At 71.8% G+C, this 56,628-nt stretch carries 47 protein-coding genes and 1 pseudogene (1 of these 48 cut by a window edge); 22 read left to right on the plus strand and 26 right to left on the minus strand.

The genetic code is table 11. From position 1 onward, the window contains the following. Positions 1-739: the 5' portion of a hypothetical protein gene (locus tag C3486_RS03695; RefSeq protein WP_103831083.1), read on the minus strand. 173 nt of this gene lie to the left of the window's left edge; the window shows 739 of its 912 coding nt (coding positions 1-739); the start codon lies at positions 737-739; its stop codon lies beyond the left edge, outside the window. A 260-nt stretch (positions 740-999) separates the two neighbouring features. Here C3486_RS03695 and C3486_RS03700 point away from each other — a divergent pair, with 260 nt between their 5' ends. After that, entirely contained in the window at positions 1,000-1,845 is an 846-nt protein-coding gene (locus C3486_RS03700) for a calcium-binding protein (protein ID WP_103831084.1), read from the plus strand. A 123-nt stretch (positions 1,846-1,968) separates the two neighbouring features. Here C3486_RS03700 and C3486_RS03705 read toward each other — a convergent pair whose 3' ends face one another. Further along, on the minus strand, positions 1,969-2,688 hold the full coding sequence (locus C3486_RS03705) for an acetate uptake transporter family protein (protein ID WP_103831085.1): 720 nt from the start codon (positions 2,686-2,688) through the stop codon (positions 1,969-1,971). A 181-nt stretch (positions 2,689-2,869) separates the two neighbouring features. On the opposite strand from C3486_RS03705, the gene C3486_RS03710 reads away from it, so the two are divergent. Continuing rightward, positions 2,870-3,298: a GNAT family N-acetyltransferase gene (locus C3486_RS03710; protein ID WP_103831086.1), complete on the plus strand. Its 429-nt coding sequence runs from the start codon at positions 2,870-2,872 to the stop codon at positions 3,296-3,298. 65 nt (positions 3,299-3,363) lie between these two features. Here the strand turns inward: C3486_RS03710 and C3486_RS03715 are convergent, their stop codons facing one another. The 5 genes and pseudogenes from C3486_RS03715 to C3486_RS03735 form a co-directional block, all read right to left on the minus strand. Beyond that, positions 3,364-4,794, minus strand: coding sequence for an MFS transporter (locus tag C3486_RS03715; protein WP_181138429.1), 1,431 nt, complete (start codon positions 4,792-4,794; stop codon positions 3,364-3,366). Positions 4,795-5,090: 296 nt separating this feature from the next. Further along, positions 5,091-5,552: a spore-associated protein A gene (locus tag C3486_RS03720; protein WP_258052572.1), complete on the minus strand. Its 462-nt coding sequence runs from the start codon at positions 5,550-5,552 to the stop codon at positions 5,091-5,093. A 211-nt stretch (positions 5,553-5,763) separates the two neighbouring features. Beyond that, on the minus strand, positions 5,764-7,626 hold the full coding sequence (locus C3486_RS03725; protein ID WP_181138430.1) for a coagulation factor 5/8 type domain-containing protein: 1,863 nt from the start codon (positions 7,624-7,626) through the stop codon (positions 5,764-5,766). A gap of 22 nt (positions 7,627-7,648) precedes the next feature. Then, positions 7,649-8,569: pseudogene (locus tag C3486_RS03730) on the minus strand (chitinase); the annotation flags it as partial. Between the two features lie 491 nt (positions 8,570-9,060). Then, positions 9,061-10,260, minus strand: a complete 1,200-nt coding sequence (locus C3486_RS03735; protein WP_103831090.1) for an FAD-dependent monooxygenase — start codon at positions 10,258-10,260, stop codon at positions 9,061-9,063. A 182-nt stretch (positions 10,261-10,442) separates the two neighbouring features. On the opposite strand from C3486_RS03735, the gene C3486_RS03740 reads away from it, so the two are divergent. Then, positions 10,443-10,790 (plus strand): VOC family protein, encoded by a 348-nt coding sequence (locus tag C3486_RS03740; RefSeq protein ID WP_103831091.1) that lies wholly within the window; start codon positions 10,443-10,445, stop codon positions 10,788-10,790. Positions 10,791-10,808: 18 nt separating this feature from the next. Here the strand turns inward: C3486_RS03740 and C3486_RS03745 are convergent, their stop codons facing one another. After that, positions 10,809-11,909: a LacI family DNA-binding transcriptional regulator gene (locus C3486_RS03745; RefSeq protein WP_308461215.1), complete on the minus strand. Its 1,101-nt coding sequence runs from the start codon at positions 11,907-11,909 to the stop codon at positions 10,809-10,811. Between the two features lie 326 nt (positions 11,910-12,235). Between C3486_RS03745 and C3486_RS03750 the strand changes: the two genes are divergently transcribed. The 4 genes from C3486_RS03750 to C3486_RS03765 all read left to right on the plus strand — a co-directional run bounded on the left by C3486_RS03750 (position 12,236) and on the right by C3486_RS03765 (position 17,319). Continuing rightward, the gene (locus C3486_RS03750; RefSeq protein WP_103831093.1) at positions 12,236-13,567 is read left to right on the plus strand and encodes an extracellular solute-binding protein; all 1,332 of its coding nucleotides are present in this window, start codon (positions 12,236-12,238) and stop codon (positions 13,565-13,567) included. Further along, entirely contained in the window at positions 13,564-14,553 is a 990-nt protein-coding gene (locus tag C3486_RS03755; protein ID WP_103831094.1) for a carbohydrate ABC transporter permease, read from the plus strand. The genes C3486_RS03750 and C3486_RS03755 overlap by 4 nt, the downstream gene beginning before the upstream one ends. Further along, on the plus strand, positions 14,550-15,398 hold the full coding sequence (locus tag C3486_RS03760) for a carbohydrate ABC transporter permease (RefSeq protein WP_103831095.1): 849 nt from the start codon (positions 14,550-14,552) through the stop codon (positions 15,396-15,398). The genes C3486_RS03755 and C3486_RS03760 overlap by 4 nt, the downstream gene beginning before the upstream one ends. A gap of 145 nt (positions 15,399-15,543) precedes the next feature. After that, positions 15,544-17,319 (plus strand): glycoside hydrolase family 13 protein, encoded by a 1,776-nt coding sequence (locus tag C3486_RS03765; protein WP_258052581.1) that lies wholly within the window; start codon positions 15,544-15,546, stop codon positions 17,317-17,319. A 122-nt stretch (positions 17,320-17,441) separates the two neighbouring features. Here C3486_RS03765 and C3486_RS03770 read toward each other — a convergent pair whose 3' ends face one another. Next, positions 17,442-18,647, minus strand: coding sequence for a low temperature requirement protein A (locus C3486_RS03770; protein WP_258052573.1), 1,206 nt, complete (start codon positions 18,645-18,647; stop codon positions 17,442-17,444). 157 nt (positions 18,648-18,804) lie between these two features. Continuing rightward, positions 18,805-19,494 carry a nitroreductase gene (locus C3486_RS03775; RefSeq protein ID WP_103831096.1) on the minus strand — a complete coding sequence of 230 codons (690 nt, stop codon included), beginning with the start codon at positions 19,492-19,494 and terminating at the stop codon, positions 18,805-18,807. Positions 19,495-19,593: 99 nt separating this feature from the next. Here C3486_RS03775 and C3486_RS03780 point away from each other — a divergent pair, with 99 nt between their 5' ends. Further along, positions 19,594-20,187, plus strand: a complete 594-nt coding sequence (locus C3486_RS03780; protein ID WP_103831097.1) for a TetR/AcrR family transcriptional regulator — start codon at positions 19,594-19,596, stop codon at positions 20,185-20,187. Between the two features lie 160 nt (positions 20,188-20,347). On the opposite strand, the gene C3486_RS03785 is transcribed toward C3486_RS03780, so the two are convergent. Then, positions 20,348-20,584: a hypothetical protein gene (locus C3486_RS03785; RefSeq protein WP_103831098.1), complete on the minus strand. Its 237-nt coding sequence runs from the start codon at positions 20,582-20,584 to the stop codon at positions 20,348-20,350. A gap of 195 nt (positions 20,585-20,779) precedes the next feature. Further along, the gene (locus C3486_RS03790) at positions 20,780-21,397 is read right to left on the minus strand and encodes a TOPRIM nucleotidyl transferase/hydrolase domain-containing protein (RefSeq protein ID WP_103831099.1); all 618 of its coding nucleotides are present in this window, start codon (positions 21,395-21,397) and stop codon (positions 20,780-20,782) included. A 138-nt stretch (positions 21,398-21,535) separates the two neighbouring features. Here C3486_RS03790 and C3486_RS03795 point away from each other — a divergent pair, with 138 nt between their 5' ends. Together C3486_RS03795 and C3486_RS03800 are read left to right on the plus strand one after the other, a co-directional pair. Further along, positions 21,536-22,456 (plus strand): AEC family transporter, encoded by a 921-nt coding sequence (locus tag C3486_RS03795; protein WP_103831100.1) that lies wholly within the window; start codon positions 21,536-21,538, stop codon positions 22,454-22,456. Between the two features lie 276 nt (positions 22,457-22,732). After that, a complete protein-coding gene (locus tag C3486_RS03800) occupies positions 22,733-23,767 on the plus strand; it encodes a CopD family protein (RefSeq protein WP_103831171.1) in 1,035 nt (344 codons plus the stop codon). Positions 23,768-23,819: 52 nt separating this feature from the next. On the opposite strand, the gene C3486_RS03805 is transcribed toward C3486_RS03800, so the two are convergent. Then, positions 23,820-24,593, minus strand: a complete 774-nt coding sequence (locus C3486_RS03805) for a DUF2127 domain-containing protein (RefSeq protein WP_103831101.1) — start codon at positions 24,591-24,593, stop codon at positions 23,820-23,822. 185 nt (positions 24,594-24,778) lie between these two features. Between C3486_RS03805 and C3486_RS03810 the strand changes: the two genes are divergently transcribed. Next, positions 24,779-25,237, plus strand: a complete 459-nt coding sequence (locus C3486_RS03810) for a hypothetical protein (RefSeq protein WP_146074948.1) — start codon at positions 24,779-24,781, stop codon at positions 25,235-25,237. Here C3486_RS03810 and arsB read toward each other — a convergent pair. Beyond that, positions 25,176-26,321: an ACR3 family arsenite efflux transporter gene (arsB, locus tag C3486_RS03815; RefSeq protein ID WP_308461216.1), complete on the minus strand. Its 1,146-nt coding sequence runs from the start codon at positions 26,319-26,321 to the stop codon at positions 25,176-25,178. The genes C3486_RS03810 and arsB overlap by 62 nt on opposite strands. Continuing rightward, entirely contained in the window at positions 26,318-26,728 is a 411-nt protein-coding gene (locus C3486_RS03820) for a helix-turn-helix transcriptional regulator (RefSeq protein ID WP_103831103.1), read from the minus strand. The genes arsB and C3486_RS03820 overlap by 4 nt, the downstream gene beginning before the upstream one ends. Positions 26,729-26,807: 79 nt before the next feature. On the opposite strand from C3486_RS03820, the gene C3486_RS03825 reads away from it, so the two are divergent. After that, positions 26,808-27,230 (plus strand): ArsI/CadI family heavy metal resistance metalloenzyme, encoded by a 423-nt coding sequence (locus tag C3486_RS03825; RefSeq protein WP_103831104.1) that lies wholly within the window; start codon positions 26,808-26,810, stop codon positions 27,228-27,230. Positions 27,231-27,304: 74 nt separating this feature from the next. On the opposite strand, the gene C3486_RS03830 is transcribed toward C3486_RS03825, so the two are convergent. From C3486_RS03830 to C3486_RS03850, 5 genes are all read right to left on the minus strand, one after another. Next, the gene (locus C3486_RS03830; RefSeq protein ID WP_103831105.1) at positions 27,305-30,058 is read right to left on the minus strand and encodes a bifunctional YncE family protein/alkaline phosphatase family protein; all 2,754 of its coding nucleotides are present in this window, start codon (positions 30,056-30,058) and stop codon (positions 27,305-27,307) included. Between the two features lie 7 nt (positions 30,059-30,065). Continuing rightward, complete coding sequence (locus C3486_RS03835) at positions 30,066-31,430, minus strand: ABC transporter permease (protein ID WP_103831106.1); 1,365 nt, start codon at positions 31,428-31,430, stop codon at positions 30,066-30,068. After that, a complete protein-coding gene (locus C3486_RS03840; protein WP_103831107.1) occupies positions 31,427-32,368 on the minus strand; it encodes an ABC transporter ATP-binding protein in 942 nt (313 codons plus the stop codon). Before C3486_RS03840 ends, C3486_RS03835 begins: the two co-directional genes overlap by 4 nt. A 205-nt stretch (positions 32,369-32,573) precedes the next feature. Beyond that, positions 32,574-33,194 (minus strand): LysE family translocator, encoded by a 621-nt coding sequence (locus C3486_RS03845; RefSeq protein ID WP_103831108.1) that lies wholly within the window; start codon positions 33,192-33,194, stop codon positions 32,574-32,576. Between the two features lie 37 nt (positions 33,195-33,231). After that, complete coding sequence (locus C3486_RS03850; RefSeq protein WP_103831109.1) at positions 33,232-34,365, minus strand: diaminopropionate ammonia-lyase; 1,134 nt, start codon at positions 34,363-34,365, stop codon at positions 33,232-33,234. Between the two features lie 136 nt (positions 34,366-34,501). Between C3486_RS03850 and C3486_RS03855 the strand changes: the two genes are divergently transcribed. The 4 genes from C3486_RS03855 to folP all read left to right on the plus strand — a co-directional run bounded on the left by C3486_RS03855 (position 34,502) and on the right by folP (position 38,110). Continuing rightward, positions 34,502-35,419, plus strand: a complete 918-nt coding sequence (locus C3486_RS03855) for a LysR family transcriptional regulator (RefSeq protein ID WP_103831110.1) — start codon at positions 34,502-34,504, stop codon at positions 35,417-35,419. A 176-nt stretch (positions 35,420-35,595) separates the two neighbouring features. Beyond that, complete coding sequence (locus C3486_RS03860; RefSeq protein ID WP_103831111.1) at positions 35,596-35,955, plus strand: bifunctional 3-phenylpropionate/cinnamic acid dioxygenase ferredoxin subunit; 360 nt, start codon at positions 35,596-35,598, stop codon at positions 35,953-35,955. Next, positions 35,952-37,202, plus strand: a complete 1,251-nt coding sequence (locus C3486_RS03865; RefSeq protein WP_103831112.1) for an NAD(P)/FAD-dependent oxidoreductase — start codon at positions 35,952-35,954, stop codon at positions 37,200-37,202. Before C3486_RS03860 ends, C3486_RS03865 begins: the two co-directional genes overlap by 4 nt. Then, positions 37,199-38,110 (plus strand): dihydropteroate synthase, encoded by a 912-nt coding sequence (folP, locus tag C3486_RS03870; protein ID WP_258052574.1) that lies wholly within the window; start codon positions 37,199-37,201, stop codon positions 38,108-38,110. The genes C3486_RS03865 and folP overlap by 4 nt, the downstream gene beginning before the upstream one ends. A gap of 69 nt (positions 38,111-38,179) precedes the next feature. Here folP and C3486_RS03875 read toward each other — a convergent pair whose 3' ends face one another. Further along, a complete protein-coding gene (locus tag C3486_RS03875; protein ID WP_103831113.1) occupies positions 38,180-38,971 on the minus strand; it encodes an IclR family transcriptional regulator in 792 nt (263 codons plus the stop codon). Positions 38,972-39,067: 96 nt separating this feature from the next. Next, positions 39,068-39,940, minus strand: a complete 873-nt coding sequence (purU, locus tag C3486_RS03880) for a formyltetrahydrofolate deformylase (RefSeq protein WP_103831114.1) — start codon at positions 39,938-39,940, stop codon at positions 39,068-39,070. 265 nt (positions 39,941-40,205) lie between these two features. Between purU and C3486_RS03885 the strand changes: the two genes are divergently transcribed. Genes C3486_RS03885 through C3486_RS03895 form a run of 3 tightly spaced genes read left to right on the plus strand, consistent with a single transcriptional unit; the run spans position 40,206 to position 44,736 of the window. Then, a complete protein-coding gene (locus C3486_RS03885) occupies positions 40,206-42,659 on the plus strand; it encodes an FAD-dependent oxidoreductase (protein WP_103831115.1) in 2,454 nt (817 codons plus the stop codon). 35 nt (positions 42,660-42,694) lie between these two features. Beyond that, positions 42,695-43,561, plus strand: a complete 867-nt coding sequence (locus C3486_RS03890; protein ID WP_103831116.1) for a bifunctional methylenetetrahydrofolate dehydrogenase/methenyltetrahydrofolate cyclohydrolase — start codon at positions 42,695-42,697, stop codon at positions 43,559-43,561. A gap of 50 nt (positions 43,562-43,611) precedes the next feature. Further along, on the plus strand, positions 43,612-44,736 hold the full coding sequence (locus C3486_RS03895; RefSeq protein WP_103831117.1) for an aromatic ring-hydroxylating dioxygenase subunit alpha: 1,125 nt from the start codon (positions 43,612-43,614) through the stop codon (positions 44,734-44,736). Positions 44,737-44,983: 247 nt separating this feature from the next. Here C3486_RS03895 and C3486_RS03900 read toward each other — a convergent pair whose 3' ends face one another. Then, positions 44,984-47,791, minus strand: a complete 2,808-nt coding sequence (locus C3486_RS03900; protein ID WP_103831118.1) for a SpoIIE family protein phosphatase — start codon at positions 47,789-47,791, stop codon at positions 44,984-44,986. Between the two features lie 452 nt (positions 47,792-48,243). Beyond that, complete coding sequence (locus C3486_RS03905) at positions 48,244-49,662, minus strand: MFS transporter (RefSeq protein WP_103831119.1); 1,419 nt, start codon at positions 49,660-49,662, stop codon at positions 48,244-48,246. 549 nt (positions 49,663-50,211) lie between these two features. Between C3486_RS03905 and C3486_RS03910 the strand changes: the two genes are divergently transcribed. Together C3486_RS03910 and C3486_RS03915 are read left to right on the plus strand one after the other, a co-directional pair. Next, positions 50,212-51,297 carry an S-(hydroxymethyl)mycothiol dehydrogenase gene (locus C3486_RS03910; protein ID WP_103831120.1) on the plus strand — a complete coding sequence of 362 codons (1,086 nt, stop codon included), beginning with the start codon at positions 50,212-50,214 and terminating at the stop codon, positions 51,295-51,297. Between the two features lie 289 nt (positions 51,298-51,586). Continuing rightward, positions 51,587-53,620 (plus strand): NB-ARC domain-containing protein, encoded by a 2,034-nt coding sequence (locus tag C3486_RS03915; protein ID WP_103831121.1) that lies wholly within the window; start codon positions 51,587-51,589, stop codon positions 53,618-53,620. A gap of 333 nt (positions 53,621-53,953) precedes the next feature. Here C3486_RS03915 and C3486_RS03920 read toward each other — a convergent pair whose 3' ends face one another. Next, positions 53,954-54,706, minus strand: coding sequence for a dienelactone hydrolase family protein (locus C3486_RS03920; protein WP_103831122.1), 753 nt, complete (start codon positions 54,704-54,706; stop codon positions 53,954-53,956). A 100-nt stretch (positions 54,707-54,806) separates the two neighbouring features. On the opposite strand from C3486_RS03920, the gene C3486_RS03925 reads away from it, so the two are divergent. Next, a complete protein-coding gene (locus C3486_RS03925; protein ID WP_103831173.1) occupies positions 54,807-55,298 on the plus strand; it encodes a MarR family winged helix-turn-helix transcriptional regulator in 492 nt (163 codons plus the stop codon). A gap of 29 nt (positions 55,299-55,327) precedes the next feature. On the opposite strand, the gene C3486_RS03930 is transcribed toward C3486_RS03925, so the two are convergent. After that, entirely contained in the window at positions 55,328-56,572 is a 1,245-nt protein-coding gene (locus C3486_RS03930; RefSeq protein WP_103831123.1) for a cytochrome P450, read from the minus strand. Between the last annotated feature and the right edge of the window lie 56 nt (positions 56,573-56,628).

Raw genomic sequence — 56,628 nt, forward strand, 5'->3', positions numbered from 1 at the left:
CCAGGCCGAAGGTCAGCCAGAGGTACGGATCGCGCTCGCGCTCCTCGACGAAGGCGGCGTGCACCTCGTGCGGGGTGAGGCCGCCGCGGAGCCCGCCGTCGGTGTCGCCGCGGCAGCCGCGGTCGGCGTCCAGTGTTTCCAGGGTGACCCGGAAGCGGCGGTACCTCAGGCCGTTGCCGGCCTCCTCGACGCGGTAGCCCCACCGGGGAACGTCCAGCGGACGGGCCATGGCAGCGGCCCGCTTCCGCCGGGCCTGTTCCTCGTGCTGCCGCCGTTCGCGTGCGTACCGTTCGCGCTCGGCCTTGACGTGGGCGGTGAGGTCGGCGGCCTGGTCGCGGAAACGGCGGTAGGCGGCGAGCATCTCCGTCCGCAGGCGTTCCATCGTGGCGTCGTGGTCCCGGCGCAGCACATGGTTGCGGTGCGCGTGGCGGACGGACGACAGCACGCGGCGTGTCTTGCCCCAGGGACGGCGCAGGTGGCGGGTGGCGTCCCGTTCCTCGGCCCGGAGGCGCTCGGTGGTGCGGATCATGGCATCCGTGGCGGCCCGCCAGCGGCCGGCGTCGGCGGGGTTGGCCAGTACCCAGTCGCCGCCCCACATGCGGGAAGCCTCCTCCTCGGAGACGGCGCAGTAGAGGTTGCGGATGTCCTCCACCTCGGGGCCGGTGACGTTGAGTTCGCAGACGCGTATCACGTCGCGCAGACGAACGAAGTGGACTGTGTCGATCCCGCCTTCGTACATGCGTCCTCACCGGCCCCCAGGTCAACTACGGCACATTGTCCACCAGTTGATACCCCTGTGCGAGCAACGTACCGCCGACAAGCGCCCCCCCTGCGGGACGCCCCGTCCACGTCGCGGCCATGGACCGGTCACGGCCCGGCCCGCCGTTGTTCATGATCCATGGCACAACTCCGGCATCAGGCCCTTCGTCCAACTCAGTGACCACATGCACCACTGCACACCGCACACCACACACTGAGACTCCGAAGGGCCACTCGCGTATGCACGCCTACCGCACCCTCGCTGCCACCGCCACGCTCGCGCTCACCCTCGGCACAGCCGCCCTCGCGGCGCCGGCCGCCCAGGCGGCCTCGGCGGCCACGGCCACCGTTGTCCACGAGGACGGCGAGCTCTGGTACAAGGCCGCTCCCGGCCAGCAGAACCAGCTGACGGTCGACGAAGAGATCGAGCAGCGCGGCGAGTTCGAGTCGTACTACGTCCTTACCTTCCACGACCGGTACGACATCGCCATCGACCCGGGCGCGGCGGAATGGGACGAGTGCGCGTACCCCGCCGAAGGCGACCGCACCGTCGTGCGCTGCGCGGTCGAGATACCGGTGAACTCGGACGACTCCGACAGCTATGACATCGACCTCGGCGACCAGGACGACACCGCGACGCTCGAACCGGACAGCGACGCGTGGGCCGGGGTCCACGGGGGCCCGGGCAACGACGTACTCAAGGGCTCCGCTTCCGCCATGCTGTACGGCGACGACGGTGACGACCGGCTGGACGGTGGCGGTGGTCCGTTCGGCTTCGGCTCGTACGGCGGCCCGGGCAACGACGTCCTCACCCACTGCGGTCAGGACTGCTTCGGCGGAGCCGGGAACGACTCGCTGACCGGCACCGATGAGGAGAACACCCTGCACGGCGACGACGGCAACGACGTCCTGCACGGCAGGGGCGGCGCCGACGTCCTCTACGGCGGCAAGGGCAACGACACGCTGTACGGGGAGGAGGGCAACGATACGCTGTGGGGCAACAGCGGTGACGACATCCTGTGGGGCGGCAACGGCACCGACACCCTCTCCGGCGGCCCCGGCCGCAACCAACTGCACCAGGACTGAAACCCTTCGCTCCCCGCCGGGTCCCACTCAACTCCCCGCATCGCACTGCCCCCGCGTCGGCGTGCTGCCGCCGACGCGGGGGCATGGCACAGGCCGAGTACGCAGGGCCCCACCCTGCCCGGCTCACAGTTGGCGGCGGACGCCTGCCTCGTGCTGCGCGTGGGTGAGTTGGGCGCGCAGGCCGCCTTCCAGGGAGACCCGGGCGTGGCTGCGCCGCCCGAGGGGGAGCACGGTGCGCTGGGCGGTGTCCTCCAGGAGGAGGGCCAGCCCGCCGTAGAGCGCGAAACCGCCGAGGACGACGCCCAGCCAGCCCGCGGCCGTCTCCACCGCTGTGTTGCCCGTCGCGTTGTAGGAGCCGACCAGCGCGAACCGGGAAGCACCGGCCAGCAGCAGCACCCCGAACAGCGGCTTCCCGCCGAACGCCGCCGCGCTGAGTACGAGCACGAAGGGCGACAGGGTCAGCAGGAACACGGCCAGCGCCGGACTCGGCTGCCCCGGCTGCCCGGACGCCATGACCAGTGCCGTGCCGGCCCAGGCGAACCCCAGCGTCAGCAGCGCGGTCGCCGCACCGCCGTCCCGGGCCAGGAACGCCATGATCCCCGCGATCAGCATCAGCGGGACGACGAACAGCAGCATCAGGACGAAGACCGGCCGGCTCTGCGCCAACGGCACCCAGCCCAGCTCCACCGAGGTGAGCAGCACGCTGCCCAGGCCGAACGCGAAGAAGCCCAGCGGCAGGCTGCTGGCGATCGGCCGCAGCACGATCCGCGTGAGCGCTTCGGTGTCGGTACGCGGGGGGTCCGGGCGGTCCGGCCACCGCGACGGTTCCGGCTGATCAGTCATGTCCGGGTGCCTGTCCGCGATGACGCCTTCACATGACAGGGGGACGCACTTTTCCGTCGAATGGATCAGGCACGTGGCCCAGTGCGTACGGAAACGCGGCGCAGTACGCACCGCCGGACGTGGCGCAGTACGTCCCCCCCCACGTCGTCCCGCGCCGCGAGCCGTGGTCCACACTGGCGGCATGACCGACAAGGAGCCCGTCCTGCGCACCGGTGGTGCCGACAATGACCTCGAAGAGCTGCTGGGGGAGCGACTGGACGCGTTCAACAACGCCGCCACCGGCGGGGCGGAGGAGACGGAGTTCAGCGTCCGGGTCACGGACACGGACGGCGGGATCATCGCCGGCCTCACCGGCTGGACCTGGGGCGACCTGGGCGGCATCGAGCTGCTGTGGGTCCACGAGGACCACCGCCAGGCCGGCTGGGGCACCCGCTTGCTGCAGGCGGCGGAGGCCGAGGCCCGCCGCCGCGGCTGTGCGCGGATGGCCGTCTCCACGTACTCCTTCCAGGCGCCGGCCTTCTACGCCCGCCACGGTTACCGCGAGACCGGCCGCCTGCCGGGCCTCCCGGGCGGGCACGAAGACGTGCACTTCCTGAAGGAGCTGACGTGAGACGCGGCGGAGCCGGCGGGCCACTTCGGCACTGAGACCGTGCCCGCCTTCTCCTCGGCGGCTGGTCAGCGGGCCAGTTCCTCCAGGGAACGCTGTTTGGTTTCCACGCCGTAGCGCAGCACGACCGCCAGGCCGGTCAGGAGCACCGCGGCGGACAGTACGAAGCTCCACAGCACTCCGGTGCGCGCGCCGAGCAGCAGCCCGATGGTGATGGGCGCGACCACCGAGGCGAGGTTGCGCATGGTGCTGCCGGTCATCGTCGCCCAGGCCCGCATCCGGGTCGGATACAGCTCCGCGGTGTACAGGTAGATCAGCGGGGCGTTGATGTTGACGCCGAGCAGGACGAGGGCACCGGCGGCGAACAGGACGTCCCAGCGTTCCTGCCCCAGGACACCGAGGGCGACCGCACCGCCGACGCTGCCGAACAGCGCCAGACCGTACCCGGCGGCGAACCAGAACCGGCGGCCGAGCCGGTCCAGGGACCACGCGGTCAGGTACAGCACCGCGAGGTTGCCCACCACGATCCCGCCGGTCAGCAGCGAAGCCCGGGCCGGCGGGAGGCCGCCGACACGCATCAACAGCGTCGGCATCCAGGTGGTGAAGCCGCCGAGCGGCAGGAAGGTGGTGAACCACACGCACCACAGCGCGGCGGTGCGCGCACGGTAGGCGGGGGAGAACAGCTCGCCGAAGCGCGTCCGGGGCTCCACGACGGGCCGCGCGGTGGCCGGCGGGACCACCGGCTCCAGGGCGTGGCCCCCGTCGCGTGCGCTCGCCTCCATCTCCTCCACCACGGAACGGGCCCGGTCGAGCGCACCACGATGGACGAGGTGGCGCGGTGACTCGGGCAGGCGGAACCACGCCCACAACGCGGTGAGCACCGGCACGCCCGCGAGGACGAACAGCGAGCGCCAGGCCGTCTCGGGCGGGAACGCCGCGAGGAACGCCGCGCCGAGCAGCGTCGCGCCGAGGACGCCCCACAGGAACAGGCTCTCGTAGGCGAGCACGATCCGCCCGCGGGCGCGTGCGCCCACGAACTCGTTGAACATCGCCGCTGCGACAGGCACTTCGGCACCCAGCCCCATGCCCTGCACGAAGCGGAAGGCCATCATGCTCTCGACGTTCCAGGCCACCGCCGCGCACAGGGACAGCAGCCCGAAGAGCGCTGAAGCGGCGACGAAGGCCGCCTTGCGGCCGACCCGCTCGCTGACCACACCGAACACGAGCGCACCGATGATCTGCCCCACATAGCCCGCGGCGATCAGCGCCCCCGCCACCGACAGCGGTGCGCCGAGCGTGGCCAGCACGGCACTGAGCACGACCGAGAGGAGCAGCGCGTCGAAGGAGTCGAAGAAGGTGCCGACTCCGAGCAGCCCGGCGATCCGCAGGTGGAAGCGGGTCAGGGGGATACGGTCCACCCTGGCCAGCAGGGCACCGGCCGTGTCGTGGCCGTCGACGGCCTCGGGTGCGGTGCGTGCCGCGGTCGGTTGGATGCTCACGTGGCCTCCACGCTGAGGACATGTACGGAGGACATGTACGTCGGACACGCCCTCCGGGCCGAGGACGCGCACGGGAGAGCGACCGCGTCGAGGCCCGGTGACTCGGTGACCGAGCGCCCGGTACTCCAGCGCTGTCCGCGCTCCCGCACCTCAGTAGTCCAGTACTCCGCTACACCAGAGCTCTATTGCCTCTGTACTGGTCGGGCACCGCCGACGCCGGTCGGGTGGCCCTCCGCAACGGAGCCGCCCGCCCCGAGGAGCCGGGACGGGCGGTTGGGTTCGTACGGAGCAGCCGGTCAGCCGCAGTGGCCGCGGCCGTTGGCGCCCACGCCGTCGATCGCGGCGTTCCACAGGATGCACTGGCCGCGGGCGTCCAGGTACACCGGCCCGGCGTACGTGGTGTAGTGGCCGCTGTCCACCACGTACGGCGCGCCGCGCCCGGCGTCGATGGCGAGCGAGACGGCCATCCACACGGCCGGCGTGCCGGGCGTGTTCCGGATGGTGACGGCGCAGTTCTTGCCCGTCGACTCGTTCCAGGTCACGTACACCGTGCCGACGTCGCTGACCGGCGTCGAGTCGATGACCTTGTAGCCGCTGCCGCAGACGCCGTTGTAGGCCGCCTGCGCCGTGGCCGGGGCCGCGGCGGCCGTGGCCGTCGTCCGGGGCGCAGCGGAGGACGGCGAGGCAAGGGCGGTCACCGCACCGACGGTGACGGCGGTCAGCGCGGCGGTCGTGGCCGCACGGCGGATGAGAGTCATGGTGTTCCCCCAGTTGGTCATCGGCGGCGCTCGCTGCGCCTGCCCAGTCAGACAAGGCGGCCCGTGGGATCGTTGTGCTCCGTGTGTCACCGTTCTGTCACCGTGTCCCGGAGGGTTCGGCGCCTCCGCGGTGGGGTGGTGACACACGAACGGCCGCCCATGGGGGAGGCGGCCGTTCGCTGCGGGAAGTGGTGCATGGGAAGAGAGGGGACTACGGGTAATTCACCACGTATGCCTCCTGGTTGCCGGCGTTCGCCGGGCCGCCCTGGTCGTTGATGACGTGCTGGATGGTGCCGGTGCCGCCGAGCGAGACGCCCACCATGTGGTGGAACCGCACGCCGTCCGCGCGGGGCACCTGGAAGGCGCGGTCGGCGGCCACCGACTTGTTGACGTTGAAGTAGCAGTAGCTGCCCAGCCCGTACGCCTGGTGGTCGGTGACCCCGTCGGCCACCTTGTACGCGGCGTAGCCCTTCGTGTCGCCGTCCCTCCAGGATGCCTGGTCCGGCGGGTCGTACGGCATCTCGTTCTGGAAGAAGTACGTCCGGCCGCCGTTGCCGTTCCACACCACCTGGTCCTTCTGGAAGTGCTCGACGAACAGGCCGTACATCGTGACGTCGTCCCCGTTGACGATGAGTCCGTTGTCCGCGGTGTTCTGCGTCCAGCCGACCCCGTCGCCGTGGTCGGCCCGCCAGATCCAGGTGTGGTCGCCGATGACGTCCGAGCTGTTGACCACCAGGCTCTTGGCCGCCTTGCCGACGCCTGCGCCGCCGACGCGGAAGTACACGTCGTGCAGGGAGGACGGATCGGCGGAGTGGTCGGCCGAAGCGCCCTTCCGGCCCATCTCCATGAGCGGGTCCGAGCTCTCCTTGCCGGCGTCGATCAGCAGTCCGGCGACCTTCGCGCCGTCGACGTCGGCCACCGAGAGCGCGGTGACCCCGCCGTCCGGTACGAGGGTGGCGAGCCCGAGGCCGAGCACCACGGTGTCCGGCTTCGTCACCTCGACCGTGTCGTCCAGGTGGTAGACGCCGGGCGTGAAGAGCAGGTGTTTGCCCTGGTTCAGTGCGGAGTTGAGCTCGGACGCGCGCACACCGGGCTTGGCGATGAAGAAGTCGTCGAGCGGGAGGGATGTGCCCTTCGGGGTGCCGCCGGACCACGTCGTGCCCTGGGTGCCGGTGGCGACGTCGGGCACGAAGACCTTGTACGCGCCCTGGTCGTCGACGTAGAGGAACGGCTTCTCGCGGGACTTCGGGGTCTTGTCGACCGTGGTGTACGGCGGGTCGGGGAAGTCGCCGGCCGGCGGGTTCTTCGCGCCGACGAACACCATGTTCCAGTTGGAGCCGTGCCAGCCGCTCCACTCGGTGTTGCGGGACAGGTACTGCTGCTGCGACCCGGAGGAGACCGTACCGTCGACCCTGGTGTCGGCGAGCAGGCCACCGCTGGACCAGCCGTGGTTGCGCGGGTCCAGCTGCAGGTTGCCCTTGACGTGCATCCGGCGGAACGGCGCGGCCTGCGAGACGGCCCAGCGATCGGTGCCGTTCGCCGGGGTGACGGCCATGTTCTCGGCGCCCCGCCAGAAGTTCTGCGTGGCGTTGTCGTCGAACCAGTCGGCCTCGGCGTGCACATCGCCGTTGATGTCCGTGTCGTCGGGCGACATGCCGAGCCCGGCGATCTGGGTGTAGAAGCCGATGTTGGCGTCCACGTCGTACTTACCGGGCTTGAACAGCAGCGCGTGCCGTTCCTGCCCGAACTGGTTCTTCTCCTGCTCCTTGAAGACCGCGTCGAGCCGGGACTGGATGTCGTCCTTGGACATCGAGGGGTCGAAGACGTCGACGTTGGGGCCGAGGTCCGGGGCGTCGGCCGCGGTGAGGTGTTTTTGCCCGTGCGCCGGGGCTCGGCCTCGGTCCTGCTCCTGCGAGACAGCGGAAGACGTGGTGTGTTCGGGGCGCGCGCTCGCGCTCTGCGTGGTGAGGAGGGCAGCGGCGCCGGTCGCGAGGGCGAGGGCGGCGGCAGCGGCGGGCAGGGCGCGGCGCCGGCGGTGGCGCGGACGCGGGTGCTCCGAAGCGTTGCGGCTCATGTCGAGTGTCACCGTGCCCCCGTCAGCCCGTGTATCCGGCGAAGATCTTGGCGAACTGCCACGGCTCCTGATCCACTCCGGAGCAGGTGTCGTCGTTGGGATAGGCACCGGGGCACGGGCGGTCGCGGTTGGCCGACCAGTAAGTGAGCCGGGCGAGGTGGTGCTCCTGCGCGTACGCGCGGATGGCCTCGAAGTTCTTCGTGGTGACCCGCTCGTCGGCGTCGGTGATGCCGTTCATCGAGGAGATGCCGCTGTGCCGGTAGGCCGCGTCGTCGCTGTAGCCGTAGGCCGTCTTGACGGTGTTCTTCAGGCCCTCGGCGGCCTTCTCGGTCAGCTCGCCCATGTCCTGGCCGCCCGCGTCACCGAAGTCGAACGGCATGATCGTCCAGCCGTCCACCTCCAGCCCTGCGTCGGCGGCCCGCTCGATCATGCCGTCGTCCGGTCCGTCCTGGGCGCTGGGGAACGTGACGTACGTCGTCAGTCCCTGCTTCTCGGCCTTGACCCGCTTCAACGCGTCGATCGTCTTCCGCTGCACCGTGGGGTCGGCGTACGCGTCGCCCTCGATGTCGATGTCGATCGCCTTCAGGCCGTAGGCGTCGATCACCTTCTGGTACGCACCGGCCAGCGCGGTGGCGTCCGGGCAGGTCTGCTCCAGCTTGCTGCCACTGGCGCCGCCGAAGGAGGGGATGACGTCCCCGCCCTTGGCGCGGATGGCGTCCACGGTCTGCGCGTCGACGCCGCCGGTGAGCGGGCGGCTGCCGTCCCACTGGGGGTCGCACGAGCCGTTGCTGAGGACGAACGCGAGGGTGAACCACTTGACGCCGCTGGCGTCCATCACCGTCGCGGGATCGGGCGTGTCACCCCAGCCGTTGTACAGATACGGGGCCACGGCCTGCGGCGCGCCGGCCGCCTCGGGCCCGGTGGCCGGCGTGGCGTCGGCCGCGGCCATTGTGCCGCCACCGATGACCGCCGCGGCGACGACACCGACGGCGCCCCGACGGACCATGCGGATGCGCGGTGACCGTGACCCCGAACGTGACCGCGACTCCGATCGTGACCGTGACTCCGATCGTGATCGTGCCGGTGACCCTGATCGTGACCTGCTTCCATCCTGTGCTGCTGAACTCATGGGAGCTCCTGTGCGGTGTGGGGGGAGCGGGCATCGGCCCGGGACGGTCGCACTGCCGTGATGTGCGCCGCGCGCACCGAAGCGTTGAAGTCCTGGACGCTCAAGGCATGGCTGGCTGCCCTTCGTAGGCGGTGCACAGTCCGTCCGGCCAACCGTGAATGACGCCGGGACCATGCCAACTCGGCCTGGTCCAGACCTGATTCACGCCTTGAGTTAACTCGTCGCAAGAAGGGCCGTCAAGGGATTCGGAATCATCGGCTTCACTTCAAAAGGTGAACGCTCAGGAGCCGACCAGGCCGGCTCGGTCAGAGGCCCGGGGCGAGTTCCGGCCCCATGTACCGCTCCAGGAAGGCCCGCGCGTACGCCGGGTCGTCGCGCAGCCGGAAGAGGCGGGCCCGCCGCAGCCCCTCGACGTAGCCGGCGTCCGGGGTGCCGGGGCGCGGGCCGTGCTGGAGGTGGAGCATGAAGTGGCTGAACTCCTGGACCTGCCACACGTCGGCGAGCCGCCGCCGCGAGTAGGCCGCCAGCACCTCGCTGACGTCACCGCCCGGATCCTCGGAGAAGTGCCGGCCCAGTGCGGCGGCGAGGTCGGCCGCGTCGGCCATCGCCAGGTTCATGCCCTTGCCGCCGGACGGCGGCACGATGTGGGCCGCGTCACCCACCAGCGCCACCCGCCCGAGGTGCATGGGCTCCACCACACGGGTCCGCATCTCCACGATCGACCGGTCGAAGACCGGCCCCCGCCGCAGCGCCCCCGGCGGCAGCGCCAGCCGGGCGTCCAGCTCCCGCCACACCCGTTCCTCGGGCCAGTCGTCCAGGGTCTCGTCCTCCGCCGCCTCCAGGTACAGGCGCGTGACCTCCGGCGACCGCAGCATCTGGCCGGCGAACCCGTCGGCGTGCTGGCCGTACACGGTGTGCGGTGCGAAGGGCGGCGTCTGCGCGAGGACGCCGAGGAGCCGTACGCCGTGCCGCACGTCGTACTCGGTGAAGGCGTCGGCCGGCAGGGCGGCGCGCACGGGACCGTACTGGCCCGCGGCCTCCACCACCACCTCGGCGCGCACCGCCGTGCCGTCCGCGCACCGCACCACCGGCAGCCCGCGCTCGGTGCCGAGGCCGACGACGGGGCGGCCCAGCAGGGTGGCGCCGGCCGCCGACTCGTACCCGTCCAGCAGGTCGGACACCACCTCCTGCTGCGGGTAGACGAAGCTCGGGGTGTCACCGCACAGGTCCGCGTAGTCCAGCCGCACGACCTCGCCGTCGCACCGGAACTCGCACGCGGTGTGCGGCAGGCCCTCGGTACGGAGCCGCTTCGAGAGCCCGAGGCGGTCCATGAGCTGTACGGTGCGGCGCTCCAGGAATCCGGCGCGTGCCCTGGCCAGCAGCTGATCGCGGTCGAACTTGTCGATCACCACGCAGGCGATGCCCCGCTCGCGCAGCAGCGTCGCCAGTGTCAGGCCGGCGGGCCCGGCGCCGACGACGGCCACCTGGGTTTCGATGGTCCCCACCAGAGTGCTCCTTCGGTCGTGCTGGAAGCAGCGTAGGGATCCGCCACCACGCCAAACACACCGGGTCACCCTCGCCACTCGTGTCACCCATGTCACTCGGGCACCCCGCGCTGCCCGTACGCTCCGGGCCCCGGCCGGCGGAGGCAGGGGAGCGGAGCCTCATGGGGCCCTAAGGTGTCAGGATGCGTGCACGAGTGGACGAGGTCGTTTTCGACTGTGCTGATCCGCAGGGGCTGGCCCGGTTCTGGGGGCGGCTGCTGGACGCGGAGCCGGTGGCGCGGAACGCGGAGTGGAGCTATGTCGATCCGCCGGAGATGCCGCGGCTGGCCTTCCAGCGGGTGCCCGAGCCGAAGAGCACGAAGAACCGGGTGCATCTGGACCTGTTGGCCGGGGACATTCCCACGGCGACGGCCGAGGCCGTCCGGCTGGGTGCGGTCGCCGTCGGTGAGCTGGTGACGAATCCGTACGGGCAGTTCCAGGTGCTGACCGACCCCGAGGGCAACGAGTTCTGCTTCGTCAGCGGGCACTGACGCCGGGGGAGGGGGAGGTCACACGCTGCTGCCGTCTTCCTCCCACGTCGGCTTCTCCCACGTCGGCTCCTCCCGCGCCGGATCCTCTCGCCCCTGCGCCTCCCGTACCGGCCCCGTGGTCCCCCGGGGGATCAGATGCGTCGGCAGGACGACGTGCCGGGCCGGGTCGGCGGACGGGTCGCCGATGAGGGTGCGGGCGAGAGTGCCGGCCGCGCGGCCGACCTCGGCGGCGGGCTGGGCGATGGTGGTGAGATCCAGCCATTCGGCGTGGTCGTGGTCGTCGAAGCCGAGGACGGAGACGCGGTCCGGTACGTCGATCCCGGAGGACCGCAGTACCCACAGCACCTCCATCGCTATCTCGTCGGTCTCGGCGAACACCGCGGTCGGCGGGTCCGCCAGACAGAGCAGCCGGCCGACGGCCTCGGCGGTGGCGCGCCGGCCGCGCGAGGTGCTGACCACCAGCTCCTCGTCGTACGGGACGGCCGCCTCGGCGAGGGCCTCGCGGTAACCGAACAGGCGGGTGCGCGAGCTGCACGTGAAGCCGGAGTCGGGGGCCGCGCGGACGAAGGCGATCCGGCGGTGGCCGAGGCCGCGCAGGTAGCGGGTGCCGGCGCGGGCCGCCGCGATGTCCTCGACGTACACACTGGCCCGGCCGGGGGCGTGCTGGCTGACGTACACCACCGGGACGCCCAGCCCGTCCAGCCGGGCGAACTCCGCCTCGGTCAGGTCGAAGGAGACGACCAGGAGCGCGTCGGCGTTGCGGCGGGCCGGCAGCCGGTCGAAGAAGGCGGCGCGTTCCGTGAGGTCGCCGACGCTGTAGACCTTCAGGTCCAGGCCCGCGTCCCGCAGTATCTCGCTGAGGCCGCGCAGCACCTGCCCGACGAACCACGAGCCGAGGGTGGGCGCGAGGACCGCGACCGTGCCGGTCTTGCCGGTGACCAGGCTGGACGCCTGCCGGGAAATGACGAAGGAGAGTTCGCGGGCCGCCGCTTCCACCCTCGTCCTGGCGTCGTCCGAGACGGTGGAGAGGCCACGCAGGGTCCGCGAGACCGTGGAGACCGAGACCCCCGCCCGTTCGGCCACGTCGGCCATGGTGGGGAGACGCTGCGCTGGAGGCATGTCCGGAACGTAGCACAGGTGTAGGCCACATGGACCTGGTCGGTGACAGCGTTATCACCGAGGTCGGGGCGGAATTCCGCCGTGCTGGGGCCGAGTTGTCCTCATGACCGGCCCCTGCTGACGCCGTGACAGGTCCGATGATACGGGGGCAAGTCGACCATTCTGCCTGGTTCTTCGTGGGAGCGGACGCCTCTTCTTGTTGCTGCGCGTGGCATTGACAGGCATGAGGGCCGTCCCTAGCGTGCAAGCGTTGTCAGGAGCACCTCCCAGTGCCCTCCTTTCGACGCCTCCCCTCAGCGTTCTCCCTCGGTCAGGAGCGCATCGTCATGCCGTTGAGCCGCAGATCCCTCCTCAGAACCACCGCCGGGGCCGCCGTCCCGCTCGTCGCCGCGACCGGCTGCGGGCGTGCCGCCGCGCGCGGCCCGGACGTCTCGGACGCCACCGAGGTGCCGCGCGGTCCGGTCACCATCCGCTGGTGGGCCGGGCGGGTAGCGGCCCGCGACGGCAGCGACCTGAGACCGGCCCTGGTCAGGGCTTTCCGGCGGAAGCACCCCAACGTCACCGTAAGGTTGATCGCCGCACCGCCGACCACGGACGTGGCACGCGCGACCCTCACCACGCAGGTGGCGAGCGGCAGTCCGTCGCCCGACGTGTACATGGGCGACGTCGCCTGGCCCGCCCAGTTCGCGTACAACTCGCTGGCGCTGGCGCTGGACCCGCTGCTGCCGAAGGGCTATTGGCAGCGCTATCCCGAGGAGCTGGTCCGGGCGCTGACGTACCAGGGGCAGGTGTACGCCTTCCCGTTCTACCTCGACGAGGCGTTCCTGTACTACCGCAAGGACCTGCTGCACAAGCACGGGCTGCGGCCGCCCGGTTCGTGGGAGGAGCTGGCGACCACCGCCACGAAGATCCAGCGGGCGGGCGACGCCGACTTCGGCTTCGTGTGGCAGGGCACCGTGTACGAAGGGCTGACCGCGAACGTCGCGGAGCTGGTCGCCGACGCCGGCGGCAGCATCCTCTCTCCCGATGCCCGCAAGGTCACCTTCGACGGGCCGGCGGGCGTGCGGGCCCTGACCTACCTGCGCGAGCTGATCACCCGCGGGGTCACCCCGTCCTCGGTGACGACCTTCGTCGAGCAGGACAGCCTGGACGCCTTCACCAGCGGCCGGTCGGTCTTCCTGCGGAACTGGCTGTACGCCTGGGGCGTCGCGGACAACCCGGCGTCCTCGCAGGTCGCGGGGAAGATCGGGGTGATGCGGCGGCCCGGCTTCGAAGGCGGCACGGGCGGCCGCAGCTGTCTGGGCGGCTGGTGCAACTACCTCAATCCGCACTCCCGCAACCTCGGCACGGCCCTGGCGTTCGCCCGCTTCCTCGCCGAGGAGGGCCAGTCGATCCTGGCCCGGGACGCGGCCGTGCTGCCGCCGCTCCTCTCCCAGCTGCACGGCAGGGCCGTCGCCAGGTCGGCCAACCCGGCCTTCGCGCTCGCCCGCGACGTACGGCTGGTCGCCCGGCCGACCCGGACCCCGGAGTACCCCATGGTCAGCAAGGCGGTGTTCACACCGGTCAACGAAGTGCTCAGCGGCGGCACGAGCGTACGGCAGGCGCTGGCGCACGCCCGCGGCGACCTGCAGGCCGCACTGCGGGGGGAGGCATTGTGACGGTCCCTCAGGCACCGACGCCCACGGCCACCCGGCCGGCACCGCGGCGTCCCGCACCCACCGCGCGCAAGGACGGCAAGCAGCGCCCGCCGGCCGGTCTCGCGCGCCGCCGGGCCCGCACCGGCTGGCTCTACACCACCCCGGCGCTCGTGGTGATCGCCCTGGTGACGGTCTTCCCGGTGCTGTACTCCGTCGTCCTCAGCTTCAGCAAGGTCCGCTTCACCTTCGGCGGCACCCACGTCGAGGAGTGGACGCTCGGCAACTACACGACCATGCTGGCCAGCCCGGTCTGGCTGGAGGCGCTGGCCTTCACGGTCGGCTACACACTGGTGACGGTGGCCGTGGAGATCGCCCTCGGCATCGCGGTGGCGGTGCTGCTGGACCGGCTGGAGGCCGGGCGCGGCTGGATCCTCGCGCTGCTGCTCATTCCCTGGTCGCTGATCACGGTGGTCTCAGCGCAGCTGTGGGACTTCCTGTACGACGCCACGTTCGGCGCCGTGACCTGGCTGTTCGGGCTGGTGATGGACCAGTCGCCGGTCATCCTCGGCACACCCGTCCCCGCGATCACCGGGATGGCGGTCGCCGACGTCTGGAAGACCACTCCGTTCGTCGCGGTGATCATCCTGGCCGGGCTGGTCCGCATCCCGAAGGAGCGGTACGAGGCGGCCGAGGTGGACGGCGCGGGGGCGTGGACCACCTTCTGGAACGTCGTCCTGCCCGCGCTGCGCCCCGTGGTGTCGGTGGCGGTGCTCTTCCGCGTACTGCAGGCCTTCGGCATCTTCGACCTGCCGTTCGTGCTCACCCAGGGCGGCCCCGGCACGGCCACGCAGTCCCTCGCCGTACTCGGGTACAAGACGCTCTTCCAGAACCTCGACATCGGCATGGGCGCGGCGATCGCCACGAGTACGGGCGTGCTGGTCATCGCCTGCTGTCTGCTGTTCCTGCGGATGTTCCGCAACCAGGTCGACGAAGGGGGCGCGGCATGACGCGCGGCCGCGGGCGCACGGGCGTGCGCCGGTATGTGAACGTGGTCAACGTCGGTGCGCTGGTGCTGGTCGCCGTGACCGCGCTGCCACTGCTGTGGATGGCGGTGACCTCGTTCAAGACGGCGCGGGAGAACGGCACACTGCCGCCGACCCCCGTCCCGCTCCATCCGACCCTGGCCAACTACCGGCAGGCGCTGGGCTCGGCGGGCTTCGACCGCTACCTGCTCAACAGCGCGGTGGTGGCCGTCAGCGCCACCGCGATCGTCCTCGGGCTCGGACTGTTCGCCGGGTACGCGCTGGCCCGTACGCCGATGCGCGGGCGCGGCCCGGTGATGACAGCGCTGCTGATGATCTCCGTCTTCCCGACCATCGCAGTGGTCACCCCGCTGTACCTCGTCGAGCGCGAGCTGAACCTGCTCAACAGCTACTGGGGCCTGATCATCCCGTACATCGCCTTCCACCTGCCGTTCGCCATCTGGATCCTGCGCAACTCGCTGCTGGGCATCCCGTACGAGCTGGAGGAGGCGGCGACGGTGGACGGCGCGGGCCCGACCCGCACACTGCTGTCGGTGATCCTGCCGCAGGCCAGGCCGGCGCTGTTCACGGCCGGGGTGTTCACCTTCACCGCCACCTGGACGGAGTTCCTGATGGCGCTCACCTTCAACAGCGAGGACGCCTACCGGACCGTGCCCGTGGGCATCGCACTCTTCAGCAGCCAGTACGAGATCCCGTACGGCACGATCTTCGCCGGCGCGATGGCCGCGACGGTGCCGATCGCCCTCCTCGTCCTGGTGTTCCGGCGCGCCGTGCTGTCCGGCCTCACCGACGGCGCGGTCAAGGGATGACCGGTGCCCGGCCAGCCCGTCCCCACCGTTGTGCGCATCCGACCCGCTTCGTGAAGGAGCTTTCGTGACCGACCCCCACGCGACCGATTCCGCCGTGACCGGCCTGCCTGCGAAGGACACCGGCCCCGCCGGGACGGACGCCGTCGTGCTGGCTCCCGCCGTCGCCGACGCGTCCTCGCAGGACCCCAATTGGTGGCGGCAGGCCGTCATCTACCAGGTCTACCCGCGCAGCTTCGCCGACAGCGACGGCGACGGCATCGGCGACCTGCCCGGCCTCACCGGCCGGCTCACCCACCTCGCCTCCCTCGGCGTCGACGCGCTGTGGCTGAGCCCCTTCTACCCCTCCGAGCTGGCCGACGGCGGCTACGACGTGGCCGACTTCCGGGACGTCGACCCGCGCCTCGGCACCCTCGCCGACTTCGACGCCATGGTCGCCGAAGCACACCGGCTGGGCCTGAAGATCCTGGTGGACCTGGTCCCCAACCACACCTCCGACCAGCACGTATGGTTCCAGGAGGCACTGGCGTCACCGCCCGGCTCGGCGGCCCGCGCCCGGTACGTCTTCCGCGACGGGCGCGGCGAGAACGGAGAGCTGCCGCCCTCGGACTGGGTCTCGCGCTTCGGCGGCAGCGCCTGGAAGCGGGTGCCGGACGGCCAGTGGTACCTCCACCTCTTCGCCCCCGAGCAGCCGGACCTCGACTGGACCAACGAAGAGGTCCGCGAGGACTTCCGCCGCACGCTGCGCTTCTGGTCCGACCGCGGCGTCGACGGCTTCCGCATCGACGTGGCGCACGGCCTGGCCAAGGACCTCACCGAGCCGCTGCGCGACATGGGCGACAACCAGTTCAAGGGCGACCACGACCTGATGCCCGACGGCACCCACCCGCACTGGGACCGGGACGAGGTGCACGAGATCTACCGGGACTGGCGGATCGTCCTGGACTCCTACGACCCGCCGCGGATGGCGGTCGCCGAGGCCTGGGTGAAGAACTCCCGCCGGGTCCTCTACACCCGCCCCGACGAGCTGGGCCAGGCGTTCAACTTCGAGTACCTCCAGGCGGAGTGGACGGCGCCCGCACTGCGCAAGGTCATCACCGAGTCGCTGGCCACGGCCGCCGCGGCGGGCGCGTCCGCGACCTGGGTGCTCTCCAACCACGATGTCGTACGGCACGCCTCGCGGCTCGCGCTGCCTCTCGGCACCGACACCGACGCGTGGCTGCTGAGCGACGGCAAGGACCCGGCCCCCGACCTCGAATCGGGGCTGCGCCGGGCCCGCGCCGCGACGCTGCTGATGCTCGCCCTGCCCGGTGCTTCCTACGTCTACCAGGGCGAGGAACTGGGCCTCCCGGAGGTCGCCGACCTGCCCGCCGAGGCGCTCCAGGACCCGGTGTGGGAGAACACCGGACACACCCGCAAGGGCCGGGACGGCTGCCGGGTGCCGCTGCCGTGGACCCGCGGGGGTACGTCGTACGGCTTCGGGCCCGGCGGGGCCTGGCTGCCGCAGCCGCCGGTCTTCGGCGAGCTGTCGGTGGCGGCGCAGGACGGCGTCGAGGGTTCCACGCTGGAGCTGTACCGCGCGGCCCTCCGGCTCCGTCGCGAGCTGCAGGGCGACGAGTCGCTGGAGTGGCTGTCGGCACCGGACGAGACGGCGGCGGAGGGCCCAGCGGCGGACGGGGCGGTGGCGGACCGTACGTCGGAGGGCGGCGCGGCGGGAGGAGCGGCGGCGGATGGTGCGGCCGGCACCGGTACCGGTACCGCGGACCTCATCCACTTCCGCCGCTCGACCGGCTGGCAGTGCCTCGCCAACCTCTCGGACCGGCCCGTGTCCCTGCCCGCCGGTGAGGTACTGCTCGCCAGCGGTCCGCTGACGGGCGGCCAGCTCCCGCCGGACACCACGGTGTGGCTGCGCGCCGCGCGCTGATGACGCACCGTCACTTCGCGGGGCCCTGCCGGCGGTGCCCCGCGAAGTGACGTCGGCCCTCCCTCCCGGCGCACGGCACTCAGCTCGCTCGGCCGCCGGGTCGGCCCAATCAGGCCAAGGATTCAGTGCACCGGTGCGGCCCGGTGGCAGAAGACCGTCAGGTTGGCGGCCAGCGTCGCGGCGACGGTCAGTCCGATGCCCAGCACGGCGCCGCCCACGCCCAGTACGGGCGCGCTGAAGCCGAGGGCCAGTACGACGAGCACGCCCACCGCCACCAGCAGAGCGTGGCCCACGGCACCGGTACCGGTCATCCGGTGCAGCACGCCGAGGACGACGAGTACCACCGCCGTCGGGACGGCCACGGCCAGCCCGGCGCCACGGGCGGACAGGTGGGCGTGGTGCTCGGTGGCGTCGAGCGCTGCCTCCAGCCCCGCACCGAGCGCGGCCAGTGCCGCGAAGACGACGTAGTGGCCGTACCCCCAGGTCAGAGCCGTATGGAGGGTACTGAGGCGGGCGTCGCTGCCGGTGAAGTAGATCCACCACAGGGCGAAGACCAGGAACAGCCCGCCGAGCACGATCAGCAGGACGTCCGTGGACAGGCCGTGCGCGGACACGGCCGACTGGACGGCCGAGAGCGAGGCGAGGATGACCTCGCCGAGCACGATGATGGTGAACAGGCTGTACCGCTCGGTGATGTGTTCCGGGTGCCAGCTGGTGGCCCTCCCGTGGTTCTCCGCCCAGGCCGGCACGGCGAGCTCCGCCGCCACGAGCAGGACGAAGGTGAGGGGGGCCCAGACGCCCGTGGACCAGAGCCGGGCGATCCAGCCGACCTGCACCACGACGATGCCCGCCGCGTACCGCAGGGCAGCCGGGCGGCCTTCGGGGTGTTCGGTGGCGGCCCGGAGCCACTGGGTGATGATGGCGATGCGCATGATGACGTAACCGACCACCACGAGCGCGAAGTCGCCGTGCTGGAACGCGCTGGGCACGCCGGCGGCCAGTACCAGCACGCCCGCCATCTGCAGCAGCGTCAGCAGCCGGTAGGGAACGTCGTCGGTGTCGTAGGCGGAGGCGAACCAGGTGAAGTTCATCCACGCCCACCAGATCGCGAAGAACACCGCGGCGTACCCCGCCAGACCGGCGCCGAAGTGCCCCTCGGCCAGCGCGTGATGGAGCTGGGCCGCGGCCTGGGAGACCGCGACCACGAACGTCAGGTCGAACAACAGCTCCAGCGGCGTCGACGCCCGGTGCTCCTCCTCCGGATCACGCGCCCGCATCCTCCGCAGCAGCGTCCCGGTCCGTACCACCGCACCATTGCCTTCGCTCATGCCGCCTCTCCCATGTCTTTCCCGGCGCTTGACGTCCACCGACGAGCCTAGGCGGATCATGCGGGCGGGAATCGGCACCGGGCCGAACGGCGAGCGCCGCCGACCGCCCGAGCGTTCAGCTTTGGCACCCGGGTGCCGCTTCCGTGCTGTGACGGTCCTAGCCGTGGAAGGCCGTGACCGCTTCGAGGGCTGCGCGTTCGGTGGTGACGTGGTTGACCGGTGCGGATGCGTCGGCGTAGCCGAAGGAGATGCCCACGAGCAGCTTTCCTTCGCTGACGCCCAGTTCGGCGCGGACCGTGTCGGCGTAGAAGCTCAGCAGTCCCTGGGGGCAGCTCGCCACGCCGTACGCGGTCATCGCCAGGAGCAGGGTCTGCATGTAGGCGCCGACGTCAGCGGCCAGCCGGGGCCCGCCGTCCCCGGTGACGAACAGGAACGCGGCGTGCGGCGCGCCGTAGAAACGCAGGCTCTCCGCGTCGTAGGCCGCCCGCGCCTCGTGATCGTCGGCACCGATGCCCAGTGCGCCGTACAGCTGGGCGCCGAACGCTCGCCGGCGCGCCTGGTGCTCCTGTGCGTACATGGTCTCCGCGTACGGAAGGTCGGCCGAGAGGCGCTGCTCGGCGTGGGCCGCCTGCAGGGCACCGGCCAGGCGCTCCCGTGGGGCGCCGCTCACCACCTCCACCCGCCAGGGCTGTGCGTTGGAGTTGGACGGCGCGGCGCCGGCCAGCGAGAAGATCGCCCGCATCGTGTCCTCGGGCACCGCTTCCGGGCGGAACGCACGGGTGGCGTGCCGGCCGCGTATCAGCTTCTCCGCACAGCCGCTCAGCTCGGTGGGAACCAACGGGCTCATGAGACCCTCCTCGACGACAATCTGTGTAAACGGATGCGTTTACCTTCCGGACGCTAACAGCCTCGGCCCGCGAAGTAAACGCAGACGTATACTTGCTGCGTGAGTGCGACGACTACGACACCCCAAGGGCGCGGGCGCGGCGGGCGGGAGCGCATCCTGGCCGCCGCCGCCCGGCTGTTCGCGGTCCAGGGCATCAACGCGACCGGCATGGAACAGGTCGCGGAGGAAGCGCCGGTGTCCAAGCGCACGCTTTACGCGCACTTCCGGACCAAGAGCGATCTGGTGATCGCCTACCTGGAGGGGCTCGCCTCCTCGGGGGCCACGCTGGAAGGCGTACTGACCCGCGAGGACGTCTCCCCGCGTGACCGCATCCTCGGACTGTTCGACCAGCCCGCACCGGACGCGGACCCGGTGCGCGGGTGCCCGTTCATCGATGCGGCTGCGGAGTTCCCCGACCCGGACAGCGCGGTCCACTCCTACGCCCGCGAACAGAAACTGAAGATGGTGCGGCTGGTCACCGCGCTGGTGGCGGAGCTGGGCTGCCGCGAACCCGCCGCGCTCGCCGAGCAACTGGTCACCCTCGCGGACGGAGCGGCCAGCCGGGCCATGGTGCTGGGCGAAGCGGACTACGGCCGGCACGCACGGGCGGCGGCGGAGACCCTCCTCTCGCAGGCCCTGCCGAGCACGACCTGACGCGGGAGGCTCCTCACCTGCCGGCGCTATCGACGAGGCCGGCGCTGCCGACGAGGCCGGCGCTGTCGACGAGGCGGGGACGCGGCGGCGTGCCCGTGCCATGCCGGCCACACCGCCTGATGCCGCCAGGCGCTGCCCGGTGCCGCCGCGTCGTACGCCCTTATCCGTCCCGCTCCTCCAGGGCGCGGGCCTGGCGGCGCAGCTCCGCGCGGGTGGCGGCGGACCGTCGCTCGGTCGCGGTCCAGAAGGGATGGCCGGCGATACGGGCGGAGAGCAGCTGGAGCCGGCGGCGCAGCGCGGCGGTGTTCGCCGGCCGTGCGGCGAGGGCGGCGTAGGTGCGGTTCCAGTCGCGTTGTGCGTCGAGCAGGTCTCGGGGGAAGGGAGTGGTGTGCGCCATGGCTCGAATTAGACCACGTGTTCGATTTTCGGGTCACGTCGCCACGGCGCGGTGCGCGGTGAGTACCGAGTGCGAGGTGCGGGGTGCAGAGTGCGGAGTACGGGATGCCGGATGCGGAGCCGCGAGCGTGCCGCCGTGTGCGTCCGTCCCGGCCGTACGCGTCGCTCGCAGTAGCTCCCAGGCGCCCCCGGTCGCTCACAAGCGCGCGAAGAGGCCGTCGAGAGGAGCCGGTACCCGCTCGGGGGAGAGGGCTTCGGCGAGGAGGCGGCCGTAGCGGATCTTGCGGCCCTTCTTGGTGCCGAGGAAGCGCCGTAGCTGGCGCTGCCGGGGGCGGCCGTGCTGGGCGGGCTGGTGCAGGAACGTCTGCCAGGCGCGGTGGTCACCCTCCGCCCGGATGATCTCCTCGACGCTCGCCGGTCCCAGCGCGCGGATGAACTCGTCCTCCAGGTCGCTCACGCACACGAAGACGTCCCGGCGGGGCGCCCGGGCCCGTTCCAGGCCGCGGTCGAAGAAGCGCTGCTCGTTCTCGTCGCACAGTCCTGCCAGGCGGAGGCCGAGGCCGGGCGGCCCGAGGAGCGTGGCGTACCGGCCGATGCTCATCGCCCCGCCCATCGCCACGACGCACACCCCCTCGGCGGCCAGGTCCCGGCCGCGCCGTGCGGCCAGGGTCTCCACCGCCGCGAGGTCGCTGGGGCCTTCGAGCAGCACCGCGGTCCGTACGCCCAGCCGCAGGGCCAGCTCACCCGCCGGTCCGCCGGGGCCGCCGGCCGCCCAGCCGCTGACCTCGTCCCGGAACGCCTGCATGTCCGCCATGGAGCGAGTGTGCACCGCCATCGGCGGCACGGCACGGAAATATCCGAAAGCCCCGGCCGCCACCGGACCCCGCCGACGCCGCTGCCGACGTCTCCTCCGAGAATCGCACCAAGCAGCGGCACCTCAGCAAGGAAGAGCATGCAGGGAGTTCTCACCGGTTTCATGGTGATCGCCGTCGTCGTCGGCGTCGGTTACGTCATCGGGCGGCGCGCGTACCTCGGCAGTGACGGCCGGTACGTCCTGACCCGGCTCGCCTTCAGCGTCGCCACTCCCTGCCTGCTCTTCACCACGCTCGCGGGCGCCGACCTGCGCATCCTCCTGTCCGAGCGGCTGGTCGTCACCGCGCTCAGTACGGTGGCGGCGGCCGCCCTCTTCACCGCCGTCGGCCTCCTGAGGCGCTGGGAGGCGGGACAGCTCACCATCGGTGCCCTCTGCTCCAGCTACGTCAACGCCGGCAATCTCGGCATCCCCATCGCCGTCTACGTGTTGGGAGATGCCTCGCTCGTCGCGCCCGTGCTGCTCTTCCAGCAGATCATCGTCACCCCGCTCGCGCTGACCCTCCTCGACCTGACCCGGCCCGGCGAGCCGCAGTCCCTCCTGCGACGGCTGACCACGCCGCTGCGCAACCCGATGGCCCTCGGCTCGCTCGCGGGCGTCACCGTCGCCGCCGGCGGCTGGGCCGTTCCCCGGCCGGTGCTCGAACCCCTCACCCTCATCGGCAACATGTCCGTCCCCGCCGTCCTGCTGGCCTTCGGCATATCCCTGTGCGGCTCCGGCCTGCCCGCACGCGGTGACCACCGGCCCGCCATCGTGCTGTCGGCCGTCCTCAAGACCGTGGTCCAGCCCGTCACGGCCTGGGCCCTTGGCGCCGCAGTCTTCCACCTGCACGGCGCCGACCTGCTCGACGTCGTCGTGATCGCCGCGCTGCCGGCCGCCCAGAACCTCTACACCTACGCCTCCCAGTACCGCGTGGCCGAACGCCTCGCCCGCGAATCCGTCCTGCTGTCCACCCTCCTCTCCGTCCCTGCCCTCGTCGCCATCGCGGCGCTGCTGGGATAGCGGCCCCGCGCCCGCGGATGACGGCCCCGCGCCCGCGGATGGCCGCCCCGCACCCGCGGAGAGCGGTCCCGCGTCCGCTTCGTACGGTCGATACCGGCCGTTCGTGGCCGTCGCGGCGTCACATTCCGCCCGGTGGTGTCCAGGGACCCCGCACGTGCCCCCGGTGTGCAGTAAGTACTTTCCTGCACATGGGCGACTTCTCCGCGGGAAACAAGCGGAAGGCGCCTTTTCGGATAGGGATGGTGCAGCCATCCGTGAACTCGCGAGGTGCTCTCCATGCGACCGCCCACCGCGCCGGCCGACGACACGGCCACGCCTGCAGCCGGCCCCGCGACCGCGGCCGCACCGGACCGTGCCGACGTCAGGCGGGCCGCGCTCCTGCTCCTGCTCGCCATGGCCGGCGCGGCCGTGGCGCTGCTCGGGCCCGGGGCCGCCCTGCACGGTACGGGGGAGGCGGAGGCGCCGGCGGCCGGGTGGGTCTCGCTGCTGCGGGGCGTGGTGCTGGCGGCGGTGTGCGTCCAGACCGGCGAGGTGGCCGGTACGTGGCTGGCGCGCCGCGTCCCCGGCGGGCCGGCGCCGCTGCCGCGTGCCTGGTCAGCGGGGGTCGGGCTGGCCGGTGCGCTGGCCGCGGCAGGGCTCGCCGCGATCGTCTCCGACGGCAACCTCGTGCCGCAGAGCCTCGCCGACCTGGACCTCAGCGGCCTCTACCGGACGCGCGACGGCATGCTCGCGCTGCTGGAGGTCAACGCCTTCCTCGTCGCCGCCCTCCTGGCCCGCTCGCGCCGCCCGGCCGCACAGGCGGCGCCCCTCGCCGTCCTCGTCGTGTGCGAGGCACTGCGCGCCCACCCGGCGCCGGAGGACACCCCGCTCGTCGGCTCGGCCCTCACCCTCCTCCACCTGACCTGTGCGGCGCTCTGGGCCGGCACCCTCCTCCATGTGCTGCGCACCCTGCGGCTGTGGCGTACGGCGGCGCCGGGTCCGGGCGCGGTGCTGCTCGCCCGGTACGCCCGCGGGGCCGTCTTCCTGCTCGCCGCGCTGACCGCGACCGGAGTGTGCAGCACCCTGCGGCGGATGCCGCCCGGCACCGTCCTCGGCCAGCTCACCGGCACCGCGTACGGCCGCGTCCTGCTCGCCAAGCTCCTGCTGGTGGCCGTCACCAGCGCACTGGCCCTGTACGCCCGGCTCCGGCTGCGCCGCGCCGACGACCCGCTCAGCGCCTGTGCCCCCGCACGCGCCGAACTGGTACTCCTGGGCACCACCGTGGCGGTGACCGCGCTGCTGACCGCCCTGCCGGTACCGATCCGCTGGTGAGCGAGCGGACCGGCACCACACGCCGGGTCCGGGCCGTCCCGCTGACCCCCTGTCAGCCGTTCTCGGGGGCCGCGCCGGCCGACGTCTCCACCTCCAGCAGCGAGGCGCTGTGCCGCTCGGACTCGTACGCCGCCCTGCCGCCGCGCAGCCCGAACAGCCGCTTGGACACCGCGATGTACACCACCACCAGGATGTTCACCACGAAGGTGGCGATCCGCAGCCAGCTCACCTTCTCGGTCAGCTCGTAGACCTCCAGGGGCAGGAAAGCGGCCGTGGCCACCACCGCCAGGTACTCGGCCCACCGCTTGAGCAGCCACAGGCCCACGCCTTCGAGGAGTTCGACGAGCGCGTAGACCAGCAGTGCGACCGCCACGAACGTCAGGGTGGAGTGCCGGTACTGGAAGACCCTGCGGATCGTGTCGACCACCGGCGAGTGGTCCAGGTCGAAGTGGAAGTGACGGGCGACCGGCCGGAGGGCGACGAGATTTTCGTCGAAGAGGCGGTGGACGGAATCCTTGCTGTTGCTGAACTTCCACACCGCGTACGCGGCCAGCAGCACGAACAGCCCCCGCACGGCCCGCTCCACGGCGATCAGCCGGATGATGACCGTGTCGCGCAGGGCCCTGCCGCGCGGCACGAGCGGGGCGTCGGCCGCGGGCCCGCTGCCCTGCGGCGGGCCGACGGCGAAGTCCCCGCAGCGCAGGCAGCGCCACGCCTCACCCACCGCGGTGGGCGCGCGCAACCGCTCGCGCAGGGCTGCTTCCTCGGGTGCGTACGTGACATGCCCGCGGCGCGCACACGCGCGCCGGTCCCAGTCGATCTTCATGCTTCCCGCCCGGTTCGTCCTCGTCCCTTGGTGGAGAACGTACCGAGAGACCGCGGGTTTCCCGGGACGTCACGTACGGGGGCGGCGCACTTGTGGTGACGCGGGGCTCGCCGCTCCGCGCGGTGCCGTGCGGTGGCCCGGAACAGTGGGTAAGGTCGGGCCACACGAGCCCCGGGAGGGCGAGCATGACACTGCGCACGGTGTGGCGTCCGGCCGTTCTTGTGATTGCCGTGCTGCTGGCCGCGTGCGGCGAGCCCGCAGCGTCGGGTGCGACGCGCGGGCCCGCCTCGGCCGACGTGAGCCTCGCCGTGAGCGGCGGCATCGCCGGAGTCCAGTACGGCATCGACGTACGCCCCGACGGATCGGTCTCCGTCACCGACCGCACGGGCAGCCACGCGGCCCGCGACCTGTCGGCTGCCGAGGAGAAGAAGCTCGACTCGCTGCTGGCCGCCGTCGACTTCGCCGGCCTGCCGGCCCGTCAGATCGACGCGGGCTCCCGGGACCGCTTCGAGTACCGGCTGACGTACGGCAGCCACAGTCTGGTCACCGACCGCAGTACCGACCTGGGCCCGGCCGACAGGCTCATCGATCACCTGGAGAGCTGCCGGAAAGCGCGCCAGGAGCGACCGGTTCACCAGCCGTAGCGCGGTCCCCGGCGGAGGCGGCGGGGAAGTACCGGCGGGCCGCCAGGGCGACATGCACCAGGCCGATCAGCACGGGGACCTCGATGAGGGGTCCGACGACGCCGGCCAGGGCCTGGCCGGAGGCGGCGCCGAAGGTCGCGATGGCCACCGCGATGGCGAGTTCGAAGTTGTTGCCGGCGGCGGTGAAGGCCAGCGTCGTCGCCCGCGGGTAGCCGAGGCCGACGGCCCTGCCGAGGGCCATGGACCCGGCCCACATCACGGCGAAGTACACCAGCAGGGGCAGCGCGATCCGGGTCACGTCCCACGGCCGGGAGGTGATCGCGTCACCCTGGAGGGCGAAGAGCACGACGATGGTGAACAGCAGGCCGTAGAGCGCGAACGGGCCGATGCGCGGGACCAGCCTGTTCTCGTACCAGGTGCGGCCCCTGGCCCGCTCGCCTAGGCGGCGGGTGAGGAACCCGGCGGCCAGCGGGATGCCGAGGAAGACCAGCACACTGCGGGCGATCTCCCACACCGACACATCCAGACCGGTGGTCGCGAGGCCGAGCCACCCGGGGAGCACGGAGAGGTAGAACCAGCCCAGGGCGGAGAAGGCGAGCACCTGGAAGACGGAGTTGAGGGCGACGAGGACCGCGGCGGCCTCACGGTCGCCGCAGGCCAGGTCGTTCCAGATGATGACCATGGCGATGCAGCGGGCCAGCCCGACGATGATCAGGCCGGTCCGGTACTCCGGCAGGTCCGGCAGGAAGAGCCAGGCGAGCGCGAACATCACCGCGGGGCCGACCAGCCAGTTGATCACCAGGGAGGGGATCAGCAGGCGGCGGTCGCCGGTGACGGTGTCCAGGCGGTCGTAGCGGACCTTGGCGAGTACCGGATACATCATCACGAGCAGGCCGAGCGCGATCGGCAGCGAGACGCCGGTGACGGTGACCTTCGCGAGCGCGTCGCCCAGGCCCGGTACGAGGCGGCCGAGGCCCAGTCCCGCGGCCATCGCCAGCAGGATCCACACGGCCAGGAAGCGGTCGAGGAAGGAGAGGCGGGCGGCGACCGGGCCGGTGGCCGGGGGAGTGGTGCCGCCGGTCACGAGGCGGCCTCCGTGTGCGGTGCGGTGGGCTCGGGCAGGGGCTGTCCGGCAGGGCGGGCCAGGATGCCGGCGAGGCGGTCGGTCATCTCGGGCAGCAGCCAGTAGTACACCCACGTGCCCCGGCGCTCGCAGTCGATCAGACCGGCCTGCCGCAGCAGCTTGAGGTGGTGGGAGATGGTCGGCTGGGACAGGTCGAAGGCCGGGGTCAGATCGCAGACGCAGACCTCGCCGCCGGCCCGCGAGGCGATCATCGACAGCAGCCGCAGCCGTACCGGATCGCCCAGCGCCTTGAAGACCTTCGCCAGCTCGGTGGCCTGCGCCTCGTCCATCGGGGCCGTCAGCAGCCCCGGACAGCAGTCCTCGGCCGGGCCGGTCACCTCGACCACCTCGAGCTCTTGTTTCGACATGCTTCTATGTTGACGGACGCCTATCCAGCGCGCAAGCTTGCATCGAAAGATGTCGATCCAGCGAGATCAGGTGGGTGCCATGTCCCGTGTACAGCTTGCCCTCAACGTTGCCGACCTGGCGGCGTCCGTGGAGTTCTACTCCCGGCTCTTCGGCGTCGAGCCGGCCAAGCGCCGCCCCGGATACGCCAACTTCGCCCTCACCGAGCCGCCGCTGAAGCTGGTGCTGATCGAGGGCGAGGCGGGCCAGGAGACCCGGCTCGACCACCTCGGCGTCGAGGTCGCCACCACCGAAGAGGTCACCGCGGCCACCGCCCGCCTCGAGGAAGCGGGCCTGGCGACCTTCGAGGAGAACGACACCTCCTGCTGCTACGCGCTCCAGGACAAGGTCTGGGTCCACGGGCCCGGCAAGGAGCCCTGGGAGATCTACGTCGTCAAGGCCGACGCCGACCGGATGGGCAAGAGCGGCGCCCTGGCCGGCGACGCCTGCTGCACCGGAAGCTGAGCGCAAGCGGCCCGGACCGGGCGAGCCGGTCCGGGCCGCTGTGACGGCGGTGAGCGCTCAGGCCGCGCCGGTCCTCAGCCGTCGTTCTCCGCGGACGGGATGAAGGCGCCCGGCACGTCCTCCGGGGCGAACAGCTTCTTCTCGCCCGGGTACGGCTGCTTCCAGCCGTGCGTCTCGTACCAGGTGAGGTGGTTCATCTGGGCCGGGTTGGCGTAGTCCGGGATGGCGTGCGGGCCGGTCAGCCGCTGCTTGGACTTCCACTTCTCCCAGGCCGCCGCGAGGTCCCGCATGTCCGCCGGCACCTTCGCCGGCGCCACGGCCGCCGCCTTGGTGCTCTGCGGCGCCGGGTTGTCAGAACCGCAGGACGGCTGCTCCTTCAGACCGTCGGTCAGCGGTACGCGGTTGGGCCGCGCCGTGAAGGGAGTGGTGTCCGGCTTGCCGGTGAAGGCCGCGCTCATGGGCGTGGCCGCGCTGTCCTTCTGGTTCATCGGGTGGATCCCGAGGATCTGCTCGATGGTCCGGATCATCGTGATCTGGGTGTAGTAGTGGCTGTCCGTCCTGCCGTGCTGCGCCCAGGGGCTGATGATCTGGATCGGCGCCCGGTGCCCGTCGACGTGGTCGAGGCCGGCCTGCGAGTCGTCCTCGACGACGAAGATCGCCGAGTCCTTCCAGTACTTGCTGTGCGAGATCTTGTCGACCATCTTGCCGACCGCGAGGTCATTGTCCGCGACCTGCGCGGACGGGCTGGCGGGACCGCCGGTGTGGTCGTTGGAGAACCAGAACATGTTCAGGTTCGCCGGGCCGTTCTTCTCGAAGTCCTGCTTCCAGATCTGGTACTTGTACACGTCCGGGACGCTGAGGTCGAACATCGGGAAGCCCTGCACCGAGACGTCGTTCAGCGAGGGGATCGCCGAGCCCGTCTTGATCGGGTAGGCCGTGGGCTTCCCGGTCGCCTCCATGGTCCTGGCGTCGCAGTACAGGTTCTGCCAGGACGCGTCGGCCGGCTTCTGCTCCACCGACTGGAACTCACCGAAGTCCTTGACGGACTTGCCCGCCGCCTGCGCACCGGTCCACAGGAACCCCGACTTCTGGTGGCCGAGCGCGTCGTTCTCGGTGTCGTAGCTGCGCTGGTACTCACCGGCCGAGGACTCGGTGTACTCCGGGTTGTCGCTCTGCATGAGCCAGTTGTGGCCCTCGGCGGAGTTCGTGCCGATGTCGTAGGTGTTGTCGTACAGGCCGAACTGCTCGGCCATCGCGTGCTGGTTCGGCGTGACGTTCTCGCCGAACTGCGCCAGCTTCGGGTCGCCGTTGCCCTGCGGCATGTCGCCGAAGACCTGGTCGTAGGTCCGGTTCTCCTTGACGATCAGGAAGACGTGCTTGATCGTCGAGGGGTCGCCGAGCCGCTGCGGGACCGCGACCGGCTTCGCCGTGCCCTTGCCTGCGGCCTTCTTGACCGAGTCGGCCGTCCAGCCGTTCTGCTTGAACACCTTGGCCGTCCGGGACCTGATGACGCTGTCGTCGGGCAGGGTGAAGCGCTGCAGGCTGGAGGTGGTGTCATGGGTGCCGTGCCCACCGCTGGTGGTGGGCCGGCGGGCGTCGATGCCGCGGGTGTTGGAGACCAGCACCTGCTTGCCGACGGTGGCGATCTCCGCGGGGAAGTAGTCCGTGGGCAGCAGGCCGACGTAACTGACCGGCTCCTGCGGGCTCTTGTATTTGTAGACGGCGACCGCGTTGGCGCGGCCGAGCGTCACGAGCAGACGGCCGTCGTCGGTGAGCGTCACCGCGTTGGGCTCGTAGCCCACCGACGCCTCCGGCCACGGACGGGTGGCGATGGTCTGCACGACCTTGTCGGTGGCGGTGCTGATGACCGACACGTCGTTGGTGGCGGTGTTGGTGACGAACAGCGCGCCCTTCTTGGCGTACAGCGCGGTCGGGTGCAGGCCGACGTCGATGCTCCGGACGGCCGCTTCCGGCTTCGCCAGGTCGATGACGCTGACCGTGCCGGTGGTGGTGGCGCCCGTCTTCGGGTCGGCCGGCACCTGGGTGTTGTACGAGTTGATCGTGGTGTCGCCGGGCTTGGCCGGGCGGCCGCCCTCGTTGCTGACGTAGAGCTTGTCGCCGACCTTGACCATGTCGCGCGGGGCGTTGCCCACGTTCCAGGTGTGCGTGATGTCCCCGGTCGCCGCGTCGAGGGCGACCACCTTGTTCTGGCCGTTGACCGCGGCGTAGACGGTGGCGCCGTCGGCCGAGAACACCGGCTCGCCCACCAGCGCGTGCTTGGCGCCGTCCGCCGGGATCTTGATGAACTGCGGGTCCGAGACGCTGCCGTCCGGGTTCACGGTGAACTTGGTGTAGCCGTCGGTCTGGCCCAGCCACAGCTGCTTGCCGTCGGGCGAGTACGTGGGGCCTTCCTGGCCGACGGAGTTGCTGCTGATGCGCGGGCTGGAGGACGCGGAGGCGCTGACGAGCTGCTGTACCTTCCAGTTCTTGCGGTCGACGATGGCGAGCGCCGCGCCGCCGTCGGTCAGCGAGGCCGCGACATGGTCGCCGTCCGGGCTGACCGAGGACGACATGATCTTGCCGTTGTTGATGACGAGGCGGTCGCCGTACGGGGCGATGTGCTGGTCGCTGGAGATGACCTGGCCGTCGGCGGTCTGCTGGCCGACCTGCTGGGTGCCGAACTGGTGGGTCTGCGCGTAACCGATGCCGGCGGTGGCGGCGAGGACGACAGCGGTGGCGGTCGCCAGCGTGCTGCGGCGGCTGAGGCCTCTGCCGGCGATGCCGGAGCGGCCGGTGTCGTCGTTCCGACGGCGGCGTATGACCTGCATGGAGTTGTTATCCCTTCGAGGAGAGAAGTTCGACATTGCCGTCGAACTGCCACAGCGGGTTCGGCGCGTCGCCCTGCGGAGTCCGCACCAGGAAGTAGCCGTTGACTTCCTTCGGTCCATCGCCGTCGGCCATGAACCGCCCGTCCGGTGTCACATCGAGCTGGTAGACGGCCTGGCCCGCGGCGTCGACGCCGGGCAGGTGCCAGGAGACGACACAGCGCCAGTCGTTGCCGGGCCCCTCCGCCGCGACCCGGTCGCTGCCCTTGTTGCACGCCGCCGTGGCCTTCAGGCGGGCTTCGGTGACGTCGGGCCGGTGCAGCTGCGCGGTCTGCATGCGGTACAGGTGGGCGAAGGCCGTGGCGACCGAGCGCTGCACCTTCTCCTGCTCGATCCCGGAGCCGGTGGCCGTGGCCGTGGCCGACGCGCTGAGGACCGCCACCGTCAGGGCGGCCAGTCCGGCCGGCGGCAGGAAGCCGATGGTGACCGCGCGGCGCCCCGAGCCGTCGAAGCCGGGGTTCGTGAAGTCGCGCCGTACGAACAGCAGGTAGGCCAGCGCCGTCGCCAGCACGGCCCACACCAGGCTGACGACGATGCCGATCACCAGCGGGGCGAGCTGAGCCGGGCTCGTGAACAGGCCGTTCCAGGAGAGGAAGGCGTAGCTCGGCAGCGCGAGCCGTACGGCGACGGGCAGCGGCATCATCTGGGCGAGCTGCATCGCGAGGGCGACCAGCACGGGCAGCAGCAGCCCCATCGGGGAACGGCCCAGCGCCACCGAGCCGAGCAGCCCGATCCCGGCGAGGGCGAGGGTCGGCGCGAGGACGCAGGCCCAGGCCAGCAGGGTCCTGGCGGCGGCGTCCCCCGGCGTCAGCAGGTGGCCGTCCAGGCCGGCCAGCGGCTGGTTGCCGACCGCCACCACCCCGCCGACCGCGGCGGAACAGGCGAGCCCGACCACGAGCAGCAGCAGGACGGTGAGGCTGGCGAGCACCTTGGCGGCGAAGATCCGCCGGGGCGACCGGAACGCCACGAGCAGGTGGCGCCAGGTGCCGAGCCGGTCCTCGGAGGCGAACACATCACCCGCGACCACCGAGGTGATCAGCGGCAGTGCCCAGGTCCCGGCGAAGCCGAGCATCACCAGCGGGCCGGCCCACCCCGTCGCGTGCATCCAGCGGCCGAAGAGGGTGTCGACGGGGAGCGAACTCTGTTGGCTGACCGCCGCGACGAAGAGGGCCGGCGCGAGCCAGCAGGCCAGGAGCAGCAGCCGGATGCGCCACTGCGAGACCAGCTTGACCAGCTCGAAGCGGTAGCCGCGTACCACCGAGGCGCGGCGGGCACCGGCGACGGCGGCCGGCGCGGGGGCGAGGGTCGCGGTCATCGGGCGGCCTCCTGGTTCTCGGTGAGGGCGAGGAACGCGGCCTCCAGCGGCGACACCACGGGGGCGAGTTCGCGCAGTGCGATGCCTCCCTGCACGAGTCGCACCACCAGTTCGTCGAGGGCGGGGGTCAGCGCACGCACGACGAGCGCGTCGCTGTCGTGCCGTGCCCCGGAGCCGTCGAGGACACGGATACCGGCCGTGCCGGCGGCCAGTCGGCGGGCCGTTTCCGGGTCGGAGGTGAGCAGCCGGTAGTCGAGTTCGGCGTTCTCGGCGGCCAGCTTGGCCAGCGGCCCGGAGAAGACGACCCGCCCGGCGGCGAGGATGGTGACCTCGGAGCAGAGCGCTTCGAGGTCGTCCATGCGGTGGCTGGAGAGCACGACACCGGTGCCGTCCGCCGCGAGCCGGTCGAGGACTCCGTGTACGTGTTTCTTACCCGCCGGATCGAGTCCGTTGGCCGGTTCGTCGAGGACGAGCAGCCGGGGTTTGGTGAGCAGGGCCGCGGCCAGTCCGAGCCGCTGACGCATGCCGAGGGAGAAGCCGCGGGTCCGTTCGTCGGCGACCGCGGTGAGTCCGACCTGCGCGAGCGCGTCGTCGACGGCGGTGGTCCTGGCGTTGTCACCGCGGAGGGCTGCGAGCGCGGCGAGGTTCTGCCGGGCGGTGAGCGAGGGGTAGAGACCGGGGCCGTCCACGAAGCCCGCGACACCGTCGGGTGCGTCGAGCGCCCGCCCGACCGGTGTTCCGAGGATGTCGAGGCTGCCGCTGTCGGCGACGGCCAGCCCGAGGAGCAGGCCGAGCAGGGTGGTCTTGCCGGCGCCGTTCGGTCCGGCCAGGCCGTGTATCCGCCCCTGCGGCACGTCCAGGTCGACGCCGTCGAGTGCGACGACGTCACCGAAACACTTGGTGATCCGGCGCGCGCGGACTGCGGGGAGTGCGTCCATGAGTCCCTTCTTTCGAAAGCCTCATGGACCTTAGGTGCAGTACCCAACGATGTTCAGGGTCAGCCAGTTGAACGTTCCCGGAACGGCTGACGACCTGTACGCACCACGACGAAGCCCCCACCGGAGCCGCGGGAAAGCGGGTGCCGGTGAGGGGCCGTCAGAGGATCGCGTGCAGGCCGGGCCGGGTCCGGCGATGGATCGCGGGTCAGCCGGCTGCGGTCGCGACCACGACACCGAAGCCGATCAGTACGACGCCCGTGATCCGGCCGAGGGCGCGGCGGACCCGTGGCTTCTCGAGCACCGGCCCGGCCTTGGCCAGCAGCAGGACGTAGCCGCTCAGCCAGGCGAGGGTCAGGACGATGTGCAGGAGCACGAGGAGCGCCATGGCCCGCACGGGCCGCATGCCGGCCGGGGCCAGGGTGGGCAGCAGCCCGGTGTAGAAGACGGCGATCTTCGGGTTCAGTACGTTGCTGACCAGCCCGGTCCGCCAGGGGTTCCCCGTGGCCGCACCGGGGTCGGTACGTGCCGTCGGGGAGACGGCACGGCGGTTCTGCCACAACGCCTGCGCCCCCAGGAACACCAGGTAGCCGGCGCCCAGCAGCTTCAGGACCAGGTACGCGACGGGCGAGGCGGCCAGCGCGGCCGCGAGTCCCGCCACGGTCAGCACGCCCCAGACCAGCAGCCCGGCCGCGATGCCGCCCGCGGTCCGCAACGCGTCCGGGGTTCCGGCCGCGACGGCGCGCCGGGTCACCACGGCCATGTCCGGCCCGGGAACGATGGTCAGCAGGCCCAGCACGCCGAGCGCGGCCAGGAAGTGGGTCAGCATCTGCGGCCCTCCTTCGGGTGCGGAGAGGAATCGGGGTTCAGGGGGCGGTGGGGGAGTGCGGGTTGGCCGCGGGTCCCTCGGTGCTCAGCAGTACGAGCACCGAGGACGGGCCGAGCCCCAGCGCCGCGCGGCGGTCGTCGGAACCGGCGCCGGTGAGTACGGCCCGGACGCCGGCCAGCGCGGCGGCGCCGCAGGGCCCCGAGGAGACGCCGAGTGCGGCGCTGTCCCGCGCCGCGCGGGCGCTCTCGGCGTCGGTGACGGCGACGGCGGCGTCCAGCCCGCCGTCCAGGTACGGCCAGGCGAGGCTGGAGGGGGTGCCGCAGTTCAGCCCGGCCATGGTGGTGTCGCCGGTGGTGACACCGACCGGTTCGCCGAGGGCGAGGCTCTCCAGCACGCAGGCCGCCGCCTCCGGTTCCACCGCCAGCAGCGCCGGGGCCGGTCCGGACGGGCGGCTGCGGTAGTGGGTGACCACCGCCTGCGCCAGCGATCCCACACCCACCGGCACCGCGACCAGGTCGGGGCCCGCGACACCGCCGTCGGCCAGCTGCTCGTCGATCTCGGCGCAGAGCGTGGAGTAGCCCTCGACGATCCAGCCCGGGACCTGCTCGTAACCCGGCCAGGCGGTGTCCTGCACCAGGACCGCGTCGGGCCCTGCCGCCGCCTCGGCCGCCAGGCGCACGGCCTCGTCGTACGGGCCGGGGACCTCGGTGACCGTGGCCTCCTCGGCGGCGATGGCCGCCACGGCCTGCGGATGCACCCCCTGCGGTACGAAGACGTGGGCGCGCTGTCCGCGCAGGCGTGCCGTGCGGGCCACCGCCCGGCCGTGGTTCCCGTCGGTGGCGGTCACCAGGGTGACCGGGCCCGGTCTCGCGCCGTTCGCCGCGCGCTCGGCGAGGACGCGGTGGACCGCCCAGGCAGCGCCGAGCGCCTTGAAGGCGGGCAGCCCCAGCCGGTGCGACTCGTCCTTGACGAAGACCCGGCCGACGCTCAACTCACGAGCCAGACCCGGGAGTTCGGTGAGCGGGGTGGGGGAGTAGTCCGGCAGCGAGGCGTGGAACTCGCGCACCGCGGCGGGTGCGGGCGCGCATCGCCAGCGCCGGGCGCCGGGCCGGACGGTCCACGGCAGCGTACGGAGGGACGGGGCGTGGAGGGCTGAGACGTTTTCGGTCATCTGATCAGGTTCAGTCACCTGATCAGGGTCGGGCACCTGCCACGATCGGTCCAGCGGAAGTTTCCGACCTATACTCATCGGAAAACCCGATCGTTCGTACTGGCGGCGGGGAGCCGGCGAGGAAAGCGGTCCGCCGATGTTCGACCTGCACCGACTGCGCCTGCTGCGCGAGCTCAAGCACCGCGGCACGCTCGCGGCCGTCGCCGCCGCCCTGTCCTACGCGCCCTCCTCCGTCTCCCAGCAGCTCTCCCAGCTGGAGGCCGAGGTCGGGGTGCCCCTGCTGGAACCGGTCGGCCGACGCGTACGGCTGACCGAGCAGGCCGAGATCCTGGTCGCGCACACCGAAGCGGTACTGGAGCGGCTGGAGCGCGCGGAGGCGGACATCGCCACCTCCCTGACCGACCTGACCGGCACCCTGCGCATCGCCTCGTTCCAGACGGCCGCGCTCACCCTCGTACCGGCCGCGCTCGACCTGCTCCGCGACAGCCATCCGCAGCTGCGCGTGCACGTCACGCACCAGGAGCCGGAACGGGCCCTGCCCGCGCTGCAGGCCCGCGACTTCGACCTGGTCCTCGCCGAGGAGTACCCCGGGAACACCGGCCCGCGCCCCGCCGAACTGGAGCAGGAGGACCTGCTCGACGACCCCCTCCATCTCGCCCTGCCCGAGGGGGCCGACGTCCAGGGGGCCGACGGTCCGACGGCGGCGCTCCGCGCGCTCGCCGCCCACCCCTGGGTCATGGAACCCGAAGGCACCACCGCCCGGCACTGGGCCATGACCCTCTGCCGTGACGCGGGCTTCGACCCCGACGTGCGGTTCGAGACCACCGACCTGCTGCTCCACCTCCGCCTCGTCCAGCAGGGCCACGCCGCGGCGCTGCTCCCCGGCCTTCTCTGGGAGGGCCGCCCGCCGACCGTCGCCCTGCGGCAGCTCCCGCGCGGCCGGCGCACCCGCCGCGTCTTCACCGTCGTACGCCGCGGCGCCAGTGGGCACCCCGCCGTCCTGGCCTGCCGGCAGGCGCTCCGCCGGGCCGCGGGGACGCTCGACGCCCGTTAGCGGGCGGGTCCGTCCCGGGCTTCCACAGTGATGCGCAGGGTGATTTTTGTTGCGCATCACGCAACGCAAAATGTCCCGATCTTCGTTCTCCCGGATTCCTTGACACGGGTTCGGGGCGGCTCCAGACTCGTTGCGTAGAGCGCCATGTGTTTCTGTATACGCAACGAGGTGGCCATATGATTCCCGCGTGTCGTCTCTCCGACATCCCGCGAGGCGAGTCCTACCGGCTCGAGACCGTCCCGCCCGTCGCGGTGTTCCACACCGAGGACGGCGAGCTCTACGCCATCGACGACACGTGCACCCATCAGGACGCCTCGCTGTCCGACGGCTGGCTGGAGGGGCGCGAGGTCGAATGCCCGCTGCACGCCTCGAAGTTCGACCTGCGCACCGGCGCAGCTGACGCCCCGCCGGCCAAGCGGCCCGTACGGACGCACCAGGTGCTCGTCGAGGACGACATGGTCTGGGTGGCGCTGTCCGAAGCGCCGCCGAACCTGCCGCCCTGCGTCGCCGCTCGCCTGGCCGGAGGTGTCGCGTGAAGACCGTGGCCGTCGTCGGCGCCTCGCTCGCCGGCCTCTCCGCCGCTCGCGCCCTGCGCGACCAGGGCTACGACGGGCGCCTCGTCCTCATCGGCGAGGAGCGGCACCGCCCTTATGACAGACCGCCGTTGTCCAAGGAGTTCCTGACCGGCAAGGCCGACGAGGCCGACCTCGCGCTCGAAACGGACGACGAGGACCTCGCGGCCGAGTGGGTGCTCGGGACGCGGGCCGCCGGGCTGGACACCCGGGAACGCGCGGTACGGCTCGCCGACGGCGGGGCCGTGCGCGCGGACGGCGTGGTGATCGCCACCGGAGCCGCGGCGCGCACCCTGCCCGGCAGTGAGGGCCTGGCCGGCGTGCACGTTTTGCGCACCCTCGACGACGCCCGTGCGCTGCGGGACGAGCTGGCGCACGGCGGCCGGCTGGTCGTCATCGGCGGCGGCTTCGTCGGCGCCGAAGTGGCCTCGACCGCCGCCGTCATGGGCCTGGACGTGACGTTCGTCGTCGCCGGGCCCACGCCGCTCGCCGGTCCGCTCGGGCCGGAGATGGCGGCAGCGGTCTCCGCGCTGCACGGCGACCACGGGGTGCGCCTGCTGTGCGGCACCGGCGTACGAGGGGTGACCGCCACCGCGGACTCCCCGGCCGTGGTCCCCCTCGGGCTGCGGGGCGGGGAGGCGCCCGCCGGAGCGGGCGCGCGGAGCCGGGTGGACGCGGTCCTGCTCGACGACGGCCGCAGCATCCCGGCCGACATCGTCGTCACGGGCATCGGCGCCACCCCCTGCACCGACTGGCTGGAGGGCTCGGGCGTCGCGCTCGACAACGGGGGCGTGCGCTGCGGGGCCGACGGCATCACCAGCATTCCGGGCGTCGTCGCGGTCGGTGACTGCGCGGCCTGGTACGACGAGGGCTTCGCCGCACACCGCCGGATCGAGCACTGGACCGGCGCCAACGAGCGCCCGGCGACGGCCGTGGCAGCCCTGCTCTCCGGTGGCACCGCGCCGTTGGGTGCGCCGCGCCCGCCGTACTTCTGGTCCGACCAGTACGGGGTGCGGATCCAGTTCGCGGGGCACGCCGCCCTGGCCGACAGCGTGACCGTCGAGGACGGCGACCCGGCCGACCGCGGCTTCCTCGCTGTCTACCGCCGCGCCGGGGAGCCGGTCGCCGTACTGGGCATGGCCCGCACCAAGCAGTTCACCCGCTGGCGCCGGCAGCTCGCCACCACGGCGGCACGGGGCGGCACCGCATGAGCACCGCGATCCGGCCGAGCCGGGGCGCCCCCGCGCTGCACCCGCGCGGGCTGCCCCGGCTCGCGCGGGCCCTGGTCATGGGCATCGTGAACGTCACGCCCGACTCCTTCTCCGACGGCGGGCGGTGGTACGACCCGGAGCGGGCCGTCGCGCACGGCCTTTCGCTGTGGGAGGAGGGCGCGGACATCCTGGACGTGGGCGGCGAGTCGACCCGCCCCGGTGCCGTGCGGCCCTCGGCAGAGGAGGAGCTGCGGCGCGTGCTGCCGGTCGTCCGCGAGCTGGCAGCGGCGGGCGCGACCGTCAGTGTCGACACCATGCGGGCCGAGGTGGCCGCCCGTGCCGTCGAGGCCGGCGCACGGCTGGTCAACGACGTCTCGGGCGGCCTCGCCGACCCCGGGATGCTGCCGCTGATGGCGGGCGCCGGGGTGCCGTACGTGGTCATGCACTGGCGCGGGCACTCCGCCGGCATGCGGGCACGGGCCGTCTACGACGACGTGGTCACCGAGGTGGTCGACGAGCTGCGGCTGCGGATCGAAGCGGCGCTGCACGCCGGTGTCCCGGCGGACTGCCTGGTCCTCGACCCGGGGCTCGGCTTCGCCAAACTCCCCGAGCACAACTGGCAGTTGCTGGGCCGCCTGCCGGAGGTCACCGCGCTCGGCCATCCGGTGCTCGTGGGCGCGGCCCGCAAGTCCTTCCTCGGGGAGTTGCTGACGGACCCGGTGACCGGCCGGCCCCGCCCGGCTCACCTGCGGGACGCGGCCACCTCGGCGGTGTCCGTCCTGGCCGCCGCGCAGGACGCCTGGTGCGTCCGCGTGCACGACGTCGCCTCGACCGTCGACGCCGTACGCGTGACCGCGCGCTGGGGTCTGGAAACGCCGGCGGGGACGCCGCAGACGTACCCGCTGTGAGGGCCGTGCGTACTCCGCCACCGCCGCACGGCCGCCGGCGGCGGCTCGGGTCCCGTGCGATGCGGCCCGTCAGCCCGGGTAGCCGAGGCGGCGGCTGAGCTCCGCGGCGCCCTCGACCAGGGACGGTGCGAGTTCGTGCATGCGCTCCTCGGTGAAGCGGAAGGCCGGGCCGGAGGCGGTCAGCGCCGCGACGGTCTCGCCGTCGCGCGAGCGGACGGGCGCGGCCATGGCGTTCAGCCCCTCCTCGTACTCCTCCACCGTCGTGGCGTAACCCCGCTCGCGCGCCTCGGCCAGCGCGGCCGCCAGCTTCTTCTTGGTCGTCAGCGTGCGGGGCGTCATGCGGGCCAGCCGGACCCCGGCGAGCAGCTCCGTCCGGCGCTCGGGGGAGAGGTGCGCCAGCAGGATCTTCCCGCTCGACGTGGAGTGCAGCGGCGTCAGCCGGCCGATCCAGTTCTGTGCGGCGATGGCGGACGGGCCGCGTACCTGGGCGAGGTTGATGACGTAGTGGGATTCGAGCACCGCGAGGTTCATCGTCTCGCCCAGCTCCTTGGCGAGGCGCTCGCAGATCTCCTGGCCGTGCCGGGTGATGTCGATGCGGGCCGTCACCGCGCCGGCCAGCCGCACGATGCCGAAGCCGAGCCGGTACTTCCCGCGCTCGCTCTCCTGCTCCACCATGCCGCGCGCTTCGAGGGCGCCGAGCAGCCGGAAGGCGGTGGACTTGTGGACGCCGAGCGACGCCGCCACCTCGCTCACGCCCGCCTCTCCGTGCTGGGCCAGGAACTCCAGCACGGAGACGGCTCGGTCGACGGACTGCACGCCGCCGCCGGGGGCGCCGGCGGCCTCGGTGCTGTGGTTGCTCATGGCCGCATCCTAGGGGCAGCGAGCACCGGAAACGCCGACCGGCGGGGCGTGCGGCCGGCTGCCCCGCGCGGGCCGCACAGCAGGCGGCGGGGGCGGTCAGCGCAGGACGACCGTGCGGTTGCCGTTCACCATGATCCGGCTCTCGCTGTGCCACTCCACCGCCCGCGCGAGGACCTGCGCCTCGACGTCGCGGCCGAGGGTGACCAGCGCGTCGGGGCCCTGCGAGTGGTCCACGCGTACCACGTCCTGCTCGATGATCGGGCCCTCGTCCAGGTCCGGGGTGACGTAGTGCGCGGTGGCACCGACGAGCTTGACGCCGCGCTCGTGCGCCTGCGCGTACGGCCGTGCGCCCTTGAAGCTCGGCAGGAACGAGTGATGGATGTTGATCGCCCGGCCTTCGAGCTGCTTGCACAGGTCGTTGGAGAGGATCTGCATGTAGCGGGCGAGGACGACCAGGTCGATGTTCAGCTCGTCGACGAGCTCCAGCAGCCGGGCCTCCGCCTCGGGCTTCGTGTCCCGCGTCACGGGGATGTGGTGGAACGGAATCCCGTGGCTCTCCGCGAGCGCCTCGAACTCCCGGTGGTTGGAGACGATCGCCGGGATCTCGATGTTGAGGCTGCCGGTGCTCTTGCGGAAGAGCAGGTCGTTCAGGCAGTGGCCGAACTTCGACACCATGATCAGCGTTCGGGTGGGCGTCGCGGCGTCGTACAGGTTCCAGGTGATCCGGTACGCCTCCGCCACGGGCGCGAACCCGGAGCGCAGGTCGTCGAGCGTGATGGCCGGGTCCGAGACGTCGAAGCGCATGCGCAGGAAGAAGTGGCCCTGCTGCCGGTCGTCGAACTGCTGGCTCTCCTGGATGTTCCCGGAGTGCTGGACGACGAAGCCGGTGACGGCGTGGACGAGGCCGGAGCGGTCGGGGCACGAAACGGTGAGGACGAACTCGCGATCGAGCTGCGGGCGAACGGACACTGAGGCCTCCAGGTGAGTGCGCATTACGCAACAGCATGTTCGATACGCAACATGGTCCGGACGGGACGCCTCGCGGTCAAGCCCTTCTTTCCACCTTGCTCACCAGGGAGTTGGGGCATCGGTGCGTCACTCGGGCGCGTCACCCGCCGCACCGCCGATCCGCCGGGATCACCTCTTGACACCCGTCTGGGTGGACTGCACTGTGTGTTGCGCAACCCGATGCGCGTTGCGCATAAGGCAACTTCTGAATTGGAGGGTGGTGGCGATGGCGGGACCGCGAGTGGTCATCATCGGTGCGGGTGTCGTGGGGGCGGCGCTGGCCGATGAGCTGTCCGTCCGGGGCTGGACCGAGGTGACGGTGGTCGACCAGGGGCCGCTGCCGGCCACCGGCGGATCGTCGTCGCACGCCCCGGGCCTGGTCTTCCAGACGAACTCCTCGAAGGCCCTGGCGGAGATGGCCCGCTACACGGTCGAGAAGTTCAGCTCCCTGGAGGTCGCGGGGGAGCCGTGCTTCCTCCAGGTGGGCGGCCTGGAGATCGCCACGTCACCGGAGCGGCTGGCGGAGCTGCAGCGCCGGCACGGCTGGGTGACCTCGTGGGGAATCGAAGCCCGGATGCTCGGCCCGGAGGAATGCGTCCAGCTGCACCCGCTGGTCAACCCCGACCGGGTACTGGGCGGCATGCTCATCCCCACCGACGGCCTGGCCAAAGCCGTGCTCGCCGTCGAGGCGCAGATCACCGCGGCCCAGGGCCGCGGAGTGCGCTTCCTCGGCCACCACGAGGTGCTGGACGTCCGCACCGAGGACGACGGCGCCGACGGCGAACGCGTGACCTCGGTCGTCACCGACCAGGGCGAGATCCCCGCCGACATCGTGGTGTGCTGCGCCGGCATCTGGGGCCCGAGGGTCGCCCGCATGGTCGGCATGAACCTCCCCCTCACCCCCGTCGCCCACCAGCTCGCCTGGACCGGACCGGTACCGGCGCTGGCGGGCCAGGACGAGGAGGCCGTGCGCCCGATCCTGCGCCACCAGGACGCCGACCTCTACTACCGGGACCGCTTCGACCGCCTCGGCATCGGCTACTACGGGCACCGCGCCATGCCCGTGTCGGCCGACGACATCCTCGCGGTGGACGAGGCCGAGGAGATGCCGTCCGTCCTGCGCTTCACCCCCGACGACTTCGCCGACGCCTGGACCGAGACGCAGTCGCTGCTCCCGGCGACGCGGGAGGCCAAGGTCGAGGAAGGCATCAACGGCCTCTTCTCCTTCACCGCCGACGGCATGCCGCTGCTGGGCGAATCGCCGCAGGTGAAGGGTTTCTGGGTGGCGGAAGCCGTGTGGGTGACGCACTCCGCCGGCGTCGGCCGCGCCGTCGCCGAATGGCTCGTCGACGGCCACTGCTCCTCGTTCGACCTGCACGAGTGCGACGTCAACCGCTTCGAGCCGCACCAGCTGGCCCCCGAGTACGTGCTCGCGCGGGACTGCCAGGCCTTCGACGAGGTCTACGACATCCTCCACCCCCTCCAGCCGGCCGGTGCGCCACGACCCCTGCGCACCAGCCCCTTCCACCCCCGCCAGCAGGAGCTCGGCGCGTACTTCCTGGAAGCATCGGGCTTTGAGCGGCCCCAGTGGTACGAGGCCAACGAGTCCCTGCTGGCGGGGCGGGAGATCCCCACGCCCAACGACTGGGCGGCCCGCTACTGGTCGCCGATCGTGGGTGCCGAGGCCCAGGCGACCCGCGAGGGCGTCGCGATGTACGACATGACCGCGCTCAAGCGGCTGGAGGTCACAGGGCGCGGCGCCGCCACCTTCCTGCAGTACCTGACCACCGGAAACATCGACAAATCGGTGGGCTCGGTCACGTACACCCTGCTGCTGGACGTGGACGGCGGCATCCGCAGCGACGTCACCATCGCCCGGCTCGGCAAGAACCGCTTCCAGGTCGGCGCCAACGGCAACCTGGACCTGGACTGGCTCATCCGGCACCTGCCCGACGACGGCTCGGTGGCAGTGCGCGACATCACCGCCGGCACCTGCTGCATCGGCCTGTGGGGCCCGAAGGCCAGGGACGTCCTCCAGCCGCTGGCCGACCAGGACTTCTCCAACGACGGCCTGCGCTTCTTCCGCGCGAAGCAGGCACACATCGGCGCCGTCCCCGTCACCGCGATGCGCCTGTCCTACGTCGGCGAACTGGGCTGGGAGCTGTACACCACCGCCGACATGGGCCTCAAGCTCTGGGACACGCTCTGGGAGGCGGCACGGCCGTACGGCGGCATCGCGGCCGGCCGGGGCGCGTTCAACAGCCTCCGGCTGGAGAAGGGCTACCGGTCCTTCGGCACCGACATGACCTACGAGCACGACCCGTACGAGGCCGGCGTCGGCTTCGCGGTCCGGATGGACAAGGGCGACTTCCTCGGCCGCGAAGCGCTGCAGCGCCGCGCCGAGAACGTACGACGCCGGCTGACCTGCCTGACCATCGACGATCCCAGCGCGGTGGTCATGGGCAAGGAGCCGGTCTTCGAGGGGGACTGCACCGTCGGCTACGTCACCAGCGCCGCCTACGGATACACGATCGGCAAGGGCATCGCCTACGCGTGGCTCCCCGCCGAACTGGCCACCCCCGGCCGCACCCTGCACATCGGCTACTTCGATCAGAGCATCCCGGCGGTCGTCACCGAAGAGCCGCTGTTCGACCCGAAGATGCAGCGCCTCCGCGGCTAGGGCAGCGCCCCCGCGGCCAGGAATAGGGAGAAGACATGAGCGCGAACATCCTCGACGGCCGACGCACCGCGGCCGCCCTCCGCGCCGAACTCGCCGAGCGCGTCGCCACGTTGGCCGAGCACGGCGTCGTCCCCGGCCTCGGCACCGTACTGGTCGGCGACGACCCCGGCAGCCACGCCTACGTCGGCGGCAAGCACCGCGACTGCGCACAGGTCGGCATCGCCTCGATCCGGCGCGAACTGCCGGCCGACGCGACGCAGGAGCAGGTCGAGCAGGTCATCGACGAGCTGAACGCCGACCCCGCGTGCACCGGCTACATCGTCCAGCTGCCCCTCCCGCGCGGCCTCGACGCCAACGCGGTACTGGAGCGGATGGACCCCGCGAAGGACGCCGACGGGCTGCACCCCGTCAACCTGGGCCGCCTGGTCCTCGGCGTCGACGGCCCGCTGCCCTGCACCCCGCGCGGCATCGTCGAACTGCTGCGCCGCCACGACGTGCCGCTCGCCGGCGCCCGGGTCTGCGTGATCGGCCGCGGCGTCACGGTCGGCCGGCCCATCGGCCTGCTGCTCACCCGCAGGTCCGAGAACGCCACCGTGACGCTGTGCCACACCGGTACGAAGGGCCTGCCCTGGCACGTCCGCGAGGCGGACATCGTCGTCGCGGCCGCCGGCTCGGCCGGGCTCATCACGCCCGACATGGTCCGGCCGGGCGCCGCCGTCCTGGACGTCGGCATCACCCGCACGGAAGAGGGCCTGCTCGGCGACGTGCACCCGGACGTCGCAGGCGTCGCCGGGTGGGTGGCCCCGATGCCCGGCGGCGTCGGTCCCATGACGCGCGCGATGCTCCTCGCCAACGTCGTCGAGGCGGCCGAACGCGCCGCCGGCCTGCACGCCGCTGCGTGAAAGCACCTCCCCTTCCTTTCTGTCCGAGGCACTTCTCTTCGAGGTGAACTATGACTACGACCGGACTTCCGGAGAGCCTGATCGCCACCCTCCCCGGTGATCACTACACGGACCCGGAGATCTTCCGCCTGGAGCAGGAGCGCATCTTCGAATCGATGTGGTTCTGCGCGGCACGCTCGGCGGATCTGGCCAAGCCGGGCGCGTTCAAGACCGTGGACATCGGCCGGGAGAGCGTCCTGCTGACCAGGTCGCGGGACAACTCGGTCCGGGCCTTCTTCAACGTCTGCCGGCACCGCGGCGCCAAGCTGTGCACGGAGGAGTCCGGCGAGGTGAAGCGGGCGTTCCAGTGCCCGTACCACGCCTGGACCTACGACCTCACGGGCAAGCTCGTCGCGGCGCCGAACCTGACGAAGATGCCGGACGTCGGCCGTACCGAGTACGGCCTGGCGAACGTCGCGGTGCGCGAGTGGCTGGGCTACGTGTGGGTGTGCCTGGCCGAGAACCCGCCCTCCTTCGAGGAGTCGGTGATCCAGGACGTGGTGGCGCGCCTGGGCGACGCGGAGTCGATCAGCGCGTACGACATCGAGAACCTGGAGCTCGGCAAGCGGATCGTCTACGACGTGCAGGCGAACTGGAAGCTCATCATTGAGAACTTCATGGAGTGCTACCACTGCGCGACGATCCACCCCGAGCTGACCGAGGTCCTGCCGGAGTTCGCCGACGGCTTCGCTGCGCAGTACTACGTCGGGCACGGCGCGGAGTTCGGCGAGGACATCAAGGGATTCACCGTTGACGGCTCGGAAGGGCTGGACCGCATTCCGGGGGTCTCGGAGGACCAGGACCGCCGGTACTACGCGATCACGGTGCGGCCGCAGGTGTTCATCAACCTCGTCCCCGACCATGTGATCTTCCACCGGATGTACCCGGTGGCGGCCGACCGCACGGTCGTGGAGTGCGACTGGCTGTACCTGCCGCACGTCGTGGCGTCCGGCAAGGACGTCAGCCGCTCCGTCGAGCTGTTCGACCGGGTCAACCGCCAGGACTTCGACGCCTGTGAGCGCTGCCAGCCGGCGATGAGCTCGCGCCTGTACGCCAAGGGCGGCGTCCTGGTCCCGAGCGAGCACCACATCGGCGAGTTCCACACCTGGGTCCAGGACCGCCTCGGCACCCACTGACCCGATCCGCACGGAAAGACACGCACAACGCCCTTGAGAATGCCGGGCGGCGGGCCGACGGGCCCGCCGCCCGGCACGCGTTTTCAGTGACTGCCGACGGTGGGAACAGGCGCCGACGGCGGCCGCGACGTGCAGTGTGCGGAGGAATCCACCCCTCGGGCCGCCCGTCGCACCGCCGCGTACGCTGTCGCTCCGCCCCCGCCGCGTACGCTGTCGCTCCGCCCGGCGTCCCGCACCGTGCGCCGCGCTAGAACTCCGCGTCGTCCCACTGGTCCAGGAGCGCGTCGCCCACGTCCTCGGCGGGCTCGGCCGCCGGGTCGCGCAGGGACTGTTCCGTCCAGATGACCTTGCCGCGGGAGGTGTAGCGGGTGCCCCAGCGCTGGGCGAACTGGGCGACCAGGAACAGGCCGCGCCCGCCCTCGTCGCCGGTCTTCGCCCGGCGCAGATGCGGCGAGGTGCTGCTGCCGTCGGCGACCTCGCAGATCAGCGTGTCGTTGTCGTGCAGCAGACGGAGCCGGATCGGATCGGTGCCGTACCGGACGGCATTGGTGACCAGCTCGCTGATCAGCAGCTCGGTGGTGAACGCGATCCCGTCCAGCCCCCACTCGGCCAGCCGGCGGGTGGCCTCGGCGCGGACCCGGGGGACCGCTGCGGGGTCGCTCGGTACGTCCCAGGCGGCCACCCGGTCCGCGTCCAGCAGCCGGGTACGCGCGATGAGCAGCGCGACGTCGTCCCGCGGCCGCGCGGGAAGCACCGCGTCGAAGACCGCCCGGCAGGTCTCCTCGGGATCACGGCCCGGATGGGCCAGCGCGGTACGCAACTGGGCCAGGCCGGTGTCGAGGTCGCGGTCGTCGTCCTCCAGCAGACCGTCGGTGAACAGCGCCAGCTGCGATCCCTCGGACAACTGGATCTCCGCCGTCTCGAACGGCTGGCTGCTGCCCAGCCCCAGGGGCGGCGAGAGCGGCACCTCCGGGTACTCCACGACACCGTCGGGGCGCACCACGGCAGGCCCGGGATGGCCGGCCCGGGCGAGCGCACACGTCCCGGAGACCGGGTCGTAAATGGCGTACAGGCAGGTCGCGCCGGTCACCTCCGCGACGTCGCCCTCGGGGGCTTCGTCCGCGTCGATGCGGGCCACCAGCTCGTCCAGATGGTTCAGCAGCTCGTCGGGCGGCAGGTCCAGCGTGGAGAAGTTGTGCACCGCGGTCCGCAGCCGGCCCATCGTCGCCGCCGCGTGCAGCCCGTGTCCCACCACGTCGCCCACCACCAGCGCCACCCGCGCGCCCGGCAGGGGAATGACGTCGAACCAGTCGCCGCCCACCCCGGCCTTCGCCGGCAGATAGCGGTGGGCCACCTCGATGCCGGAGTGCTCCGGCAGCCCGTGCGGCAGGAGGCTGCGCTGCAGCGTGACCGCCATGGTGTGCTCGCGGGTGTACCGGCGGGCGTTGTCGATGGAGACCGCGGCGCGCGCGGCCAGCTCCTCGGCGGAGGACAGGTCCTCCGGCTCGAACGCCGCGCTCTGCGACCGCCAGAAGTTCACCGCGCCCAGCACCGTCCCGCGCGCCCGCAGGGGCACCGAGATCAGGGTGTGGATGCCGTAGTCCAGGACGTGCTGCGCGCGTTCCGGCAGCTGGGCGCGCCACCCGTCGGAGGCGGCCAGGTCCGGTACGAGCACCGCGTGCCCGCTCGCCACGCCGACCGCCATCGGTCCGGTGGGCGCCGATCTGATCAGCTCGCCCACCGGCAGGAGAGGCTGGTCGTCGCGGATGCCGCGCGTCGCGACACGGCGCATCTCGCCGCTGGTGCCGTTCGGTTCCTCGCCCCGCGTGACCGCCTCCACCAGCTCCACGGTGACGAAGTCGGCGAACCGGGGCACCGCCACCTCGGCCAGCTCCTCAGCGGTACGCACCACGTCCAGCGTCGTCCCGACCCGCGCACCCGCGTCGTAGAGCAGCTGCAGCCGTTCCCTGGCCAGTGCGGCGCGGCCCGCGAGGGCCCGCAGCTCGGTGGTGTCGCGCAGGGTGACCACACTGCCCGCCGGATCCCTGTCGCCGCCCACCGGCCGCAGGTTGACCGCCAGCAGCCGGTCACCGGCCCGGTGCACCTCGTCGGTGGCCGTCCGGCCCGATGCCAGCAGTTCGGCGGTGTCCGCCTCCAGCCCCAGTTCGGTGACCGGCCGCCGCTCGGCGTCCGGCGGCAGGCCGAGCAGCCGCTGCGCCTCGTCGTTGGCCAGCAGCAGCCGGCCCTCGCCGCTGATGACGAGCACGCCTTCCCGCACCGAGTGCAGGACCGCGTCGTGGTGCTCGTACATCCGGGTCATCTCCGCAGGCCCCAGGCCGCGGGTCTGCCGCATCAGCCGCCGGCTCACCCACGCCGAACCGCCGGTGGCCAGCACCAGCGCGACGGCGGCCGAGCCGAGCAGCAGTGGCAGCTGGTCGGTCACCCGGGCGTTCACGCTCTCGACCGTGATGCCGACGGACACCAGCCCCGCGACCTTCCCGCTGCGGTCGACGACGGGGACCATCGTGTCCACGGCGCGGCCCACCCCGGGCGTCCGGTAGGTGGTCTGGTGCACGTGGCCCGCGAGCGCGTCGGCGTACGAGCCGGTGACGCGCTTGCCGATCAGTTTCGGGTCGGGGTGGGTCCAGCGGACGCCGTCGGGACTGAACGCGATGACGTAGGTGACCCCGGACGTCTTCCTGACCTCCTCGGCGCGCGGCTGCAGCAGCGCGCTGGGGTCGGCTGACCGCATGGCGCTCAGTGTCCCCGGCGCGTGCGCGAACGCCTCGGCAGCGGCGAGCGAACGGCCGCGGGCCTCCCGCAGGCTCGACGCCCTGGCCTGCAGGACGAGGGCCGCGACGGCGGCGAGGACGAGGACCAGCACGACCGCCAGCTGCAGCAGGAACCCCTGCCCGGCAACGCTCCGCGCGCTGAGCAGGGAGCGCAGGGAACCGCCCGGGCCGCCTTCGGGCGGGGCCGGCTGCCCGGCACCCGGCCGTGGCCGCGGACGCCGGCTCCGTGCGCGCCTTCCGGCAAACAGGCGGGAAGGCGCCATGGAGGGCAGTCGAAATGCGGGCATTTCCATACATCCAGTATGCTCGGCTACCGTTGAGTGATCATTGTGCCGTGCGGCGCATTTTCCCTGTACGGCCCCGCCGCCGCGCACCGTCTGCCGGTCGGCGGCCGCAGCCCGCTGGTCGGCCGTAGCTCTCCGCCCTCTCCCGGTCGGCGCTGAACGCTCGTCATACCGCGAACGGACTGTCCGCCTCCGTTGCGATCAGGAACAGTCTTCCCGCTGAGCGATGGCTGTCAAGACATCGGCACAGGCCATACGCGCCACCCTGCGACGCACGCTGCCGGGCCCGGCCTCGGCAGACAGCCGGCCGGCCTCGTCGGAGGCCGGCCGGCTGCCTGCCGTATGCGGCGATGCCCCTACGGCGGCGGATCAGGCGCGCAGCGCCGGGTACCGGGTCCAGGTGCCGGGCGCCGGACGTGCGGCATCCGGCGTCATGAGCCCCGGTACTCGTCCTGGTACTGGTCCCGCCGGACCCGCTCGCGGCCCTCCGTACCGGTGGCGGAGGGGCGCGTGGCGGGCAGCGCACTGGTCTCCGCCAGCGTCCGGCCCCGCGTCTCCTCGGCCCACAGCACCGACACCAGCCAGCCCACCAGCGTGATGCCCGCACCGATGAGCATGGTCGGGCCGACCCCCAGCTTGCTGAGGGAGATCGGCAGCAGGTAGGTGCCCGCAGCGGCGCCCACCCGGCTGATGGAGGTGGCCACACCGCCCGCCGTCGCCCGGATGCTGGTGGGGAACAGCTCGTTGGGGTACGTCCACTCCAGGACGGTCGGCCCGCCGGAGAACAGGGCGTACGCGCAGAAGCACAGCACGACGACCGCGAAGGGGATCGCCGAACCGCCGCCGAGCACGATGAGCGGAAGCGCCATCAGCGCGAACGACCAGACGATGACCGGCCGGCGGCCGATCCGGTCCACCATGCGCAGCGCCGGGAGACAGCCGAGCACGAAGACGACACTGATCAGCGCCGAGCCCAGGTTGCTCGCATTGCCCTCGCTCAGGCCGAACGAGCCCAGGATGGTCGGGCCGAAGGTGTACAGCGCGAACATCGGCGTGATCTGACACATGTAGAACAGGCCGCAGAAGAGGGTCCGGCGCAGATAGGTGCCTTGGAAGAGGTCGCGGACCCGGTGCTGCTGCAGCGACTGCTCGGTGGCCGCGGCGGCGAGCAGTTCCTTGGTGGAGACGGTGCGGTTCAGGGCCCGCTCGATCGCCTTCTGCGCGTCGGCGGTCCGCCCCTTGTTCACCAGCCACAGCGGGGATTCGGGCGTGCCGAGGCGCAGCAGCAGGATCACCGCGCACAGCACGGCGGAGGACGCGATCATCCAGCGCCAGGTGCCGGTACCGCCGATCTCGGCCAGGACGTAGCCGACGGCGTAGGCGGCCGCCGCGCCGATGTACCAGGCGAGGATGAGGATGCCGAGCAGCCGGCCGCGGTGTTTGTTGGGCACCCACTCGGCCAGCAGGGACGTAGCAATCGGATAGTCCGCGCCAATGGCGATGCCGAGGATGAACCGCAGCACGACGACCTGCCAGGCATCGGTGGCGAACACCGACAGCGCGGAGGCGCCGACCAGGACCGCCAGGTCGATGGTGTACATCGCCTCACGGCCGACCTTGTCGGTCACGGCGCCGAAGAAGAGCCCGCCGACGAAGATGCCGATCAGCGCCGCGGCGCCGATGAGGCTTTCGTCGCCCGTCGTCAGGTGCAGTTCATTGCTCATGCCGACGAGCGAGACGCCGACGATGCTGAGGAGGTATCCGTCCAGGAAAGGGCCGCCCGCGCAGGCCCAGGTAAGTTTTCGGTGGAACTTGTTCAGTGGCGCCTCGTCGATGGCACGGATCGACATAAGACCTCCCGAATGAGGGGACGGTGGACCGGCGGCCGCACGGCCGGACGCGCCTTCGGACGACCACCTCGCCCAGCGCCGCTGCCGGGCGCGCGCCCCGGCGGCACAGCAGGGAGGGCCGTACGGCGAAGGAGACCAGTGACCCGTGGGGCCCGGTCGGTGGCCGTCCTGGACAGCGGCGTCGCAAGCGGCGGCTCACGCCCGAGCATCGTTGCTCATGGCAAGACGTGTTTCTGCCTACGCAACGGAACATCGGCTGAGCGTTCACGTCAAGACCACGGAACGAGAACGTTGCGACCGCGACGCGGTTGCCCGAACCCCTGTCGCGGCCGGCACACTTGATGCCGCCGCGGCCGGGCTGCCGGCGTACCGCGAGGTCGTCCGGCCGGATCGTTCCCCTTCGCCTTCACTTCTTGACCATCGTCCGCCTCTCCGTGATGCTGTGTTGCGGCAAGCGAGACGTGTGCCGCATTACGAAACACGAAACACGCACTGACGGAACAGCGCAACGAGACATCGCTCAGTTCTTGCAACAGCTCAGGAGTGACCATGACGCACCAGGTCCGTGCTGTCGTCGCGCGGGGCAAGGGCGCCCCCGTCGGCCTGGAGACGATCGTCGTTCCCGACCCCGGTCCGGGTGAGGCGCTGGTCAAGGTCGAAGCCTGCGGGGTGTGCCACACCGATCTGCACTACCGCGAGGGCGGCATCGGCGACGACTTCCCGTTCCTGCTCGGCCACGAGGCGGCGGGCGTCGTGGAGTCGGTGGGCGAAGGCGTCACCGACGTCGCAGCGGGGGACTTCGTCATCCTCAACTGGCGTGCGGTGTGCGGCCAGTGCAGGGCGTGCCGGCGCGGCCGGCCCTGGTACTGCTTCGACACCCACAACGCCCGGCAGAAGATGACCCTCACCGACGGCACCGAGCTGTCCCCGGCCCTGGGCATCGGCGCCTTCGCGGAGAAGACACTGGTTGCGGCCGGACAGTGCACCAAGGTCGACCGGGCGGCGGCACCGGCGGCGGCCGGACTGCTGGGCTGCGGGGTGATGGCCGGCATCGGCGCCGCCCTCAACACCGGCCGGGTCGGACGCGGCGACAGCGTGGCGGTCATCGGCTGCGGCGGCGTGGGCGCGGCGGCGATCGCCGGTGCGCGGCTCGCCGGGGCCGCCAGAATCATCGCCGTCGACATCGACGAACGGAAGCTGAAGACCGCGGAGCGGATCGGCGCCACGCACACCGTCCACTCCCGGCAGGGCGATCCCGTCACCGCCGTGCGCGAGCTGACCGGCGGATTCGGCGCCGACGTGGTGATCGACGCGGTCGGCCGCCCGGAGACGTACGAGCAGGCCTTCTCCGCACGCGACCTGGCGGGCACGGTCGTCCTCGTCGGCGTGCCGACTCCCGACATGGAGCTGCGGCTGCCCCTGCTGGACGTCTTCGGCCGCGGCGGCACGCTCACCTCGTCCTGGTACGGCGACTGCCTGCCGTCACGCGACTTCCCGATGCTCATCGACCTCTACCGGCAGGGGCGCCTGGACCTGGACGCCTTCGTCACGGAGACGATCGGGCTCGACGGGGTCGAGAAGGCCTTCGAGCGGATGCACGACGGCGACGTGCTGCGTTCGGTGGTGCTCCTCTGAGGGCCGGCCCGCCATGCCCTCTGCAGGCCAGCGGGGCGGGGTCCGGGCTCCGTGGCCTTGTGGTGCACGGCGTGAAGCCCCCGAGCGCGGTACGCATGGCCGACCCCGTGCAGGGTCCGTCTGTCCGCTGCCGCGGTGTCCGAACGCGCCCGATCGGGTGAGATCGGGAGCGCGGCAGCCATGGAGCCGGGGCCCGCGAAGTACCCCGCCCGGGTGTGAGGTCCCGTGATGGCCGTGGGGCGCCTGTGACTCCGCTTACGCAGGGGAAAAAGTGCGGCACACTATGCGGATGCGTGGTTACCTGCCCGAAGAGCACAGCAGTTTCGTCGGACGCGAGAGTGAACTGACACTCCTGCAGGACCTGCTCAAAGCGCGGCGGTTGACCACGATCACGGGCCTGGGCGGCGTCGGCAAGTCGCGACTGGCCCTGCGCGCGGCGCGGCAGGCGGCCGGGGAGTACCCCGACGGCGTGTGGTGGGCCGATCTGTCGATGCTGCAGACGGACCGGCTCCTGGTGAACGCCGTCGCCGACGCCGTCGACCTGTCCGACCACACTCCCCGCATGCCGATCGACGCGCTCTGCGAATGGCTGGCCGGCAAGCGGCTCCTGCTGGTGCTGGACGGCTGCGAACACCTCCTCGGCGCGTGCACCGCGCTCGCGGCCGACCTCCTCACCACCGTGCCCGACCTCACCCTCCTCGCCACCAGCAGGCAGGCCATGCGCATCCGGGCGGAGGAGGTGCTGTCGCTCGCCCCGCTCGCGGCCGACGGCGCCGACGCGCTGCGGCTGTTCACCGAGCGGATGACCGACGGCGGGCGCCCGCTCCAGCCGCATGAAGAAGCGGTGGCCGCCGACATCTGCCACCGCCTGGAAGGCATCCCCCTCGCCCTGGAACTGGCCGCGGCACAGGTGCCCCAGCACGGCCTCGCCGGCGTCACGGCGAAGCTGGCCTCCCGCTTCGAGGCGCTCGACGGCAGCGACCACGCCTGGCCGCCGCGCCAGCAGGCACTGCGTACGACGGTGGGCTGGAGCCACGAGCTGTGCCGGCCGCTGGAACGACTCCTCTGGGCCCGCCTGTCCGTCTTCGCCGACGGCTTCGACCTCGCGGCCGCCACGCGCGTCTGCGCCGCCGGGCCACTGGCGGAAGAGGACATCGCCGCCACCCTGCAGGCACTGGTCGACCAGTCCGTGGTGCAGCGCAGCGGCGACCGCTACCGCATGCTCGACACGATCCGCGAGTACGGCGCCACCTGGCTGCACGAACTGGGCGAGGAAGCCGAAGCGGCCGGCCGGCACGCCGACTGGTGCCTGCAGCTCGCAGCCCGGGCCCGCGCCGAGTGGTTCGGCGCCCGCCAGATGTACTGGTACGCGCGCCTCGCCGAGACGCACAGCGACCTGTGCGCCGCCATGGAACACCTGCTGGCCACCGATCCGCCCAGGGCGGTCGAACTGATCGGCTCGGTCGGCTTCTTCTGGGTCTGCTGCGGGCACCTGCACAGCGCCCGCGCCTACCTCGAACAGGCCCTGGCCCGCTGCGGGACACCGGGCCCGCACCACGCCGCGGCCCTGTGGTCACTCGGCGTCGCGCTCACCCTGCAGGGGGAGTACGACGAGGCGCGGCGCATCAGCGCACGCTGCACCCGGCACGCCTCCCGCAACGGCGATGCCGACGACCGGCTGGACGCCGCCTACCTGGCCGGCGTGCTCGCCCTCCTCCTCGGCCGCCCCCTGGAGGCGGCGGCCACCGTGGACCGGGCACAGGAGACGGACCCGGCCCCTGACTCTGGCATGGAGGAGCCCTCGGCGGCCCGGCTGCGCTGCCGCCTCGTCTCCGTCTTCGCCCTCACCGGTACGGGAAGACTGGCCGAAGCGCGGGAAATGGCCCAGGAGATGAAGCAACTGTGCGTGGCGAAGGGGGAGTTCTGGACGCGCGCCTATCTGAACTACCAACTTGCGCTCATCGCACTGCTCCAGGGTGAGCCGCGCGAGGCCGCCGGGCACGCGCGGGCCATGCTGGTCGGCAAGCGGGGCCTGGGCGACAGCTTCGGTGTGGCCCTCGGCCTGGACCTGCTCGCCGCGGCCCTGGCCGCTCAGGGCAAGGGCGAGGAAGCGGCGTTCGTCTCCGGCACCAGCGAGGCGTACTGGCGTGCCACCGGACACCCCCAACGCGGCATGCCGGAACTGGGCGCGATGCGCGCCGAGTGCGAGCGGGCGGCCCGCGCCGCGGTGTCCGACCAGACCTATGAAGCGGCCTTCCACCAGGGGCTCCTCGGCGAGCCCGCACAGAACCTGGCGCGCGCGTTGGAGCGCGTACAGGGCTGAGGCGTGGCACCGGCCGGAGGAGACCGGCGCGCAGGCCGAAGTCTGCCGCCAGCCGCCGGCCACCGGTCACCGGTCACGGTGATGAGCCGACCGTCCCGCAGGAACGGGATCCGGTTGTGGGTGCTGTCGATGGGCGCTATCACGGGGCGCTCCAGTGCCGGCCCGGACTCCGGCGCGTCCTTCGTTCGAGTGAGTCCGTGCAGGACCGTTCCCTCACGCGCATATATGCGCTTTCCTGTACCTCACCTCCCCCGGCGGTCTCCCCGCCCAGACCCCGCGAGGAGACCGCTCAGAGAACCGGCTCTGCTCGCGGGGTCGCCCTGGCGCCGTGCCTCAGCCGCTGGTCAGGGTGCGGCCGAGGAGGGGGAGCAAGCGGTCCCAGTGACGCCGCAGTGCCGCGGCGTCGAAGGCGTCGGTGTCGGCCATGGTGAAGCCGTGGACGGTGCCGGGGTAGATCTCGGAGGTGTGGTCGACCCCCGCGGCGTCCAGGGCCTGATTGAGCTCGCCGAGGGCCTCGGGGGTCAGGTCGCTCTCGGCATGGCCGAGGTGGACCCGGGCGGTGATCCTGGAGAGGAAGGCGTGCAGGTTCTCGGACCCGCCGGCGCTCACCGGGCCGTGGAACCCGGCGACGGCGGCCACCCGTCCGGGATGGGCCGAGGCGGTGTGCAGCGCCAGCAGGCCGCCGATGCAGTACCCGGTCACCGCGACCGGCCCGGCACCGACCTCGGGCTGCGCGGTGAGGAACCCCAGGTAGGTCTCCGCGTCGCGCGCGATGCGTTCGGGGGTGTGCGCCTCGATCAGGGGCATCAGCTGGGCGATCAGCGCGGGCCGGACGTCTTCTCCGATGTACTCGGGAAGCTCGACCACCGGTGCCGGGCCGTGCCGGTAGAAGAAGTGGGGGACGAGTACGCAGTAGCCGTGCCCCGCCAGTTCGCGGGCCATCTCCCGCACCACGGGCCGGATGCCGAAGGCGTCCGGGTACATCAGCACCCCGGGGTGCTGACCGCCGTCGTCGGGGAAGGCGGCGAAGGCGTCGGCCAGGCCGTCCGCGGCGGGAATCTGCAGTGTCCTGCTCGGCAAGATCATCCTTTCTCGGAGTCCAGCAATCGTTAGTCGCACCAACGGTTTGAGCGAGCGACGAACGTACATCGTTAGTGGGACTAACGCAATGGATAGGATGACCGCCATGAGCAGAGCCGAGGCCGCGGACATGCCCGACGACGGCGCGCCCAGGACGCCCGACAGGCTGCGCCGGCGGGCGAGCCGGCTGCTGTCGCAGCTGTGCATGCGGTCGGACCGGCTCATCAACGAGGGGCTGGCCGAGGCCGACGCCCGGAAATGGCACTACGCCGTACTCGCCTCACTGGAGGAGTACGGGCCGGGCAGCCAGGCGGAACTGAGCCGGCGGTCCGGCATGCACCGCAGCGACATGGTCGCCGTGCTCAACGAACTGGCCGAGCGGAAGCTCGTCGAGCGGGCGCCGGACCCCGAGGACCGGCGCCGCAACGTCATCACGATCTCCGCCCGGGGCCGCCGTCACCTGCGGCGCCTCGACAAGGTGCTGGACGACCTCCACGACGTGCTGCTCGCGCCGCTGGAGCCGGACGAACGCGAGCAGTTCGTGCGGACGCTGACCCGCCTGCTGGACCACCACACCGGGCCATCGGGCCCGGCGTAGCGGCACCCGGCCAGGGGCGCCCGTCGGCTCTACCGGGCCGCTTCCGTCCAGGTCACCGGCAGTTCATGGGCGCCGTAGATGTTCATGTCCGTCTTGAGCTTCACCTCGTCGGCGGGAATGGCGAGGCGGAGCGTCGGGAAGCGGCGCAGCAGTCCCGCGAAGCCGGCGCGCATCTCGATGCGGGCCAGCTGCTGGCCGAGGCACTGATGAACGCCGTGCCCGAAGGACAGCAGGCCGCGGGCCTTGCGGTGGATGTCCAGGGTGCCGGGGTCGTCGAAGCGCCGCGGGTCGTGGTTGGCGGCCAGCAGCGAGACGACGACCGTCGAACCCGCGGGGATCGTCTCGCCGCCGAGCGCGATGTCCTCCGTCGCGTAGCGGTAGAAGATGTCGGCGACGGACAGGTACCGGAGCAGCTCCTCGACGGCGTCGGGGATCAGGTCCGGGTCGGCACGCAGCTCGGCCAGCTGCTCGGGGTGCTCCAGCAGCGCGAAGGTGCCGAGCCCCAGCATGTTGGCGGTGGTCTCGTGGCCCGCGAGCAGCAGCAGGAAGGCGGCGCCGGTCAGCTCCTCGATGGTCAGGTCCTCCTGGCGGGCGAGGTCGGAGAGTATGTCCTCGCCCGGTTCGGCGCGCTTGCGCGTGACCAGTTCGGCCAGGTACGAGGTCATCGCGCCGTACGCGGCCATCTTCTCGTCCAGCGCCTGGTCCTTGACCAGGAACTTGGCGGAGTTGACCTGGAACGTCTCCCGGTCCGCGTACGGCACGCCGAGCAGTTCGCAGATCACCAGGGAGGGCACCGGCAGCGCGAACGCCTTCACCAGGTCGACCGGCGGGGCGAGCCGCGCCAGCTCGTCCAGCTGCCGTTCGGTGATCTCCATGATGCGCTCTTCGAGCATTCTCATGCGTCTGACGGTGAACGCGCCGGTGAGCCTGCGCCGCAGCCGGCTGTGGTCCGGCGGGTCCATCGTGATGAACAACCCCGGCACCTGCGGGGACGGTTCGGTGGGCACGGGCATGCCGGGTATCTCGTACGGCACGTGGAGCACGCCGAGGTCCTGGCGTGAGCTGAACCGGGTGTCGGCCATCATCTGACGCACCGCGTCGTACCCGGTGACGAGCCAGCCCTCGTGACCGTCGGGGAACACCATGGGGCTGACGGGCCGGGTCTCGCGCAGCTGCGTGATACGCCGGGGCGGCGCGAACGGGCCCGCGTCACGCTCCATCGGAAGGCCGTGCGGAACGGGCGCCGACCGGTGGCTGGGAGTGGTCTGGTTCATCGGATTTCCTCTCGTGGTGGTGGCGCTTGGCGCGGCAAGCGTGGCGCGATGAGTGA

The sequence above is a fragment of the Streptomyces sp. Ru73 genome (assembly GCF_002920575.1).
Classification (GTDB): Bacteria; Actinomycetota; Actinomycetes; order Streptomycetales; family Streptomycetaceae; genus Streptomyces.

What these genes read in the sequence shown, in the direction of transcription:
- C3486_RS03850 (WP_103831109.1), bottom strand. Translation starts at nt 34,365, where the DNA reads ATGACCGAAAACGTCTCAGCCCTCCACGCCCCGTCCCTCCGTACGCTG.
- C3486_RS03810 (WP_146074948.1), top strand. Translation starts at nt 24,779, where the DNA reads ATGACACTGCGCACGGTGTGGCGTCCGGCCGTTCTTGTGATTGCCGTG.
- C3486_RS03890 (WP_103831116.1), top strand. Translation starts at nt 42,695, where the DNA reads ATGAGCGCGAACATCCTCGACGGCCGACGCACCGCGGCCGCCCTCCGC.
- C3486_RS03905 (WP_103831119.1), bottom strand. Translation starts at nt 49,662, where the DNA reads ATGTCGATCCGTGCCATCGACGAGGCGCCACTGAACAAGTTCCACCGA.
- C3486_RS03745 (WP_308461215.1), bottom strand. Translation starts at nt 11,909, where the DNA reads ATGCCTCCAGCGCAGCGTCTCCCCACCATGGCCGACGTGGCCGAACGG.
- C3486_RS03835 (WP_103831106.1), bottom strand. Translation starts at nt 31,430, where the DNA reads ATGACCGCGACCCTCGCCCCCGCGCCGGCCGCCGTCGCCGGTGCCCGC.
- C3486_RS03710 (WP_103831086.1), top strand. Translation starts at nt 2,870, where the DNA reads ATGACCGACAAGGAGCCCGTCCTGCGCACCGGTGGTGCCGACAATGAC.
- C3486_RS03825 (WP_103831104.1), top strand. Translation starts at nt 26,808, where the DNA reads ATGTCCCGTGTACAGCTTGCCCTCAACGTTGCCGACCTGGCGGCGTCC.
- C3486_RS03895 (WP_103831117.1), top strand. Translation starts at nt 43,612, where the DNA reads ATGACTACGACCGGACTTCCGGAGAGCCTGATCGCCACCCTCCCCGGT.
- C3486_RS03900 (WP_103831118.1), bottom strand. Translation starts at nt 47,791, where the DNA reads ATGGCGCCTTCCCGCCTGTTTGCCGGAAGGCGCGCACGGAGCCGGCGT.
- C3486_RS03790 (WP_103831099.1), bottom strand. Translation starts at nt 21,397, where the DNA reads ATGGCGGACATGCAGGCGTTCCGGGACGAGGTCAGCGGCTGGGCGGCC.
- C3486_RS03840 (WP_103831107.1), bottom strand. Translation starts at nt 32,368, where the DNA reads ATGGACGCACTCCCCGCAGTCCGCGCGCGCCGGATCACCAAGTGTTTC.
- C3486_RS03700 (WP_103831084.1), top strand. Translation starts at nt 1,000, where the DNA reads ATGCACGCCTACCGCACCCTCGCTGCCACCGCCACGCTCGCGCTCACC.
- C3486_RS03750 (WP_103831093.1), top strand. Translation starts at nt 12,236, where the DNA reads ATGCCGTTGAGCCGCAGATCCCTCCTCAGAACCACCGCCGGGGCCGCC.
- C3486_RS03885 (WP_103831115.1), top strand. Translation starts at nt 40,206, where the DNA reads ATGGCGGGACCGCGAGTGGTCATCATCGGTGCGGGTGTCGTGGGGGCG.
- C3486_RS03740 (WP_103831091.1), top strand. Translation starts at nt 10,443, where the DNA reads ATGCGTGCACGAGTGGACGAGGTCGTTTTCGACTGTGCTGATCCGCAG.
- C3486_RS03855 (WP_103831110.1), top strand. Translation starts at nt 34,502, where the DNA reads ATGTTCGACCTGCACCGACTGCGCCTGCTGCGCGAGCTCAAGCACCGC.
- C3486_RS03795 (WP_103831100.1), top strand. Translation starts at nt 21,536, where the DNA reads ATGCAGGGAGTTCTCACCGGTTTCATGGTGATCGCCGTCGTCGTCGGC.
- C3486_RS03775 (WP_103831096.1), bottom strand. Translation starts at nt 19,494, where the DNA reads ATGAGCCCGTTGGTTCCCACCGAGCTGAGCGGCTGTGCGGAGAAGCTG.
- C3486_RS03805 (WP_103831101.1), bottom strand. Translation starts at nt 24,593, where the DNA reads ATGAAGATCGACTGGGACCGGCGCGCGTGTGCGCGCCGCGGGCATGTC.
- C3486_RS03785 (WP_103831098.1), bottom strand. Translation starts at nt 20,584, where the DNA reads ATGGCGCACACCACTCCCTTCCCCCGAGACCTGCTCGACGCACAACGC.
- C3486_RS03925 (WP_103831173.1), top strand. Translation starts at nt 54,807, where the DNA reads ATGAGCAGAGCCGAGGCCGCGGACATGCCCGACGACGGCGCGCCCAGG.
- C3486_RS03920 (WP_103831122.1), bottom strand. Translation starts at nt 54,706, where the DNA reads ATGATCTTGCCGAGCAGGACACTGCAGATTCCCGCCGCGGACGGCCTG.
- C3486_RS03875 (WP_103831113.1), bottom strand. Translation starts at nt 38,971, where the DNA reads ATGAGCAACCACAGCACCGAGGCCGCCGGCGCCCCCGGCGGCGGCGTG.
- C3486_RS03860 (WP_103831111.1), top strand. Translation starts at nt 35,596, where the DNA reads ATGATTCCCGCGTGTCGTCTCTCCGACATCCCGCGAGGCGAGTCCTAC.
- C3486_RS03720 (WP_258052572.1), bottom strand. Translation starts at nt 5,552, where the DNA reads ATGACTCTCATCCGCCGTGCGGCCACGACCGCCGCGCTGACCGCCGTC.
- C3486_RS03770 (WP_258052573.1), bottom strand. Translation starts at nt 18,647, where the DNA reads ATGAGCGAAGGCAATGGTGCGGTGGTACGGACCGGGACGCTGCTGCGG.
- C3486_RS03800 (WP_103831171.1), top strand. Translation starts at nt 22,733, where the DNA reads ATGCGACCGCCCACCGCGCCGGCCGACGACACGGCCACGCCTGCAGCC.
- C3486_RS03725 (WP_181138430.1), bottom strand. Translation starts at nt 7,626, where the DNA reads ATGAGCCGCAACGCTTCGGAGCACCCGCGTCCGCGCCACCGCCGGCGC.
- C3486_RS03760 (WP_103831095.1), top strand. Translation starts at nt 14,550, where the DNA reads ATGACGCGCGGCCGCGGGCGCACGGGCGTGCGCCGGTATGTGAACGTG.
- C3486_RS03930 (WP_103831123.1), bottom strand. Translation starts at nt 56,572, where the DNA reads ATGAACCAGACCACTCCCAGCCACCGGTCGGCGCCCGTTCCGCACGGC.
- C3486_RS03915 (WP_103831121.1), top strand. Translation starts at nt 51,587, where the DNA reads ATGCGTGGTTACCTGCCCGAAGAGCACAGCAGTTTCGTCGGACGCGAG.
- C3486_RS03830 (WP_103831105.1), bottom strand. Translation starts at nt 30,058, where the DNA reads ATGCAGGTCATACGCCGCCGTCGGAACGACGACACCGGCCGCTCCGGC.
- C3486_RS03910 (WP_103831120.1), top strand. Translation starts at nt 50,212, where the DNA reads ATGACGCACCAGGTCCGTGCTGTCGTCGCGCGGGGCAAGGGCGCCCCC.
- C3486_RS03705 (WP_103831085.1), bottom strand. Translation starts at nt 2,688, where the DNA reads ATGACTGATCAGCCGGAACCGTCGCGGTGGCCGGACCGCCCGGACCCC.
- C3486_RS03820 (WP_103831103.1), bottom strand. Translation starts at nt 26,728, where the DNA reads ATGTCGAAACAAGAGCTCGAGGTGGTCGAGGTGACCGGCCCGGCCGAG.
- C3486_RS03845 (WP_103831108.1), bottom strand. Translation starts at nt 33,194, where the DNA reads ATGCTGACCCACTTCCTGGCCGCGCTCGGCGTGCTGGGCCTGCTGACC.
- folP (WP_258052574.1), top strand. Translation starts at nt 37,199, where the DNA reads ATGAGCACCGCGATCCGGCCGAGCCGGGGCGCCCCCGCGCTGCACCCG.